The sequence below is a fragment of the Rhodococcus sp. IEGM 1408 genome (assembly GCF_033142235.1).
Taxonomy (GTDB): domain Bacteria; phylum Actinomycetota; class Actinomycetes; order Mycobacteriales; family Mycobacteriaceae; genus Dietzia.
The window spans coordinates 102306-159421 of record NZ_JAWLRW010000007.1; the positions used below are offsets into that span (position 1 = coordinate 102306).

51 protein-coding genes and 1 pseudogene (1 of these 52 only partly in view) are annotated in these 57116 nt (G+C 70.6%); 34 read left to right on the forward strand and 18 right to left on the reverse strand.

Annotated features, from left to right (window positions below):
* From R4P08_RS12405 to R4P08_RS12435, 7 genes and pseudogenes are all read left to right on the forward strand, one after another.
* A pseudogene (locus tag R4P08_RS12405) lies at window positions 1-900 on the forward strand (hypothetical protein); the annotation flags it as partial.
* A gap of 264 nt (window positions 901-1164) precedes the next feature.
* Window positions 1165-5766: a glutamate synthase large subunit gene (gltB, locus tag R4P08_RS12410; protein ID WP_317814202.1), complete on the forward strand. Its 4602-nt coding sequence runs from the start codon at window positions 1165-1167 to the stop codon at window positions 5764-5766.
* A complete protein-coding gene (locus R4P08_RS12415) occupies window positions 5759-7231 on the forward strand; it encodes a glutamate synthase subunit beta (protein ID WP_317814203.1) in 1473 nt (490 codons plus the stop codon). The genes gltB and R4P08_RS12415 overlap by 8 nt, the downstream gene beginning before the upstream one ends.
* Before the next feature lie 258 nt (window positions 7232-7489).
* On the forward strand, window positions 7490-7843 hold the full coding sequence (locus R4P08_RS12420; protein ID WP_317814204.1) for a hypothetical protein: 354 nt from the start codon (window positions 7490-7492) through the stop codon (window positions 7841-7843).
* 25 nt (window positions 7844-7868) lie between these two features.
* Window positions 7869-8168: an RNA-binding S4 domain-containing protein gene (locus R4P08_RS12425; protein ID WP_317814205.1), complete on the forward strand. Its 300-nt coding sequence runs from the start codon at window positions 7869-7871 to the stop codon at window positions 8166-8168.
* Window positions 8168-8722 carry a hypothetical protein gene (locus R4P08_RS12430; protein WP_317814206.1) on the forward strand — a complete coding sequence of 185 codons (555 nt, stop codon included), beginning with the start codon at window positions 8168-8170 and terminating at the stop codon, window positions 8720-8722. The genes R4P08_RS12425 and R4P08_RS12430 overlap by 1 nt, the downstream gene beginning before the upstream one ends.
* A 74-nt stretch (window positions 8723-8796) precedes the next feature.
* On the forward strand, window positions 8797-9207 hold the full coding sequence (locus R4P08_RS12435) for a hypothetical protein (RefSeq protein WP_317814207.1): 411 nt from the start codon (window positions 8797-8799) through the stop codon (window positions 9205-9207).
* A 73-nt stretch (window positions 9208-9280) separates the two neighbouring features.
* Here the strand turns inward: R4P08_RS12435 and rraA are convergent, their stop codons facing one another.
* A complete protein-coding gene (gene rraA, locus R4P08_RS12440; protein WP_317814208.1) occupies window positions 9281-9763 on the reverse strand; it encodes a ribonuclease E activity regulator RraA in 483 nt (160 codons plus the stop codon).
* Between the two features lie 135 nt (window positions 9764-9898).
* Here rraA and R4P08_RS12445 point away from each other — a divergent pair, with 135 nt between their 5' ends.
* The 3 genes from R4P08_RS12445 to R4P08_RS12455 all read left to right on the forward strand — a co-directional run bounded on the left by R4P08_RS12445 (window position 9899) and on the right by R4P08_RS12455 (window position 13715).
* Window positions 9899-11065, forward strand: a complete 1167-nt coding sequence (locus tag R4P08_RS12445) for an amidohydrolase family protein (RefSeq protein ID WP_317814209.1) — start codon at window positions 9899-9901, stop codon at window positions 11063-11065.
* On the forward strand, window positions 11062-12582 hold the full coding sequence (locus R4P08_RS12450; RefSeq protein ID WP_317814210.1) for a phospholipase D-like domain-containing protein: 1521 nt from the start codon (window positions 11062-11064) through the stop codon (window positions 12580-12582). Before R4P08_RS12445 ends, R4P08_RS12450 begins: the two co-directional genes overlap by 4 nt.
* A gap of 74 nt (window positions 12583-12656) precedes the next feature.
* Window positions 12657-13715: an LPXTG cell wall anchor domain-containing protein gene (locus R4P08_RS12455; RefSeq protein WP_317814211.1), complete on the forward strand. Its 1059-nt coding sequence runs from the start codon at window positions 12657-12659 to the stop codon at window positions 13713-13715.
* 35 nt (window positions 13716-13750) lie between these two features.
* On the opposite strand, the gene R4P08_RS12460 is transcribed toward R4P08_RS12455, so the two are convergent.
* Both R4P08_RS12460 and R4P08_RS12465 read right to left on the reverse strand, forming a co-directional pair.
* Complete coding sequence (locus tag R4P08_RS12460; protein ID WP_317814212.1) at window positions 13751-14638, reverse strand: oxidoreductase; 888 nt, start codon at window positions 14636-14638, stop codon at window positions 13751-13753.
* An 89-nt stretch (window positions 14639-14727) separates the two neighbouring features.
* Window positions 14728-15522 (reverse strand): MerR family transcriptional regulator, encoded by a 795-nt coding sequence (locus tag R4P08_RS12465; protein WP_317814213.1) that lies wholly within the window; start codon window positions 15520-15522, stop codon window positions 14728-14730.
* Between the two features lie 103 nt (window positions 15523-15625).
* On the opposite strand from R4P08_RS12465, the gene R4P08_RS12470 reads away from it, so the two are divergent.
* Window positions 15626-17191, forward strand: coding sequence for a succinic semialdehyde dehydrogenase (locus tag R4P08_RS12470; RefSeq protein WP_317814214.1), 1566 nt, complete (start codon window positions 15626-15628; stop codon window positions 17189-17191).
* 109 nt (window positions 17192-17300) lie between these two features.
* Here the strand turns inward: R4P08_RS12470 and R4P08_RS12475 are convergent, their stop codons facing one another.
* Both R4P08_RS12475 and R4P08_RS12480 read right to left on the reverse strand, forming a co-directional pair.
* A complete protein-coding gene (locus R4P08_RS12475) occupies window positions 17301-17903 on the reverse strand; it encodes a copper resistance protein CopC (RefSeq protein ID WP_317814215.1) in 603 nt (200 codons plus the stop codon).
* Entirely contained in the window at window positions 17900-18745 is an 846-nt protein-coding gene (locus R4P08_RS12480) for a DUF6474 family protein (protein WP_317814216.1), read from the reverse strand. Before R4P08_RS12480 ends, R4P08_RS12475 begins: the two co-directional genes overlap by 4 nt.
* A 124-nt stretch (window positions 18746-18869) precedes the next feature.
* Here R4P08_RS12480 and R4P08_RS12485 point away from each other — a divergent pair, with 124 nt between their 5' ends.
* Both R4P08_RS12485 and R4P08_RS12490 read left to right on the forward strand, forming a co-directional pair.
* On the forward strand, window positions 18870-20561 hold the full coding sequence (locus tag R4P08_RS12485) for a TM0106 family RecB-like putative nuclease (RefSeq protein WP_317814217.1): 1692 nt from the start codon (window positions 18870-18872) through the stop codon (window positions 20559-20561).
* 170 nt (window positions 20562-20731) lie between these two features.
* Window positions 20732-21436 carry a hypothetical protein gene (locus tag R4P08_RS12490; RefSeq protein WP_317814218.1) on the forward strand — a complete coding sequence of 235 codons (705 nt, stop codon included), beginning with the start codon at window positions 20732-20734 and terminating at the stop codon, window positions 21434-21436.
* Between the two features lie 169 nt (window positions 21437-21605).
* Here the strand turns inward: R4P08_RS12490 and R4P08_RS12495 are convergent, their stop codons facing one another.
* The gene (locus R4P08_RS12495) at window positions 21606-22373 is read right to left on the reverse strand and encodes an SDR family NAD(P)-dependent oxidoreductase (RefSeq protein ID WP_317814219.1); all 768 of its coding nucleotides are present in this window, start codon (window positions 22371-22373) and stop codon (window positions 21606-21608) included.
* A 193-nt stretch (window positions 22374-22566) separates the two neighbouring features.
* Window positions 22567-23169 (reverse strand): superoxide dismutase, encoded by a 603-nt coding sequence (locus R4P08_RS12500; RefSeq protein ID WP_317814220.1) that lies wholly within the window; start codon window positions 23167-23169, stop codon window positions 22567-22569.
* Between the two features lie 161 nt (window positions 23170-23330).
* On the opposite strand from R4P08_RS12500, the gene R4P08_RS12505 reads away from it, so the two are divergent.
* Entirely contained in the window at window positions 23331-23777 is a 447-nt protein-coding gene (locus R4P08_RS12505) for an NUDIX domain-containing protein (protein ID WP_317814221.1), read from the forward strand.
* 37 nt (window positions 23778-23814) lie between these two features.
* On the opposite strand, the gene R4P08_RS12510 is transcribed toward R4P08_RS12505, so the two are convergent.
* Window positions 23815-23988, reverse strand: a complete 174-nt coding sequence (locus R4P08_RS12510; protein ID WP_317814222.1) for a hypothetical protein — start codon at window positions 23986-23988, stop codon at window positions 23815-23817.
* Window positions 23989-24104: 116 nt separating this feature from the next.
* Here R4P08_RS12510 and msrA point away from each other — a divergent pair, with 116 nt between their 5' ends.
* Window positions 24105-24782 (forward strand): peptide-methionine (S)-S-oxide reductase MsrA, encoded by a 678-nt coding sequence (gene msrA / locus R4P08_RS12515; protein WP_317814223.1) that lies wholly within the window; start codon window positions 24105-24107, stop codon window positions 24780-24782.
* Window positions 24783-25413: 631 nt separating this feature from the next.
* On the opposite strand, the gene R4P08_RS12520 is transcribed toward msrA, so the two are convergent.
* The gene (locus R4P08_RS12520; RefSeq protein ID WP_007629661.1) at window positions 25414-25617 is read right to left on the reverse strand and encodes a cold-shock protein; all 204 of its coding nucleotides are present in this window, start codon (window positions 25615-25617) and stop codon (window positions 25414-25416) included.
* Between the two features lie 271 nt (window positions 25618-25888).
* On the opposite strand from R4P08_RS12520, the gene R4P08_RS12525 reads away from it, so the two are divergent.
* From R4P08_RS12525 to R4P08_RS12545, 5 genes are all read left to right on the forward strand, one after another.
* The gene (locus R4P08_RS12525; RefSeq protein WP_317814224.1) at window positions 25889-27754 is read left to right on the forward strand and encodes a pyruvate kinase; all 1866 of its coding nucleotides are present in this window, start codon (window positions 25889-25891) and stop codon (window positions 27752-27754) included.
* Between the two features lie 82 nt (window positions 27755-27836).
* Window positions 27837-28682, forward strand: a complete 846-nt coding sequence (locus R4P08_RS12530) for a DUF4328 domain-containing protein (RefSeq protein ID WP_317814225.1) — start codon at window positions 27837-27839, stop codon at window positions 28680-28682.
* Window positions 28683-28685: 3 nt separating this feature from the next.
* A complete protein-coding gene (locus R4P08_RS12535; protein ID WP_317814226.1) occupies window positions 28686-29519 on the forward strand; it encodes a glycerophosphodiester phosphodiesterase in 834 nt (277 codons plus the stop codon).
* Window positions 29520-29618: 99 nt separating this feature from the next.
* On the forward strand, window positions 29619-30527 hold the full coding sequence (locus R4P08_RS12540) for a DUF5926 family protein (RefSeq protein ID WP_317814227.1): 909 nt from the start codon (window positions 29619-29621) through the stop codon (window positions 30525-30527).
* 106 nt (window positions 30528-30633) lie between these two features.
* Window positions 30634-31611 (forward strand): hypothetical protein, encoded by a 978-nt coding sequence (locus R4P08_RS12545; protein WP_317814228.1) that lies wholly within the window; start codon window positions 30634-30636, stop codon window positions 31609-31611.
* Here the strand turns inward: R4P08_RS12545 and R4P08_RS12550 are convergent.
* From R4P08_RS12550 to R4P08_RS12560, 3 genes are all read right to left on the reverse strand, one after another.
* Window positions 31595-32536 carry an LCP family protein gene (locus R4P08_RS12550; RefSeq protein WP_317814230.1) on the reverse strand — a complete coding sequence of 314 codons (942 nt, stop codon included), beginning with the start codon at window positions 32534-32536 and terminating at the stop codon, window positions 31595-31597. The two genes, R4P08_RS12545 and R4P08_RS12550, sit on opposite strands and share 17 nt — an antisense overlap.
* Before the next feature lie 775 nt (window positions 32537-33311).
* The gene (locus tag R4P08_RS12555) at window positions 33312-34124 is read right to left on the reverse strand and encodes a CPBP family intramembrane glutamic endopeptidase (protein ID WP_317814231.1); all 813 of its coding nucleotides are present in this window, start codon (window positions 34122-34124) and stop codon (window positions 33312-33314) included.
* A gap of 17 nt (window positions 34125-34141) precedes the next feature.
* A complete protein-coding gene (locus R4P08_RS12560; protein WP_317814232.1) occupies window positions 34142-34861 on the reverse strand; it encodes a hypothetical protein in 720 nt (239 codons plus the stop codon).
* Window positions 34862-34903: 42 nt separating this feature from the next.
* Between R4P08_RS12560 and R4P08_RS12565 the strand changes: the two genes are divergently transcribed.
* The 3 genes from R4P08_RS12565 to R4P08_RS12575 are packed head-to-tail and all read left to right on the forward strand — an operon-like array spanning window position 34904 to window position 37109.
* Entirely contained in the window at window positions 34904-35443 is a 540-nt protein-coding gene (locus tag R4P08_RS12565) for a hypothetical protein (RefSeq protein WP_317814233.1), read from the forward strand.
* Between the two features lie 20 nt (window positions 35444-35463).
* Window positions 35464-36480, forward strand: a complete 1017-nt coding sequence (gene pheA, locus R4P08_RS12570) for a prephenate dehydratase (protein ID WP_317814234.1) — start codon at window positions 35464-35466, stop codon at window positions 36478-36480.
* Window positions 36477-37109: a histidine phosphatase family protein gene (locus tag R4P08_RS12575; protein ID WP_317814235.1), complete on the forward strand. Its 633-nt coding sequence runs from the start codon at window positions 36477-36479 to the stop codon at window positions 37107-37109. The genes pheA and R4P08_RS12575 overlap by 4 nt, the downstream gene beginning before the upstream one ends.
* A 52-nt stretch (window positions 37110-37161) precedes the next feature.
* On the opposite strand, the gene R4P08_RS12580 is transcribed toward R4P08_RS12575, so the two are convergent.
* Together R4P08_RS12580 and R4P08_RS12585 are read right to left on the reverse strand one after the other, a co-directional pair.
* Window positions 37162-37506, reverse strand: a complete 345-nt coding sequence (locus R4P08_RS12580; protein WP_317814337.1) for a metallopeptidase family protein — start codon at window positions 37504-37506, stop codon at window positions 37162-37164.
* Window positions 37507-37508: 2 nt separating this feature from the next.
* Complete coding sequence (locus R4P08_RS12585) at window positions 37509-38624, reverse strand: septum formation family protein (protein WP_317814236.1); 1116 nt, start codon at window positions 38622-38624, stop codon at window positions 37509-37511.
* 142 nt (window positions 38625-38766) lie between these two features.
* Between R4P08_RS12585 and R4P08_RS12590 the strand changes: the two genes are divergently transcribed.
* Window positions 38767-39114, forward strand: a complete 348-nt coding sequence (locus R4P08_RS12590) for an ankyrin repeat domain-containing protein (RefSeq protein ID WP_317814338.1) — start codon at window positions 38767-38769, stop codon at window positions 39112-39114.
* An 81-nt stretch (window positions 39115-39195) separates the two neighbouring features.
* A complete protein-coding gene (gene serS / locus R4P08_RS12595) occupies window positions 39196-40458 on the forward strand; it encodes a serine--tRNA ligase (RefSeq protein WP_317814237.1) in 1263 nt (420 codons plus the stop codon).
* Between the two features lie 105 nt (window positions 40459-40563).
* Here the strand turns inward: serS and R4P08_RS12600 are convergent, their stop codons facing one another.
* The gene (locus R4P08_RS12600; RefSeq protein ID WP_317814238.1) at window positions 40564-41142 is read right to left on the reverse strand and encodes a PaaI family thioesterase; all 579 of its coding nucleotides are present in this window, start codon (window positions 41140-41142) and stop codon (window positions 40564-40566) included.
* Here R4P08_RS12600 and R4P08_RS12605 point away from each other — a divergent pair, their 5' ends adjacent.
* The gene (locus tag R4P08_RS12605; RefSeq protein WP_317814239.1) at window positions 41143-41949 is read left to right on the forward strand and encodes a lysophospholipid acyltransferase family protein; all 807 of its coding nucleotides are present in this window, start codon (window positions 41143-41145) and stop codon (window positions 41947-41949) included.
* Window positions 41946-42824: an HAD family hydrolase gene (locus R4P08_RS12610; protein ID WP_317814240.1), complete on the forward strand. Its 879-nt coding sequence runs from the start codon at window positions 41946-41948 to the stop codon at window positions 42822-42824. Before R4P08_RS12605 ends, R4P08_RS12610 begins: the two co-directional genes overlap by 4 nt.
* A 187-nt stretch (window positions 42825-43011) precedes the next feature.
* On the opposite strand, the gene R4P08_RS12615 is transcribed toward R4P08_RS12610, so the two are convergent.
* Window positions 43012-45090: an N-acetylmuramoyl-L-alanine amidase gene (locus R4P08_RS12615; protein ID WP_317814241.1), complete on the reverse strand. Its 2079-nt coding sequence runs from the start codon at window positions 45088-45090 to the stop codon at window positions 43012-43014.
* A gap of 377 nt (window positions 45091-45467) precedes the next feature.
* Here R4P08_RS12615 and glf point away from each other — a divergent pair, with 377 nt between their 5' ends.
* Window positions 45468-46667, forward strand: a complete 1200-nt coding sequence (gene glf, locus R4P08_RS12620; protein ID WP_317814242.1) for a UDP-galactopyranose mutase — start codon at window positions 45468-45470, stop codon at window positions 46665-46667.
* Window positions 46668-46692: 25 nt separating this feature from the next.
* On the opposite strand, the gene R4P08_RS12625 is transcribed toward glf, so the two are convergent.
* A complete protein-coding gene (locus R4P08_RS12625; protein WP_317814243.1) occupies window positions 46693-47961 on the reverse strand; it encodes a hypothetical protein in 1269 nt (422 codons plus the stop codon).
* Window positions 47962-48022: 61 nt separating this feature from the next.
* Between R4P08_RS12625 and R4P08_RS12630 the strand changes: the two genes are divergently transcribed.
* Entirely contained in the window at window positions 48023-49456 is a 1434-nt protein-coding gene (locus R4P08_RS12630) for a DUF5129 domain-containing protein (protein WP_317814244.1), read from the forward strand.
* Between the two features lie 563 nt (window positions 49457-50019).
* Here the strand turns inward: R4P08_RS12630 and R4P08_RS12635 are convergent.
* Complete coding sequence (locus R4P08_RS12635; protein WP_317814245.1) at window positions 50020-50787, reverse strand: peptidylprolyl isomerase; 768 nt, start codon at window positions 50785-50787, stop codon at window positions 50020-50022.
* 183 nt (window positions 50788-50970) lie between these two features.
* On the opposite strand from R4P08_RS12635, the gene R4P08_RS12640 reads away from it, so the two are divergent.
* The 5 genes from R4P08_RS12640 to zomB all read left to right on the forward strand — a co-directional run.
* Window positions 50971-52989: a hypothetical protein gene (locus R4P08_RS12640; RefSeq protein WP_317814246.1), complete on the forward strand. Its 2019-nt coding sequence runs from the start codon at window positions 50971-50973 to the stop codon at window positions 52987-52989.
* A 186-nt stretch (window positions 52990-53175) separates the two neighbouring features.
* Complete coding sequence (locus R4P08_RS12645; RefSeq protein WP_317814247.1) at window positions 53176-55182, forward strand: glycosyltransferase; 2007 nt, start codon at window positions 53176-53178, stop codon at window positions 55180-55182.
* An 82-nt stretch (window positions 55183-55264) separates the two neighbouring features.
* On the forward strand, window positions 55265-55855 hold the full coding sequence (locus tag R4P08_RS12650) for a phosphatase PAP2 family protein (protein ID WP_317814339.1): 591 nt from the start codon (window positions 55265-55267) through the stop codon (window positions 55853-55855).
* Entirely contained in the window at window positions 55852-56874 is a 1023-nt protein-coding gene (locus R4P08_RS12655; RefSeq protein WP_317814248.1) for a decaprenyl-phosphate phosphoribosyltransferase, read from the forward strand. Before R4P08_RS12650 ends, R4P08_RS12655 begins: the two co-directional genes overlap by 4 nt.
* 13 nt (window positions 56875-56887) lie before the next feature.
* Window positions 56888-57116: the 5' portion of a flagellar motor control protein ZomB gene (zomB, locus tag R4P08_RS12660; protein WP_317814249.1), read on the forward strand. It continues 1775 nt past the right edge of the window; the window shows 229 of its 2004 coding nt (coding positions 1-229); it begins with the start codon at window positions 56888-56890; its stop codon lies beyond the right edge, outside the window.

The following is a 57116-nucleotide window of genomic DNA, read 5'->3' on the forward strand; positions in this document are numbered from 1 at the left end:
GAGGGTTCCACGGAAATGGGTTCACTCGGCGGGTCGCTCGCCCTGCTCATGGCCGGTTCGTCCGGTTCGGGTGAGGGTTCGGCTGAGGGTGAGTCGTTGGACCAGCTGTCGTCGGGTTCCGGTGAGGGCTCGGGTGAGGGCTCGGGTGAGGGTTCTCTGGAGGCGGGTTCGCTCCAGGCCGGTTCGGAGGCGGGTTCGGCCGAGGGTGAGTCGTTGGACCAGCTGTCGTCGGGTTCGGGTGAAGGTTCCGGCGAGGGCTCGGGCGAGGGTTCGCTCGAGGCGGGTTCGCTCCAGACCGGTTCGGAGGCCGGGTCGGCTGAGGGTGAGTCGTTGGACCAGCTGTCCTCGGGTTCCGGTGAGGGCTCGGGTGAGGGTTCCACGGAAATGGGTTCACTCGGCGGGTCGCTCGCCCTGCTCATGGCCGGTTCGTCCGGTTCAGGTGAGGGCTCGGCTGAGGGTGAGTCGTTGGACCAGCTGTCGTCGGGTTCCGGTGAGGGCTCGGGTGAAGGTTCCGGCGAGGGCTCGGGTGAGGGTTCGCTCGAGGCGGGTTCGCTCCAGACCGGTTCGGAGGCCGGTTCCGCAGGCGCCGGTTCGCTCATCCCGGTGATCCTCGTCGGTGGGTCCCTCGCTGGGCTCGCCATCGCGGCGCCGCAGATTCCCCAGTCGGTGGCCGCCCTGGGTACCGGTATGCAGGCCCTTCCGGCGGCTCCCGCGCCCGTTGCCGAGGCGCCCACGGCACCCGGACCGACCGCACCCAACGGCCGCGGTGGCGAGCCGGGCGCCGAGGGCGGGGCGGCTGTCGGCGTGAACGCTGTGGTGGTGACGACGGGTTCGCTCGGCGACTACGCAGTGGAGCTGCCGGCAGGCATCACACTGCCTCCGTTGCCGTTCATCCGATGAGCTGACATCGGGGTCACGGCCCCGCTCCGGGTGGACCACTCGGAGCGGGGCCGTTCCCCATTTGGCGGCCAAATGCGTGAGCGCTGAGAGAAATCTCACAAGGTGGACCCTGGATCCCACGTCGATGGACACAGTTTGACGAAACCGAATTGTGCGACTACCCCCTTTTCCCCATAGTATTTCGGAGCCAGGGCACCTCGGTTCTCTGAGTACGGGTGCTCCAGCCACCACGGAGTCTTCCCGTCGACCAGTGAAGGCGAACAGATGATGACGACTCCCGGCCCAAAGGGCCTGTACCGCCCGGAATACGAACACGATTCCTGCGGTGTCGCGTTCGTCGTCGACATGTACGGGCGGCAATCCCGGGACATCGTCGAGAAGGCGATCGCCGCTCTGGTGAACCTCGAGCACCGTGGTGCCGTAGGGGCAGAGCACAACACCGGTGACGGAACGGGCTTGTTGATCCAGGTACCGGATCGGTTCCTCCGCGAAGTGATGCGTGAGGAGCAGAACGTAGAACTACCTGAGGCCGGTGCATACGCGACCGGCCTTTGTTTTCTCCCCCAGTCGCGCATGCTGGCCATGGACGCCAAGCGCATGGCGGAGAGGATCGCCGCAGAGCAGGGTGTGAGCGTGATCGCGTGGCGCGAGGTCCCGGTCGACGACTCGACTGTCGGTGCGATCTCCCGTGACGCCCAGCCCACCATCCACCAGATCTTCGTCAAGGCCGCCGGCGCCGACGGCACCCTGCTCACCGAGCTCGCACTGGAGCGCAAGTGCTTCGTGATGCGCAAGCGGTGCGAGCACGAACTCGGTTCCAAGGGGGCCGGCAAGGGCGACCTCGGCTCCGAGACCGTGTACTTCCCGTCCCTCAGCCCCCGGACCTTCGTCTACAAGGGCATGCTCACCGAGAAGCAGCTCCCCGAGTTCTACCTGGACCTGCAGGACGAGCGCGTCGAGTCCGCCCTGGGCATCGTCCACTCCCGCTTCTCCACCAACACCTTCCCCGCGTGGCCGCTCGCGCACCCGTTCCGCTACGTCGCACACAACGGCGAGATCAACACCGCCCGCGGCAACGAGAACTGGATGCGGGCCCGCGAGTCCCTCATGTCCAGCGAGCACATCGCAGACCTGTCCGCGGCCCTGCCCATCTGTACGCCGGGTGGCTCCGACACCGCGCGCTTCGACGAGGCGCTCGAGCTGCTCACCCTCGCCGGCCGGACGCTGCCGCACGCCGTGATGATGATGGTGCCGGAAGCGTGGGAGCGCCACGAGTCCATGGACCCCGCCAAGCGGGCGTTCTACGAGTACCACGCCTCGATGATGGAGGCGTGGGACGGCCCAGCATCCATCACGTTCACCGACGGCACCGTGATCGGGGCGGTCCTCGACCGCAACGGCCTGCGGCCCTCGCGCATCTGGGTGACCGACGACGGCCTCGTAGTGATGGCCTCCGAGGTCGGCGTCCTCGACATCCCGCAGGACAAGGTCGTCACCAAGACCCGACTGCAGCCGGGCCGGATGTTCCTGGTCGACACCGCCCAGGGGCGGATCATCGACGACCAGGAGATCAAGACGCAGCTCGCAGCCGAGCACCCGTACCAGCAGTGGCTCGACGACGGCATGGTCCGGCTCGAGGACCTGCCGCCGGTCGAGCAGCCCTACATGGCCCACGAGCGCGTGGTGCTGCGCCAGCGGGTCTTCGGCTACACCGAGGAGGAGCTCCGCATCCTCGTCTCCCCGATGGCCGGGAGCGGCGCCGAGGCGATCGGGTCGATGGGCACCGACACCCCGCTTCCCGTGTTGTCCCAGCGGGCCCGCATGCTGTTCGACTACTTCGCCCAGCGCTTCGCCCAGGTGACCAACCCGCCGCTGGACGCCATCCGCGAGGAGCTCGTCACCAGCTACGGCGTGACCCTCGGCCCCGAGGGTGACCTGATCAACCCGGGCCCCGACTCGTGTAAGCAGATCAAGCTCGACAACCCGATCCTCGGCAACTCCGAGTTGGCCACCCTGATGGCGGCGGGCGAGTCCCGCCCCGGTCTGCGGTCGGTCACCGTCCGCGGCCTGTACAACGTGGCCCATGGCGGTCGCGGTCTGCGCATCGCGCTCGAGCGGATCCGCCGCGAGATCTCCCACGCCATCGAGGACGGCGCCACGATCATCGTGCTGTCGGACCGCGAGTCGGATGAGCGGAACGCGCCGATCCCGACGCTGCTGCTGACCTCCGCCGTGCACCACCACCTGGTCCGGGAGAAGACGCGCACCCGCGTCAGCCTGGTGGTGGAATCCGGTGACGCCCGCGAGGTGCACCACATGGCGGTGCTCTTCGGCTACGGCGCCAACGCGATCAACCCGTACATGGCGTTCGAGTCGATCGACGAGCTGGTCAAGGGCGGCCATCTGACGGGTATCGACACGCGCGAGGCCTGCGCCAAGTACCGGAAGGCGGCCGCCAAGGGCGTGCTCAAGGTGATGTCCAAGATGGGCATTTCCACGCTCGCCTCGTACACCGGAGCCCAGCTGTTCGACGTCACCGGTCTGTCGCAGGAACTGTGCGACGAGTACTTCACCGGCTCCGTCAGCCCCATCGACGGGATCGGGCTGGACGAGATCGCCGAGGACGTCGCGCTGCGGCACCGCTTCGCGTTCCTGCCCCGCCCCGAGGAGGCCGCGCACCGCGAGCTCGAGATCGGCGGCGAGTACCAGTGGCGCCGTGAGGGTGAATACCACCTGTTCAATCCGGACACGGTGTTCAAGCTCCAGCACTCCACGCGGTCCGGTCGATACGAGATCTTCAAGGAGTACACGAAGCTCGTCGACGACCAGTCGGAGCGCCTGGCCACGCTGCGCGGTCTGTTCGAGCTGAAGAGCGACCGCCCGCCGGTGCCGATCGACGAGGTCGAGCCGGTCTCGGAGATCGTCAAGAGGTTCTCGACCGGCGCGATGAGCTACGGCTCGATCTCGGCCGAGGCCCACGAGACCCTCGCCATCGCCATGAACCGCCTGCACGCCCGGTCCAACTCGGGAGAGGGCGGCGAGTCCGTCGACCGCTTCGACCCGGACCCCAACGGCGACTGGCGCCGCTCGGCCGTCAAGCAGGTCGCCTCGGGTCGGTTCGGCGTGACCAGCCACTACCTGGCCAATTGCACCGACATCCAGATCAAGATGGCCCAGGGTGCCAAGCCGGGAGAGGGCGGACAGCTCCCTCCAGGCAAGGTCTACCCGTGGGTGGCCGAGGTACGCGGGTCCACGCCGGGCGTCGGACTCATCTCGCCGCCGCCGCACCACGACATCTACTCGATCGAGGACCTGGCGCAGCTCATCTATGACCTGAAGAACGCCAACCCCGCGGCGCGGATCCACGTCAAGCTCGTGGCCGAGCAGGGTGTCGGCACCGTCGCGACGGGCGTGTCCAAGACACACGCCGACGTGGTCCTGATCTCGGGCCACGACGGTGGCACCGGCGCCTCACCGCTGACGTCGCTCAAGCACGCCGGCGGTCCCTGGGAGCTCGGCGTGGCCGAGACCCAGCAGACTCTGCTGGTCAACGGTCTGCGTGACCGGATCGTGGTGCAGGTCGACGGTCAGCTCAAGACCGGTCGTGACGTGATCGTCGCCGCCCTGCTCGGCGGCGAGGAGTTCGGCTTCGCCACCGCCCCGCTGGTCGTGGCCGGCTGCATCATGATGCGGGTCTGTCACCTCGACACCTGCCCGGTGGGCGTCGCGACCCAGAACCCCGTCCTGCGGGAGCGGTTCAACGGCAAGGCCGAGTACGTGGTGAACTTCATGGAGTTCATCGCGGAGGAGGTCCGCGAGTACCTCGCCGAACTGGGCTTCCGCACGCTCGACGAGGTGATCGGCCACACCGAGCTTCTGGACAAGTCGCGGGCGTTCGCGCACAACAAGCGCGCGGCCAAGCTCGACCTGTCGCCGATCTTCGCTCAGGCCGAGTCGCCCTTCATGCACCAGGACCTGCGGTGCACCAAGGAGCAGGACCACAAGCTGGTGGGGATCCTGGACGAGACGCTGATCGAGGACTGCCGTTCCGTGTTGGCCGACCCCACCTCGGAGCCGGTGACCGGCAGCTACCCGATCTGCAACGTCAACCGCTCGGTGGGCACGATGCTCAGTTACCGCATCTCGAAGGCCTACGGTGCCGCGGGGCTGCCCGCCGGGTCGATCGACCTCAGCTTCACCGGCTCGGCCGGCAACTCGCTCGGCGCGTTCCTCGCCAGCGGGGTGACCCTGCGGGTGTTCGGTGACGCCAACGACTACGTGGGCAAGGGCTTGTCCGGGGGCCGGGTCGTGGTCCGGCCCTCCGAGGACGCGGCGCCCGACTTCGTGGCCGAGGACAACATCATCGCCGGCAACGTGATCTGTTACGGCGCCACCAGCGGCGAGCTCTTCCTCCGCGGGATGGTCGGCGAACGTTTCTGCGTCCGCAACTCGGGCGTCACGGCGGTCGTCGAGGGCGTGGGCGACCACGCGTGCGAGTACATGACCGGAGGCCGGGTCGTGGTGCTCGGATCGACCGGCCGCAACGTTGCCGCCGGCATGTCGGGGGGTGTCGCGTACTTCTACGACCCCCACGGCCAGCTGCAGAGCAATCTCAACGACGAGCTCGTCGAGATCGAGGTGCTGGAAGCGGACGATGTGGAGTTCCTCCGCGGAATCGTGGAGCGGCACGTCGAGGAGACCGACTCGGCACGGGCCCGGGAGATCCTCTCCGGTTGGGCCCAGAACGTGAATCACTTCGCCAAGGTCATGCCGCGCGACTACAAGCGCGTCTTGCTGGCCATCGAGCAGGCGGAGAAGGACGGACGCAACGTGGACGAAGCGATCATGGAGGCCGCAAATGGCTGACCCGAAGGGCTTTCTCAAGCACACCGAGCGGGAGTTGCCGAAGCGGCGGCCGGTGGACCTCCGAATCATGGACTGGAAGGAGGTCTACGAGTCGACAGTCCTCCCCGAGGACGCGCTGAAGACCCAGGCCTCCCGGTGCATGGGGTGCGGAGTCCCGTTCTGTCACCAGGGTTGTCCACTGGGCAACATCATCCCCGAGTGGAACGACCTGGTGCACCGCGGCGAGTGGTCGACGGCCGTGGACCGGCTGCACGCGACCAACAACTTCCCCGAGTTCACCGGTCGACTCTGCCCTGCACCCTGCGAGGGGTCGTGCGTCCTGGGGATCAACCAGGAGCCGGTCACGATCAAGCAGATCGAGGTCGAGATCGCCGAGGCCGCCTGGGCGGACGGCGGTATGGACCCGGTGATCCCGTCGTTCCGGACGGGCCAGAAGGTCGCCGTCGTGGGCTCCGGCCCGGCCGGGCTCGCGACCGCGCAGCAGCTCACCCGCGCGGGGCACTCGGTGACGGTCTTCGAGCGGGACGACCGCATCGGCGGTCTCATGCGCTACGGCATCCCCGAGTTCAAGATGGAGAAGTCGGTCATCGATCGTCGGCTCGCCCAGATGGAGGCGGAGGGCACGGTCTTCCGTCCCGGCGTCAACGTGGGCAAGGACATCGCCGCCTCGAGCCTCCGCGCCGAGTTCGACGCGATCGTCCTGTGCGGCGGTGCGACCCTGCGGCGAGACCTGCCGGTGCCGGGCCGCGAGCTCGACGGCATCTTCCAGGCCATGGACTACCTGCCGCTGGCCAACAAGGCCGCGGTCGGCGACCCGGTGGTGGACACCGACGGACTTCCCGCGATCAACGCGCGGGACAAGGACGTGATCATCATCGGTGGTGGCGATACCGGGGCGGACTGTCTCGGCACCGCCACCCGCCAGGGCGCGAAGTCCATCAAGAGCTTCGAGATCATGCCCCGACCGCCGGCGACCCGCGCCGCGTCGACCCCGTGGCCGGTGTATCCGCTGATGTTCCGCACGGCGTCAGCACATGAGGAGAACGGCGAACGGGTCTACAGCGTCTCGACCGCCGAGTTCCTGGGTGAGGGTGGCCACGTCACCGCGCTCAAGGGCTCCGAGGTCAAGATGGTCGACGGTCGGTTCGAGAACGTCCCCGGCACCGACTTCGAGTACCCGGCCGACCTGGTGCTGCTGGCCATGGGCTTCACGGGCGCGCAGAAGACCGGCTTGTGCTCGGATCTCGGGGTGGAGTTCACCGACCGCGGCAATGTCGACAGGGACGGGACCTTCGCGACCAACGTCGACGGTGTCTTTGTTGCCGGCGACATGGGCCGCGGACAGTCGCTCATCGTGTGGGCGATCGCCGAGGGCCGCGCGGCGGCCGCCGCCGTCGACCGCTTCCTCATGGGGGAGACCGCGCTGCCGGCGCCGGTCCGACCGACGGACGTCGCCCAGCGCTGACAACCCCGCCCACCGCGCTCCACTCACCCCGACCACTCTGCGGTCGGGGTGAGTGCGTTGGGCGATTCTTATAGCCCTCTCCGTGAGAGGGGAGCTCGGCGACGACGGCGAACTGTCGTCGCTCCGCCCCCCGGGTCCTGCAGCAGGGTCGCGGCGCCGAGTCGGATGGCAGGGCACCGTAGCGCCAGACCTTAGGAGAACCTAAGATCAAGGGCGTTACGACATCAGGCCGCCCGGCCGCCGTCACGGAAGGCATTCATGGTCCGCCGCCGCCCTTTCACCGTGATCGGCGCGCTCTGCCTGTCGGTCGCGTTGATCGGCGGGCCCGCGGTGTCGGTACAGGCGGTCGCTCCCGGTGCCGGAGTGGAGGTGAGCGACCTGCCCGTTCTCAGCGAGCTGCCGCCGCTGCCCGCCGAGGGGGACTCTCCGCATGAGGGGGACGTCGTGGGCGACGATTCGGCGGCCTTCGGGATGTCCGGCGTCCAGACCGTGGCGTTGGCGCTGGCAGCCGTGGCACTCGTGGCCGGCGGGTTGGGCCTGGCGTGGGTCACGCTCCGTGGGCGGGGAGCGGCAGCGGACGAGCGGCCCCGGCCAGCTGACACCGCCGTGTGATGGTGCTGTCGATAAGCTCGGCGGTATGAGCCGCCACATTGCAGGACGAGGACGCGCCGACCGGTCCGCACCGCCTCCGGCCGGACCGCCCCCAGAAGACGTCGAATGCGAACTGAGCAAGAAGCTGACGCTAGGTCAGTTCCTCAAGTTGGCCTCGTTGCTGGATTCCGGGGCGGACGCCAAGGAGGCTGTCGCGGCGGGTGCGGTGAGCGTCAACGGTGAGGTGGACGTCCGTCGCGGTCGTGGGCTGGTCCACGGCGACGTGGTCGCGTTTGCTGATCGTTCGGCCCGCGTGGTCGGCCGGGCAGGACAGGGGGAGCTCTGATGGACCAGTCGATGTCCAGCGCGGTTCCGGCGCCGGTGGTACTGCACGACGACGACCCGGGTGCCCGCCGCTACGCCGAGTGGCTGGCCGGGGAGTTCGATGCCCGGACGTCCCACCACGACTCCGTGGATCCCGGCGAACTCGTCGTCGCCGGCACGGTCGTCCTGATGACGGGCATGCGTCCGGGGGGCGGGTTGGGCGGCTCGGGGTTCATCAAGGACAACTGGGAGGCGCTCGTGGAGGCCGGTCGCCGTGTCGCTGTGGTCATGGTGGGTCCCACGCCTGTCACCGACGACGCCCGGATCGACCTCATGTCGAGTGAGTTCACCGCAGACCAGCTCCGGGATCTCAAGCTCTTCCAGCTGCGCGGCGTCGTTACCCCCGATCAGCTGGGATTCCGGCAGCGGCTGGGGATCAAGACCGCACTGGCTGCACTACGCCGGAAGTCTGATCTCACCCCGGACGAGGAGTCGATGCTCGAGCTCGGCGGTCTGGACCTCACCGACCGCGCGTCGCTCGGCCCACTTCTGCGCTGGATCCGCCGCGAAGCCTGAGCCCAGGGATCTGACGCGGGATACCCTGAGGCGACGTCACGTCGACCGACGCTGCGCCGATCCGGAGGACACCCATGCGCCCGACCGCCCTCATGTCGACCCTCGCTGCCGCTCTAGCGGCAGGATCGATCCTCGCCGGTGCCGGGACGGCGGCGGCGCAGGAAGTCCCGGTGCCCACCCCGACGGACCTGGAGGTCGACGCCGGGTGCGTGGACATCGAGACCTTCGGCGGCGTCATCCGGTGCATGAACCTCGACCCGGCCCTCGCGGGGCAACTGGGCTCCCTCGGCTACGGCTCGCTGGGCACGGGCTCGCTGCTCGACCTCCTGACCGGGGTCATCAACACCGGCTCCACCACGCTCTCGCTGGACGTACCCAACTCGACCGGGTCGTACGCTCCCGGGTCGCTCGGCAGCTACGGGCCCGAGGCGTCGATCGGGGAGCTGTCCGTGGGTTCCCTCGGCAGCCTCGCCGGGGCCTCCTGACCCGCTGACCGCGCGGCGGCCACGAGGTCGCGCCGCCTCCCCATGCGAGCGCATGGCAGCAGCGTGCGGGCGGTCAGCGGACCACGATCCCGTCGGAGTCCGCGTACAGCATGTCGCCGGGCACGAAGTCGACCCCGCCGAAGCTCACGGTGACGTCCCGCTCCCCGTCGCCCGTCTTGCTGGACTTGCGGGGGTTCGTGCCCAGGGCCTTGCACCCGAAGTCCATCCGCCCGATCACCGCCGAGTCCCGGATCGCGCCGTGCACCACGACGCCGGCCCAGCCGTGGGAGCGCCCGAGCTCGGCGATGAGATCTCCCACCAGCGCGGTGTGCACGCTGGCGTCGCCGTCGATCACCAGGACACGACCCTCACCCGGTTCACCCAGGACGCTCTTGAGGAGGGCGTTGTCCTGAAAGCAGCGGACCGTCGAGACCGGACCGTGGAACTCTGTACGACCTCCGAGGTCTCGGAACTGGGTGTCGCAGCTCCGGACGCCCTCACCGATCTCGTCGACGAGGTCGGCGGTGGGGATGAATCCGGTGGATGTGTCAGTCATGGTGAGCCCTCCTGGCGCAGTCGTCTGTCACCCCCACGCTATCCGGCCACCTGCCCTCGGAGGGGCGCGGCCGTGGGGGACAATGGCGGGAAGAGGGGTGTTCCGCAGCCCCCCGAGACACAGGAGGACCGATACGTGGCCAAGTACGAGCTCCTGATCCACGCCCGCCGCGCCGTGGTCGACGGACGTATCCAGCAGGCGGCTGTGACGGTCGACGGCGGGGTGATCTCGTCGGTGCGCACCGGCTCCGAGGCGCGGGACATCGGCCTGGCCGGCTACCACACGATCGATCTCGGGGACGACGCCGTCCTGATGCCCGGGCTGGTCGATCCACACGTCAGCACCGAGGACGTCGCCGTCGGAACCCGCTCGGCGGCCCTCGGTGGCATCACCACGGTCGTGGACTACGGAACGGACGGCGCTCCCGTCGCCACTGAACCCGACCACGTGGACCGGTGGCGCGACGAGGTGACCGGCGAAGCCGCCGTCGACGTGGGTCTGTGGGGTGCGGCGGTCCCCGGCAACTTGGAACGGCTCGGTCCGCTGTTGGCCCGCGGGGTGTTCGGGATCTCGGCGGTGGCCGCGGGCAAGGGGGTCCGCGGGGCGCCGACCCTGGACCGTGGCCAACTGGTGGCGGCGGCCGAGGAGGTGGCCGGCCGCGGCGGACTGTTCGCCGCGGACGCAGGGGTCGACGACCTGCCCCAGTTGCTGGACGTCTTCCGGCGGACCGGCGGCCGACTGCACCTGCGTGGCGTCGCAGATGCGGCTGAGCTGCCCCTGCTGCGCCGGGCCAAGGCGGAGGGGCTCCCCGTCACCGCCTCCACCAGCCCGCACCTCCTCGCGCTGGTCTCGGAGGTCACCAGCGGGGGCGCGGCGGTGAACTTCCTCGATCCCCCGATCCGGGACGCCGCCACCCGCGAACTCCTCTGGGAGGCGTTGCGGGACGGGACGATCGATGCGGTCGCGTGCGCCCGTCTCGGGCTGTCGGTGGTGTGGACGGAGGGGCGTCGCCGTGGTTTCGACCTCGCCGACGTGGCCCGGTGGATGGGCGAACGGACGGCTGCGGTCGTGGGGCTCGAGGACCGGGGGGTGATCCGTCCCGGTCTCCGGGCCGACTTCGCGGCGGTGGCCGACGACGAGGCCTTCGTGGTCCTCCCCGGGGTGCGCGAACTGGGTTCGGCCGACTCGGTGTACGCGCAACGGGCCCTCGCGGGAGTGGTGCGCTGGACCATGACGGGCGGACGGTTGGTCGATCCCCGTGCCCTGCCCCTGGGTTCCGTCCTGTCCAGATCGGTCACATGAACCCCGCGGTGGACCGCCTGGCCTTCCTCCCGTTCCCGGACGGTGTGACCTCGGCGCTGCTGATCACCGAATACGCGATCAAGATCCTCGCGCTGGGGATGGTCCCCGAGAACAGGCAGCCTGCGGCCTCGCAGGCGTGGCTCCTGGTGATCCTGTTCATCCCCATCGTCGGGGTGCCGCTGTTCCTCCTGCTGGGCAACCCGTACATCACCGGCCGACGGCATGTCATCCAAGCGGAGGCCAACCGGCTGTATGAGGAGGCGCTGGAGAAGTGGCCCACGGTCCCGGACGGGGTGCAGGTCGGGCCCGGGGTCCGGACCATCCTCGAGATGAACCGGAACCTCACCGCGATCCCGTGCATGTCCGGTGAGTTCGTGGCGCTGCACTCGGACTGCGCCGGGTCGTTGGCCGCGATGACGGCGGCCGTGCGCTCCGCCCACCACCACGTGCACATCGAGTTCTACGCCCAGTCCTGGGACGACGAGACCAGCGAGTTCTTCACTGCCGCGATCGAGGCCGCCGAGCGGGGGGTGACGGTCCGGGTGCTCGTCGACCACCTCGGTTCCCTGCGCTACCGGGGCTTCAAGAGGCTCCGCCGGCGATTCCGACACACCCCGGTGGAGATCCACCTCATGCTCCCGGTCAACCCGTTTGCCGGTAGGTTCCGCCGCCCCGACCTCCGCAATCACCGCAAGATGCTCATCGTCGACGGCGACCACGGGTTCATCGGCTCGCAGAACCTCATCGAGCGGCACTACGGTAGCCCCCGCAACACCCGGCTCGGCCGCGAGTGGGTGGATCTCATGATGGAGGTCCGCGGGGAGATCGTGAAGGAGATGGACGGGGTGTTCGCCGTGGACTGGTACTCCGAGTCCAGTGAGGTCATCGGCACCCTCGAGCAGCTCACCCGCGGGGTTCCGCTCGCCGCCGGCCGCGCGGGCGGCGACCCCACCGCGGGGGACCCGGTCAGCGCATTCCAGCTCGTCCCGTCGGGGCCCGGCTACCGCACGCAGCCGAACCTGCGCATGTTCACCCAGCTCATCGGACAGGCGGAGCACAGGGTCAGGATCGTCAGCCCGTACTTCATCCCCGACGAGTCGCTCCTCCACACGATCACCTCAGCGGCCTACCGGGGCGTCGACGTGGAGTTGTTCGTGCCCGAGCACGCCGACCAGTTCATGGTCCACCACGCCCAACGGTCGTACTTCCGCGCGCTCCTCGAGGCCGGGGTGAGGATCCACCGGTTCCGATCGCCCGCCGTGCTGCACACCAAGATGCTGCTCATCGACAGCTACGGCGGTGTGGTGGGCTCCAGCAACATGGATCTGCGCTCGTTCAACCTCAACTTCGAGATTAGCCTGCTGGTCCTCGGCGGGGAGGCGGTGGCAGGACTGAACGAGGTGGTGGACAGCTACCTCCGTGAGACCACGCCACTCGACCTGGACACCTGGCAGGGCCGACCGTGGCCGGGACGGTACGTGGACAACGTGGCACGGCTCACCTCAGCGCTGCAGTAGTACAGGCTCTGCAGTAGTACGCTCTCTGCGTGCGCGGGCCGACGGGCCCGGCTCGTGACGAGAGGTCGACCCAGATGCCCCAGACCCGTGGTTCCGGACTCCGGACCAGACGCTTCGGCGCCGCCGTCGTAGTAGCCGCGTTGGCCGCGGTCGCGACCCCGGCCACGGGGCAGGCCCAGGACACCACGGGTTCGCTGCCCGAGGACACCGGAAACGGCAGCATCGACAATGTCATCGGCCTCCTCCCCGAGGAGATCGTGATCGGCGGTCCCGGTTTCGGCGGCGGGTCCGATGTGCTGCGGGAGACGGGGAGCGGCATCATCCCGGACACCGCGCTGTCGGTGGGTCAGGTGATCGGCTCCGTGGCGCCCCTCGAGTCCGTTGGCGTGTCCGGCGGTTCGGCGGCGGCCTCCGTGGCGTCCTCCGGAAGCCTCCCCGGATCGGTCTACGCCAATCCGGTCGGATCGATCGGATCGGGCACCATCGGTATCGGTTCGCTCGCGATCTCCGAGTACGCGATCGGTCTACTCGCGTTCCAGGCCGCCGGTGCCTACATCACCGTGTTGGCCGCCCGCCAGGAGGCCGGAACCCTTACTCCGGATGAACTGACCTTCTGGAACAACGTCGTGGTGGGCTCGGCCCAGGGCGGCGCGATCCTCGAGGACGCGGCGGGTGCGGCGGGCACCGAACTCCCCGGCGCACTGGCCGGCAGTATCGACTCGGTTCAGCGCTCCGCGCTCGAGAACCCCGTGGAGGTACAGGACAGGATCAGGGCAGAGGCAGAGGCAGAGGCAGAGGCAGAGGCAGAGGCAGAGGCCACCGCGGAGGCGGAGGCGGAGGACGGGGACGGGGACGCCGGAGAGAACACGGGAACCCCGATCGACGACGACGAGGTCGGCAATTCCCCGGACACCGACGGTGTGCACGCCACGCCGGCCGGCACAGGGGACGGGATGCCCGTTCTGACCGCCGCCACCGCACCGAACGCCACCGCACCGAACGCCGGGGCGCTCGTCGCTGCTCCCGCGACGCTGGCCGCGACCGGTTCGGAGACGGCCACCGTGGCGGGCCTGGCCGCAGCGAGCCTGCTGCTAGGCGGGTTCCTCCTGGCAGCCTCCCGCCGGCGCGCCTGACCGCTGGTCGCGCCCCGAGGGCGCCCGGCGTCGGCTCAGCTCGTCGTCATCGCCTGGCACCGCTCCCACAGGGCAGCGGCGACGTCCCGGTCATGTGAGGCGCGGGTGGAGTCGACGATCTCCGGATACCCGGTGAGCTCGCCGAGCCCGCTGGGGCCGACGTACGCGCCGCCGGGCACCGACTCCACGGTGGCGGCGTAGAGCTCCGGGAGCGCACCCCGCTCGGCGGGCTGGACCAGGAACGGGACCTTCTCGGCGACGCGCATGACCAGATCCTGTACCCGGCTGCCGCTGTGGTACTGCAGGTCAGTGGCCGAGTAACCGGGGTGGGCGGCCACCGCCTTGAGCGTGGATCCGGCGGCCTCGAAGCGCCGCTGCTGCTCGTAGGCGAGCATGATGCAGGCCAGCTTGGTGGCCGCGTAGACCGGCATCGGCGAGTACTTGCGGCGGGTCCAGTCCAGATCGTCGGGGTCGACTGAGCCGAACCTGTGCATCATCGACCCCAGCCAGACCACCCGGTCGGTGAGCACCGGCGCCAGCTGCTCGGTGAGCGCGAAGTGCCCGAGGACGTTGACGCCGAACTGCATCTCGTGGCCCTGCGCGGTGCGGCCCCGCGGGATGTTCATGACTCCGGCGTTGTTGATCAGCACGTCCGGGCCGAGCCCGGCCAGCGTGTCGCCCGCGGCCCGGACCGAGTCGAGGTCGGCCAGGTCCAGCTGCACCACCTCGGCCCGGTCGGGGTGCGGCAGTCCGGCCCGGGCGGCCCCGGCGCGCGCGGTGTCCCGGCACGCCATGAGGACGCGGGCGCCCTTGTCGGTCAGGGCGCGGGTGGCCTGCAGGCCCAGCCCCCCGTTGGCACCCGTGACCACGAAGGTCCGCCCGGTCTGGTCGGGGATGTCTGCGGTGGTCCATCGGCTGGTCATCCGGTCAGACTACGCACGCGCGCCCCCGCGCTCACCCGGTCCGGGGAACTGTGCATTCCGCAGTCACGACCGCTCCGCAGCGCGACGGGTCAGCACCAGGTAGCGGTGTCGGGGTCGACTCCGTTGGCCCGGGCGTCGGCCTCGACGGCAGCGACGATCCACTCGGTCAGGCCCGGCTCGATCGAGTCGTACGTCTCGGAGAAGTTCGGGTCCTGCCGGTACATCCGGGCCAGCAGAACCTGCATGGTCCGCGTGCAGTCGTAGAACGCCGAGATCGACGCCCGGTGCCGCGCGACCAGCGCCGCGGCCTCGGCGGAGGCGGGATCCACGCCGGCACGCTTGGCGCCGGCCAGGTCCGCGTTGAGGGCGTCCGTCCCGGCCTTGACCTCCCTCCAGTCCGACTTGGACATGGACCCGCTCCGCCGCTGGGACTCCTCCCACTGCGGGGTGTCGCCCCAGCGTTCCTCGGCCTCGGACTGCCAGGACTCATTCCAGTCGGTACCGAATATCTCGGCGCGGTCCTCCGGGGTCAGTGGTGTGTTCACGGCATTCGCCTCCTTCAGGCGGTCGACTGCGGAGACCATCTCCTGCAGGTGGTCGATGCGCCTGACCAGCAGCTCTCGCTGGCGGGCCAGATGGGCGTCCTCGTTGATGTGGGGATCGTCGAGCAATGCGCCGATCTCCGAGAGCGGGAAGCCCGACTCGCGATAGACCAGCACCCGGTGGAGGCGCGCGACGTCGTCGTCGTCATAGACCCGGTAGTCCGACGACGTCCGCCTGCTCGCCGGCGCCAGCCCGATCCGGTCCCAGTGGTGCAGGGTCCGCACACTCACGCCGACGAGCGCGGCGACCGCACCCACGGTGCGCCCCTCATCTCTTCTCATCTGCCCAGCATCTCTCACATCCACGATCCTGGGGCCTGACGCGGCGTCAGGGTCAAGGGCGACTCGGTACCGCGAGTGCTTACCCGTCGGTAACATCGGGACCATGAGCCGACCCACTGCCCGTGTGTACGACCGCCTGCGTGACCTCGTCGCGATCCCCGAGTTCCGCGCCGATCCCTCGAGCCGCCCGTCAGCCGTCATCAGCGAGGTCTTCACCGGCGATCCGCTGGCGGAGATCCCGGTCGGGACCGCGGACGACGTGGACGTGGCCGTGAAGCGCGCCCGCGCCGCCCAGATGGCGTGGGCCGAGCGCAGCCCGGAGGACCGGGTCGCCGTCCTCAGCCGGTTCGCCAAGGAGGTCATGCGCAACCGGGACCAGCTCATGGACATCATCCAGGCCGAGACCGGGAAGAGCCGGGCCTCGGCCCAGGAAGAGGTGCTGGACTGCCTCATCACCGCGCGGCACTACGCCAAGACCGCGCCGGGTCTCCTGGCGCCCAAGCGGGTGCAGGGCATGCTCCCGGGGCTGACCAAGGCCGTGGTCCGCCGTCACCCCAAGGGCGTCGTGGGCGTGATCGCGCCGTGGAACTACCCGCTCAATCTCGCCGCGACGGACGCGCTGGCGGCGCTGGCCGCCGGCAACGCCGTGGTGATCAAGCCGGCGTCCCTCACCCCGTTCTGCGCGCTCGCCGCCGCCGACATGCTGTACCGCGCCGGGTTGCCCCGCGACCTGTTCCAGGTGGTCCCGGGCCCGGGAGGGGCTGTCGGTGGGGCGATCGTGGAGAGCGTCGACTACCTCATGTTCACGGGCTCCACGGACACCGGACGAACCCTCGGCCGTCAGTGCGGCGAGCGGCTCATCGGCTTCTCCGCTGAGCTCGGAGGCAAGAACGCCATGATCGTCGCGCCCGGTGCGGACCTCGACGAGGTGGCGGAGGTGGCCACCCGCGCGTTCTTCTCCAACTCCGGGCAGCTGTGCATCTCCGTCGAGCGGGTGTACGTGGATCAGTCGGTGGCGGCGGAGTTGACCGAGAAGCTGGTCGCCCGGGTCGAGGCCATGAGCGTGGGCCCCGGCTACGACTTCGACGCCGAGATGGGCAGCCTCATCTCCAGCGACCAGTTGGAGACCGTCACCGCGCACGTGGACGACGCGGTGGCCAAGGGCGCACGCGTCCTCGCGGGAGGCCGCCCCCGCCCGGATCTCGGCCCGCTGTTCTACGAACCCACGCTGCTCGCCGACGTCCCGGAAGACGCGACCTGCTACGGCGAGGAGACCTTCGGCCCGGTCGTGTCGATCTACCCGGTCGCGTCCGTCGACGAGGCCGTGGCCAAGGCCAACGACACCGAGTACGGGCTCAACTCCTCGGTGTTCGCCGCGTCCGACGCCGAGGGCGAGGAGATCGCCGCACGGCTGCGCACCGGCACCGTCAATGTGGGCGAGGGCTACGTGGCCGGCTGGGGTTCGGTCGCGGGCCCGATGGGCGGAATGGGCGCCTCCGGGGTCGGCCGCCGCCACGGCGACGAGGGCCTCCTCAAGTACACCGAGGCGCAGACCATCGCCACCCAGCGGGTCATGCACCTGGGCGGGCCGTCGTTCCTGCCCCGGAACCGGTGGCAGAAGCTGCTCGCGCCCGCCACGGATGCGATGCGGTTCCTGCCCGGCCGCTGACACCGGCCGACGGCGCCTCGGGCAGAGGGGCAGCACATCCGACGCCGGATGCGCTGCCCCTCTGGCTTGTGCGGGGAGAATGTACGGAAAACCCGGGGTCCCCGGCCGGTCATTTCCCCCGGCGCAGCAGCACCAATGCGCCGCCGATCAGCAGCACGGCCAGGCCGCCCACCACCCACAGTGCGGGATCGATCCCGGAGGAGGTCTCCTCCGAGGTCTCGGCCGCCTGTTCGTCGGTGGCGGCCGGATCGGCTGTCGCCGCTGCATCGGTCGCCGGCGCACCGGAGGTCGCGGCCGCCCCGGGCGCGGCCGCCCCGGGCGCGGCCGCCACGGTGAATCCCGAGGAGCCGCTGATGACGTGTCCGTCGGCCGAGGTGACGCGGAAGCCGACGGTGTACGAGCCGTCCGCCAGACCGTCGAGCGCTGCGGTGACCTCCGCGCCCACCACCACGGGTTCGCCGACCACGAGGTTGGTCCGGTCGTCGCCCGAGGTCACGGCGACCGAGGCGAACGTCTGGTTGATGTCCTCGTTGAACGTGAGGACGACCCGGTCCGGGGCGGCGTCGAGGGCAGCGCCGTCGGCAGGGTCCGTCGAGAGCAGGACCGAGTGAGCGGCGGCGACGGGGGCGAGGATCGTCACGGGTGCCGCGACGCCGCCGAGCAGGGCCGCGGCGAGCGCCGCCGAGGCCAACCGGCCGCGTGCAGCCGTCACGCCTTGACGCCGAGGCGGGCGAAGACGTCCTTGTTGACCCTGTCGAGCTCACCGGAGATGGCCGTGTGCACCTCGCGCCGCTGGGCGGTCGGGGTGGACTCGGCGGTCTCCACGGCCGTCCGCAGGTCCTGGAGTCGCGACCGGGTGGAGGCGATGAAGTCCTTGATCTGACGGTCGTCGCCGCGGCTCACGTCGAGCTGGCCGAGGGTCTGCTCGAGACGCACGATGCGGCCACCGAGGGCCGCGCCGGGACCGGTGGCGTTGATGCCGGCCGCCTTGAGGTCCACCGAGCCGGCGCCGGCCGACTTGTCCGCCGATCCCTGGAGGTTGGAGACGAGCTTGTAGGCCAGCGGCAGCAGTACCGGGGTGGCGACCTTGGCCAGGCTCAGCCAGCGCTGCACGTCCTCCTTGCCGAGTTTGGCCCCCTCGAGCTTCTTCAGCTCCATCTCGGCGACCTGGTACTCGTGCTTGCGGCCCGCGGCGTCGATCTTCTCGGCCATCTTGCGGTCCTTGGCCTGCAGCTTGGCCTCGCGCTTGAGGGTGGCGCGCTCCTGCCTGGACAGGGCCTTCTCGCCCTTGATGTCCCGCTTGGCGGCCTTGGCTGCGAGCGCGTCCTGCCGCTCGGCCCGCTTGGTCTCGCGCTTGGCCTTACGGTCCGCGTTCTTGCCCTCGAGCTTGGCGCGCTCCTTTGCCTCGGCCAGCTGGACGCGATGCGCCTCCTTGGCCTTGAGGCGGGCCTCCTTGGCGGCCAGCTTCGCCTCGGTCATGGCGGTGGCCTTGAGCGCGGAGGCGCGGGCGCGGAGCTCGGCTCGCTTGTCGCGGTAGGTCGTCAACTTGCCCATGGTGCCGATCCTTCTCTCGTCGCGAACATCAGGGCACCAGCCTAGGCGAATCGTCCCGCGCTGAGCACCGGACCGCCTATCCGCGCACGGTGTGGGGCATGGGTGTGGGTCATGATGGACAGCGATGGAGGCCGTCGGCGACAGCTCGGACCGGACCCCCGGTGGCGTGGTGATGGGACCCGCCTCGGGGGCCAGATGTCTGCACCGGGTGGCTCGGGAGCGCGACGCGGGCCCGGGGTGGTGGCGGACGGCGCCACTCGACGAGGGGGTGCGCCTGCGCGCCATGGCGGCGGCCGACCGTCGCGCCGGCCTCCGCGAACGCGCGCTGCGCGAGGGTGTTCCGAGCGGTGCGGGACCCGACGCGCGGGTGGTGGACGTGGTGGGGGACCGCTGGACGGACCTGCCGGGCGACGTCCCGGACGACGACGACGAGTTGGCCACCCTCGAGGCTCTGGAGGGCGGGGCGAGTCTGGTGTGGGGCGCGGCTCTCCCCGCCGATCGGGCTTCGGGTCGGGATGGCCTGCGCTGCACGCTCGTTGCGGTGCCGGGTGGAGGCTACGCACCTGTGCTCGTGGTCAACCACAAGGTCGTGGATCCCCGGCGGAGCAGGGGCTCGGTGGGAGCCCTGGTGACCCGTCTACTCGAGTGGGATCCGGCCCCCGATCCCACACTGCGACTTCGTCGTCACCCGGCAGATCTGGACCGTCTCGCCCACGCGTGGCACCTCCTCGACTCCCTCGGCTACGCGGGATCACACCCGGTCGGGGCTGTGCTCGGACTGGGTTCGGCGCGCGCGGTGGTCCACGATCTCGGAGCGGTGCTCCCCGGGACCGCGCAGAACCATGCCACGCGTCTGGCGGTGGCCCGCGGTCAGGTGGACACCGCCCCCAGCCGGATCGGCGAGTGCCGCATCTGCCCGTGGTGGGAGGGGTGGGACGACCGGGGAACCGCCGTGACGGGCTGTCGCGACCGTCTGATCAGCGCCGATGATGTCAGCCTCGTCGTCGGCGGGGGTCAGGTCGGGCCGTTGCGCGCGGCGGGGATCCGGACGGTCGCCGAGCTCGCCGAGGCCGGGCCGGATCGACCGTCGGATTGGAACGGCGAGCCCTTCGCCGACGCCGTGCTCCGGGCGCGGGCGCACCGCGACGGCGACGTGGTGGTGCCCAAGGTCGCCCGTCCATCGATTCCGCGCGCCGACATCGAGGTCGACGTGGACCTGGAGAGTCACCTGGACGACGGCGCCTACCTGTGGGGTGCGCTGCTCACCCTGCGGGACGGGCGGCCGCTCGAGGCCGAGGGGTACAGACCCTTTGTCACGTGGGCGCGACTCCCGGACGCCGACGAGGGGCGGGCGTTTGCCGAGTTCTGGCGGTGGCTCACCGGGATCCGGGACAGAGCGGCAGGTCAGAACCGTAGCTTCCGGGCCTACTGCTACTCGCGCTCTGCCGAGAACGCCTGGCTGCTCTCGTCGGCCACCAGGTTCGGGCCCGCCGGCACGGTGGCCGAGGTGAAGGGCGTCCCCTCGGTGCAGGAGGTGCGTGAGTTCGTCTCGTCCCCGTTGTGGGTGGACGTGCACGAGGCTGTCGCCACGCAGTTCGTCTCCACCTCGGGCCTCGGACTCAAGGTGGTGGCTCCGGTCGCAGGGTTCGCCTGGCGCGATCCCGACGCCGGGGGCGAAGCGTCGGTGGGCTGGTACCGCGATGCACAGGCGGCCAGGGGTGTGGAGCGCGATTCGGGGCGCGCCCGGATCCTGGCCTACAACGAGGACGACGTTCGCGCCACTCGGATTGTAAGAGAATGGATATCAGCCCAATAGTGACCAAAGAATTATCCGAGTTCCTCATGTTCATATCCTGAAAATCTCCGTTAGGGTGGGCCATGTGGGCCGGTCCGAACAGCAATTTTCTGGGCCGACCCCGCAGGCCCCCTTTGGCGAGTCACGGCTACGAGCCGACGCTCCGCCATGCCATACAAGGAGACGCACACATGACGTTCACGACCCGCAAGGCCGCTGCCATCGCAGCCGCCACCGCCCTTGCCCTCTCCGGCGCCGCCGGCGTCGCCAACGCTCAGGAATCCGGGAGCCTCAACGCCGACAGCCTCGGTGCCGGCTCCGCCGACGGCAGCACCGCGTCCACGGGCAGCGGTGACTCGGCGGGCACCGGTTCGGTCCCCGAGAACCTGGGTTCGCTGATCCTCGATGCCAACGCCACCGGCGAGGGTTCCCTCGACACCTCCGGCTCCGCGCTCTTCGGCGAGCCGTCCACCGGTTCCCTGGCGCCTCTGGCGGGTTCTGTCTCCCAGGCAAGCGGCTCCGTCGACGTGTTCAACCCGGCCGAGGGCACCGGTTCGGTGGACACCTCGGGCTCCGCTCTGCTGGGTGAGCCGACCGCGGGTTCGCTCGCCCCGATCTACGGCCCCATCGCGGGCTCGCTCGGCCTCGGCGAGGGCGCCACCCTGGTGCTCGGATCGGACGCGGGTTCGTTGCCGGGTGCCGGTTCGCTCGGCCCGGCCATCATGATCGGTGGTTCCGTTGCCGCGATCGGTGCGGGCATCTACTTCGCGCCGCAGATCCAGCAGGCCCTGACCGACGCCGGCATCCAGCTTCCGCCGCTGCCGGGCCAGGTTCCCGTTCAGGCGCCGGCTCCCGCCCCGGCGCCCGGCCCGGACACCCCGAACGGCCGCGGCTGAGCCCCTGCCGTTCCCGCAGGCGAACAGTGAGTGGACGCACGCGGCCTCCTGAACAACGGCCGCGTGCATCCCGGTCACCCGCACTGCAGCACTGAAGGCCCGCCCCTGGAGAGGGGCGGGCCTTCAGTCTTTTCCGGTCAGGTCGCTTGACCAGATGACGTGGCTATCTCTAGCGCGGCGCCATGCGCAGGGCGCCGTCCATGCGGAAGCTCTCGCCGTTGAGGTAGTCCTGCTCGACGATCGCGTTGGCCAGCTGCGCGTAATCGGACGGGCGGCCGAGGCGCGACGGGAACGGGATCGCGGCCTCGAGGGACTTCTGGAACTCCTCGGTCAGACCCTTCAGCATCGGGGTCTCGATGGTGCCCGGGGCGATGGTGTTGACGCGGATACCGAACTGCGCGAGGTCGCGCGCGGCGCAGATTCCCATCGAGTAGACGCCACCCTTCGAGGCGGCGTAGGCGATCTGGCCGACCTGGCCCTCGTAGGCGGCGACGGAGGCGGTGTTGATGATGACGCCGCGCTGGCCGTCCTCGTCCACGGTGTCCTGGGTGGACATGGCCTCGGCGGCGAGCCGCAGCACGTTGAACGTGCCGACCAGGTTCACCGAGATGCAGGTCTGGAACAGGTCGAGCGCGTGCACGCCCTTCTTGGAGACGATGCGGGCGGCCGGGGCGATGCCGGCGCAGTTGACCACGACGCGCAGCGGGGCGGCCTCGGTGGCCTTGGCGACGGCGGCCTTGACGTCGTCCTCGCTGGTGACGTCGGCGGCGATGAGGGTGATCCCCTCGTCGATGCCCTGCTCGACGGCCTTGTCGATGGACTGCTGGAGGTCGAGGCCGAAGACGATCGCGCCCTTCTCGGCGAACGAGCGCGCGGTGGCGTTGCCCAGGCCGGAGGCGGCGCCGGTGACGATGACGGATGCACCCTTGATGTCCACGGGTGATGTCCTTTCTGTTGACGACGCAAGCACTAGGAAGTGCAAGCATTAACACTCCCAGTGTCCCAGAAGCGCGGTCGATGCACGTCGAAGGCCTGGCTCTCCCCCCGCAAGCGGACCGTCCGGGGGTACGCGGACGGGCCCCCGCGCGGAGTGGCGGGGGCCCGTCAGGTCGTACGGGAGTGCGGGGGTGTCAGCCCTTGGCGGCGGTGTACCGCTCGGAGACGTCCGCCCAGTTCACGATGTTCCACCAGGCCTTGACGTAGTCCGGCTTGACGTTCTTGTACTGGAGGTAGAAGGCGTGCTCCCACATGTCCAGCATCAGCAGCGGGGTGATGTTGATGGAAATGTTGCCCTGCTGGTCGGTGAGCTGCTGGATGACCAGACGCTGACCGATGTGGTCCCAGCCCAGGACGGACCAGCCCGAACCCTGCAGCGTGGTGGCAGCGGCGTTGAAGTGGGCCTGGAACTTGTCGAACGACCCGAACTCGGCGTCGATGGCGGCGGCCAGGTCACCCTCGGGCTTGTCGCCACCGTTGGGCGACATGTTCTTCCAAAACACCGAGTGGTTGGTGTGGCCACCGAGGTGGAAGGCCAGGTTCTTGCTCAGCAGGGGGGCCTTGGCGGCGATGCTGCCGTCATCGCGTGCGGCCGCGAGCTGCTCGATCGCGTCGTTGGCGCCCTTGACGTAGGTCGCGTGGTGCTTGGAGTGGTGGAGCTCCATGATCTCGGCGGAGATGTGCGGCTCCAGCGCGCTGTAGTCATAGTCGAGATCGGGAAGAATGTACTCGGCCATAGTGGTGAGTCCTCTCAGTTGAGTGACGTGTCGCTCGCGGGAGTCGCCCGCGGCGCCCGTCACGACGTCCGTCCTCCACCATAGTGATCGGGCACCTCGGGCGTCGTCCACTGTCGCGAGCCACGGCAGCACCTCGCCGTCGACCTGCCATGATCGGGGACGTGGATCACTCCGATACGCCCGCCGTCCGCGTCATCTCGGTGTCGGCGGTGGTCCTGACACGACCCGATGGTGCAGTGGTGTCGGTACGCAAAGCGGGCACGGATCGCTTCATGTTGCCCGGGGGTAAGTGGGAAGCGGGGGAGTCGCCGCTCGAGTGCGCGATTCGCGAGATCGACGAAGAGCTGGGTGTGACGCTGGCCCCGGGTGCGCTCACCCCGATCGGACGCTTCCATACCGCTACCGCCAACGAACCCGGATTCCGGTTGGTCTCCGAGGTCTTCGCGGCTGAGATCGACTGCCGGCCGGAACCCCGTGCGGAGATCGCCGAGATCCGCATGGTGGGACGGGCCGAGATGGCGCGGCTGGCCGCGCTCCCCGAGGACGGTTGCGCGCCCTGGGCTCCGTTGCTCGTCCGGGTGGCCCGGATCAGCTCAGCGCTGGCGTAGGTCTCCGACGCGCGGCTTCACCGGATCACGCGGCAGCTCACAGGATCAGGAGCGCGACGAGCACCATCAGGAGTAGCAGGGCCCCCGCCACGCTGATGACGAGTTTGCGATGTCGGACGTGCTCGTTGCAGCCCGAACCCTCGAACGGCTGAGCCGAATCGCGCTCGAGGATGCCGCGGAGATGCTGGGCGGCGGGTTTGCTTGTGGTCACGTCGGATTCCCCCTCGATGTCCCCCTCGGACGATCTGGCGCTCACCCTAACGCGATGTATGGCGTAGGTCACATCACACTCGGGTCACGATTTCCATTCAGGGTTACCCTGGCAACATGGGCTGGCTACAGGACGCGATCAGACAATCCGCTATGCGAACGGCGACGACGGTGGTCGACGCGGACTCGGCGCTGCCGGGCAGGCCGGAGCCGGTGTCCGTGGCGCCGGTCAACCTCGCCACCGGCAACCCGATGGTGCCGCCCTTCCCGGAGGGCTACCAGTCGATCGTGCTGGGGATGGGCTGCTTCTGGGGTGCGGAGAAGATCCTCTGGCAGCTCGAGGGTGTGTGGACCACCGCGGCCGTATACGCCGGCGGCTGGACGCCCAACCCGACCTACGAGGAGACCTGCACGGGCGCGACCGGTCACACGGAGGCGGTCCTGGTGGTGTTCGATCCCGCGGTGTTGCCGGTCGAGCGCCTGCTCGCCACGTTCTTCGAGTGGCACGACCCCACGCAGGGCATGAGGCAGGGTAACGACATGGGGACCCAGTACCGTTCCGCGGTGTTCACCACCACGCCGGAGCAGGCAGAGGTTGCCCGTCGCCTGGCCGCGACCTACCAGAAGGAGCTCGACGCCGCCGGCTACGGACCACTGACCACGGAGTTCGGCATGCTCGACGAGGTCCGTTCCGGGGAGTTCGCCTACGCCGAGGACTACCACCAGCAGTATCTGCTCAAGAACCCCGGCGGCTACGACTGTCACGTCCGCAGTGGCGTGGCCTGCCCGATCTGAGCCGCTGGCACATTCTCACGCTCCTTGAACTGAAAGCGCCTGACACGGATCCGTGATCGGGGGGTCGGGGCGCGCATGCCCGCGGCGAACAGTCCGACTTTGTGAGTGCGCGTCCGCGCCGGGAGACGTTGTGGGCAGACCGGGTCCGGCGCAGCGCCGATGAGCCGATCGGCTCAGGTGGGTGCTGCTGGGCAGGAAGGCGATCGGCGGGGTCGCGCTGCCGCTGTGGACCGAACAGGCAGCGTAGGGCGAAGAAGCAGCGCATCCGGGTGGGGCCGCGCTGGCGGAATGCCCAGTTCCCGGCCATACCGAGCAAGCAGACAGCGTAAGGGGCTCTACTTACGCCTCCCCTCTGGCCTGCGATGGGGGAATGTACGCATTGGCCCTGGTCGTGCTGGCGCTGTGGACCGCAGAAGCAGCGTAGGGCGACGCGGCAGCGTAACCGGGTGGGGTCGCGCTGGCGGAATGCCCATCGGGCCGGTCGGGCCGGTAGGGCTGGCTGAGTCCCGCGGATGCGGTGCGGGGCTGGTCGCTCCTTGAGCAAACCACGGACATGCGAAAGGGCCCGGCCGGGATCTCTCCCGGGCCGGGCCCTTACGTTGATGCGAAGTCAGATTGCTCTGACGTCAGCTCACATCGGGGTGATGTTCTCCGCCTGCAGGCCCTTGGCGCCCTGCGCGACGTCGAAGGAGACCTGCTGGTTCTCCTCGAGCGAGCGGTAGCCCGAGCCCTGGATGGCGGAGAAGTGAGCGAAGACGTCGGCGGAGCCGTCGTCGGGGGCGATGAAGCCGAAGCCCTTGTCAGCGTTGAACCACTTAACGGTGCCGGTAGCCATATTGGCGTCCTTTCGAGAGTCGGTACCCCGCGTGTCGGAGTACCAGATGATGCAGCAGAGAGCGTGCTGTGTGTTTCCCTGCAGTGCCGCATCGTCCTCTCGCAAGGACGGTGGATCAACAGAAATACAACGAACGTTTTCAACTACTGAGAACGACCATACACAGGCTCCGGCCTCCTGTCACCCCCACCGGGTGTCGGATGAGGAAGATCGCCCGCGCTGCCCCGGGTTTCCCGGCGACCGCCCGCCCGGACGGGGCGAGAATGGTCAGGTGTACTCAGACCTCGCCGACCAGCTCGACGCTCTCCTGGCCGACCTCGCCTCCGGCCGTGCCGGACTGGCGACCGAGGTCGACGCCGTCGCCCCGACCCACCGAGGGGGTGCGCTGAACCTCGTGGACTACGCCACTCTGCGTCGGCACGATCTCCGCGACCTGCAGGACCGGTTGCTCGACGTGGGTGTCTCCCCGTTGGTCGGGTGTGAGGACGACGTGATGGCCTCTCTCGGGGCGGCCCGAGCCGCCGTCGCCGCGCTGCAGGGAGAGGACCCGGGGGCCTTCGCGGACCCGGAGGAGACCGCCGAGGCACGCGATGCCGGGGACGCGGCGCTGGCGGCCCACGCCGACCAGCTGCTCGGGACGGCCCGCCACGGCAGGTCCGGACGCGTGATGGTCACCTTGCCGTCGTCGGCCGCTGACGACCCGGGGCTCGTGTTGGACCTGGCCGAGCGCGGGATGGGTCTGGCCCGCATCAACTGCGCCCACGACGACCCCGAGCGGTGGGAGAGGATGATCGCCCACGTCCGGGCGGCCGAGCGCATCGTCGGCCGGCGAATCCCGGTCTCCATGGACCTCGCCGGGCCCAAGCTCCGCACCGGGCCGATCGCCCTGGGCGCGCCGGTGGGCCGGGCGCGGGTCACCCGGGAGAACGACAGCACGGTCGTCGAGCCCGCGAGGATCTGGTTCACCCGCGACGACCCGGGCCGCGTCGGCGCCCCGGATCCCGCCGCCGCGCCCCCGCCGCCGCCCGTCACCCGGGGCCGGCCCGCCCTGAGCGTGCGCGTCGACCCCGACTGGCTGGCGGCCCGTTCCCCGGGGGACGTGATCGACGTCCCCGACACCCGGAAACTCATGCGGCATTTCACCGTGGTCTCCGCCGGGGCAGACGGGGTGCTGGCCGAGGGCGACCGCAACGCGTGGGTGCGCGACGGCACGATGATCAACTGCGACTTCGAACGCACCCGCGTCCGCGGCATCCCCGCGGTGCCGCGCCGCATCCGCGTCCGGATGGGGGACTCGATCGTTCTCACCGGGGACATGGAACCCGTGGAGCCGCCGCCGGCGGGCAGCGAGATCCGCCTGGGGTGCGCGCTGCCCGAGATCGTGGAGGCGCTGTCGGTCGGGGACCGGGTGCTGTTCGACGACGGGGTGATCGCGGCCGAGGTCACCGCGACCGCGGGGCCCGGCAGGGCAGACGGCCCGTGGGCCCGGCTGGAGGTGGTGCGCTGTCGCCAGGGCGGCCGCTGGCTGGGTTCCGAGAAGGGGATCAACGTGCCGGGACTCGACGTCGACACGCCCGCCCTCACCGGGGAGGACCGGCAGTGCCTGCGGTTTGCCGCCCGGCACGCGGACGTCGTGGCGTTGTCCTTCGTGCGAACCCGCCAGGACGTCGCCGACGCGCTTGCGGCCCTGCGGGCGGCGGCGGTCGAACCGGGCCGTGAGCTGGGCCTGTTGCTCAAGATCGAGACCAGGCAGGGGTATCGCCGGTTGCCACACCTGCTCCTCGAGGCCATGCGCCACGACGAGGTGGGGGTGATGATCGCGCGCGGTGACCTGGCCGTGGAGATGGGGTTCGAATCGCTCTCGGAGATCCCCCGCAACATCACGCTGATGTGCCAGGCGGCCCGCGTGCCGGTCGTGTTGGCCACGCAGGTCCTGGAATCGCTGGCCAAGACCGGGATGCCGTCCCGGGCCGAGATCTCCGACGCCGGGTCGGCGCAGCGGTCCGAGTGCGTGATGCTCAACAAGGGCCCGTACGTGGCGCAGGCGATCGAGACGCTCGACGCGATCCATTCGCGGATGGGCAGGATCCAGCGCAAGGCGCTGCCACTGATGCGCCACGTCGAGAGCTGGGACTGACCGGGCCGGGCCGGCCCCGCGCAGCCCGGGCGTGCGCTGTCTCGCCGCCTCGCGTCAGGGATGCTGTGCCAGCATGGTCGCCATGACCACACCGCGGCGGACCGGCCAGTGGCGTTGGGTCGCGCATCCGCCGTGGCGGCCGCCGTTGCCGGGGTCCCGGCCGCCCCCGCCGCGCCACCGCACGGGGCCGGCGTGGGGTGAGCGCACGCCCGCCTATCCGGCCACACCGCGGTGGGGGTTGCCCCCGGTGGCGATCCCGTACCAGCCGGGGCAGCCCGCGGCTCCTAAGCCCGCGCGGCTCGCCTCGGTCGCACCCGGGTTCCTGGGCGCGGCGGGGACGTGGTTCGCCGTCGCCGCGGTGGCCCACGGACTGAGATATGCCGCGCTCGCGTGGTACGACGAGCGGCTCGCGCCCTGGTGGGTCGAGGCCCTGACCACCGCGCTGGTGTGGGTGACGGGCGTCGTGGCGATCGCCGTCGGGGTGGCGGCGGCCGTCGCGGCCACGGCATGGCTCGTCGAGCAGCGGCGCCGCGTGTACGCGCCGGCCCCGGACCCGCGGCGACGGGCGGGCCTGTGGCTCGGTTGCCTCCTCCCCGTCGTCAACTGGTTCCGGACCCCCGTCTACCTGGAAGAGCTCCGCCGGGCCTCCTCCCGCGCCCCCACCAGGGCGGAGCTCCGCCGGTGGTGGGTGGTCGTCGCGGTGAACGGGGCCGCGGTGGCGCTCGCGCTGTGGCGCGGCACGGGGGAGGGGCCGCAGGCGGCGGCGGACACCGTGTTGCTCACCGCCCTGGCGGCGCTCGCCGCGGTGTGGGCGGTCCGTGACACACGGGCTGTCATGCGGAGTTTCGACGACCCCTCCCCGCGGTTCACCCGCCGGCTTCTCGCGCAGGGGATCGTGAACAACGCATCCCCAGCGCGCGAGGAGTGAGACATGACGGTCCCCGTATCCACCTATCTGCCGTCCCCGGTGTCCACCCGGAGCGGGGTCGTCGCCCACCGCGGTGCCTCCGCCGAATTCCCCGAACTCACGATGGTGGCCTTCCAGCAGGCGCTGGAGCAGGGCGCGGAGGCGCTGGAGATCGACATCCGGCTGACCTCCGACGGCGTACCCGTCCTACTGCACGACCCGCGGACGTCGCGCGTGGCGGATCGGGATCTGTGGGTCCACGCCAGCTCGCTGGATCAGATCTCCACGCTGGACGTGGGGTCGTGGCACCCGGTTCACCGCGCGCCCGAGCCCGTTGTCACGCTGCGCAGCTTCCTCGTGATGGCCGAGGCTCATCCGCGCGTCAAGCTGTTCCTCGAGACCAAGCACCCGGTCCCCTCCGGCGGTCAGGTCGAGACCGCGCTCCGGGATGAGCTCAGATACTTCGGGATGGACCGGCCCGCCTCGTACGCCGGGTCGCGCGCCGTCATGATGAGTTTCTCGGTCCTGGCGGTACGTCGCTTCAGGGAGTTGGCGCCGGAGATCCCCACCGTTCAGTTGCGTGAGCGGCGCAACGTCCTCAAGTCGTGGCCCGCCGAGGGCTTCGGGGCGCAGCTGATGGGCCCCAGCATGGGAACGCTCCGGGCGCGGCCGTGGCTGGTCGAGTACTGGCGTTCGCGCGGCATGGGAACCTACTGCTGGACCGTCGACGACCCCGCCGATCTGCGCCTGTGCCGCGACCTCGGCGTGGACTGGGTGGGGACCAACGTCCCCGCGCGGGCACTGACCGTCCTCGACGGACCCGGGCCGGCGGACCTGACCGGTCCGGCCCGCGGCTGACAGGGTCCGGCCTGCGACTGATCGCCCCGCGCCCGGCCGGCGGGCGCGAGTCGGACGTCCCGCACGCGGCCGGGGGAGCCGCACCGTATCGTGTTGGTCGTGGGTAGACGTCAGCGCCAAAATGAGCCCAAGTCCGGCGGCAACCGCCAGGCCAAGATCGCCGCACGCGCGGCCGAGCGTGAGGAACAGAGTGTCGAGCCAAGGCCGTTCGCCGGGTTCGCCGGGGAATGCGACATGGTCGCGATGCGCGAGTTCGTGCCATCGGCCACCACGCGCCTGACCACACCAGGACAGGGTCGTGACATCACGCTGGCCACCGTCCTGCCCGGGGCCATCGCCGGCCTCGTCCGCGACGAGGAGCTGGGCGGGGAGGCCCTGGTGGGTCTCCAGGTGCAGGTCCACGGACAGGACCCGGCGGCCGACCTCGCGTACGCGGTCGACTGGGCGTCGCGCGCTGGTGGCGGGGAGACGCTCAACGCCTCGCATCCGAGCGAGTCGACGCCGGCGCTGGCCGACGTGATGATCGCGGACGCTCCGATGGAGATCGTCGTCCACGAGGACTTCTCCTGGTGGCTGGCCGAGGGTGTGCAGGTGGCGCCGGAGATCGCGCAGGCGGTCAAGAACGCCAACGAGGTCATGATGCCGTCGGCGCGGGTCGCGGCGGACGGCATCGAGGCCGCATGGTGGGTGGACGCGGGCGAGAAGGCCCACGTGCGCTGGGTGCGCCCGGAGGACGAGGACGCGCTGTTCGAGGCGCTCGCGCGGGTCCACGCCGCCGGCGGCCTGCACCTGGGTGACGGGTCTCGTTTCGCGGGCTCGTTCCGGACCCACGGGCTGCTCGTGCCGGTCTTCGACCTGGACCCGGAGATGCACCACCAGGAGTGGGCGCCGGGACTGCTCGAGCTCGACGCGCGACTGTCCGAGGCATTGGCCCAGGACAGCCCCCTCAGCTCGGACGAGCGGGCGTCCCGCGCCGGGCTCCGGTCCCGCCAGGTCACCCTGCGCTGACGCGGCGCAACACCTCGGGCTGACATGGAACAGGCCCCCGACCTGGCTCGGGGAGCTCTAGTATCCCCTCGGGAGGCTAAGGGGTCGCCCAGCCGGACCTGAGGTGATGTGGGGTGTAGCCGCCGTGGTCGACCAGCCGAACACCCGCGACGACGACGACGGGTCGCCGCCCCCGGAGGTGACCGTTCCGCCGTGGCTGCGGACCGGGCAGACCCGGGATCAGGCTGTCCGGTCCCAGTCCGCGGCAGGTGAGTCCGCCGCGGGGCAGGGCGGCCCGGACCGCGATCGCACCGAGGCGGGCAGCCGGGGTTCCTCCCGGGAAGCCGCCCCCAACCGGATCCGGCTGGGCGCTCGGCGCGCTCCGGGGGACAGGTTCGCGGACAGGTTCGCGGACACGGTGCAGGACCCGGTCGAGGGCGCCCGGCCCGATGCGGGTGGGCCCGCGCGCCGGGTGGATGACCTGTCGACGCTGCCGCTCGGGTCCGGTCCCAACGGTCCGGCCGGCCCCGCCGCACCCGAGCCGCGCGAGCCGCGCGGGACCGTGGGGCACACCGCGGGCGGAACCCCGGATCGCGTCGGTCGTTCCGGCCTCAGCAATCGTTCCCGCCGGATCGGCCTGTTCGCCGCAGCCGGCGTGGCGGTGTTGGCCGGGTCCGCGGTGCTCGGGTTCGTCATCACCCGCGGAGCCGTCGCCCCGGTGGAGGAGCAGAAGGCTGACTGTGCGGCGGTCTCCGAGCCCGGCCGGGCGGCGGGCGACGGCCCCGGATCGCTCGACAGCCCGCTGGGGACGGTGCTGGCCTTCGACCACGCCTATTACGTCGAGCGGTCGGCGGAAAAGGCGTTCGAGGCGGTCTCCCCGTCGAGCCGGATGACCGAGGAGCAGTTGCGCGCCGACGGGGTGGACCGGGTCCCGGTGGGCACGACCCACTGCGTGGACGCCCGCGCGTTGGCGCCGACGTTGCTCGAGGTGACTCTCACGGAATCCCCGCCGGACACCGAACCGGTGGTCATCCGGCAGCACATCCGGGTGGCGGAGAACCCGGACGGCACGTGGGGGATCGTCACGATCACGCCGGCGGGCTGAGGTACTCCTGCGCCGGGGTACGGCCTGATGCGACGGCGTCGAAGAACTCCGACGTGCTGGGGCCCCACACCAGGTAGGAGCCGACGTCGCCGGAGTCCATGCCGTCGTAGGGGGCGGTCACGGTGAGCGGGTCGTTCTTGAGCTTCCACATGACCGAGGCGAGAGTCCAGATGTGGTCGCCGGTGTCCACGGTCGCGGCCGCGGCGGCCGCGTCGAGCAGGGGCAGCGCCGTGAACGGGTTGAGCAGGTTCCCGGGGGACATGGTCTTGCGCATGAGCGCGCCGAGGAACTGTCGCTGATTGCGGACCCGCTGGAGGTCCTGCTCGGCGAACCCGTAGCGGGTGCGGACGAACCCGAGGGCCTGCGGCCCCGCGAGGGTCTGGCAACCGGCGGCCAGGTCCAGACCGGCCAGCGGGTCGTTGATGGGCTCGGAGATGCAGATGTCCACGCCGCCGACCGCGTCGACGATCCCGGCGAAACCGCCGAAACCGATCTCCGCGTAGTGGTCGATCCGCATCCCGGTCTGCTGCTCCAGGGTCTGGGTGAGCAGCGGCGGGCCGCCGAAGGTGTACGCGGCATTGAGCTTGTTCTCCCCGTAGCCGGGAACCTCCACCAACAGGTCGCGCGGGAGCGAGATGAGCATCGTCCGGCCGCTGTCTCGCGGGGTGTAGACGAGCATCATGGTGTCGGTGCGTTTGCCGCCGGCGTCGGATTCCGAGCCGGTGGACAGCTGGGCCTGCTGCTCCGGGGTGAGTCCCTCGCGCGAGTCGGTGCCCACCAGGAGCGTGACGGTGCCCGGGGTGTTGCCGCCCCGGCCCGGGTAGTCGGTGAGGGCGTCGATCCGCTGGAGCTTGGAGTCCGCCCACAGCACGCTCACCACGCCCAGCGTGAGGACCAGGACGAGGACCAGTCCCAGGATCCGCACGGGGCCGATCCTGCGACTCCTGCGAACCCGCCGGTCGCGAGGTGCGGCGCGCCCGCCCGGCGACTGCCGACGGCGAGACCGTGCGGCCCGAGGGTCGACGGGCTGGCGGTAGGGGTCCCGGTCGCCGGCCCGCGACCGGGATGCCCGCGCGGGGTCGCGGCGCGGGTCATATCGGGGATCGCCGCGGGGATCCCGTGCGGCGTACCGGGCCCGATGCTCGGGGCGCAGGGGTTCGGGCTGCTGGCGGGGCTGGTATCCGGTCCGACCGACGGGCCGCTCGTGGCCGGGCTCCGGCGAGCGGGGGGCTTCGCGCCGGGGGTCTGCGGACCGGCGTGGCTCGGGGCCGGGTGCGCGCCGTGGATCCGCCGCGCCTCGGGGGTCACGAGGGGGCTCGCGACGGGGTTCATGTCGGGGTTCACGACGGGGCTCACGGGGGACCTCGCGACGGGCATCCGGATCGCGGGGTCCGCCGGGGTCGGCGTAGCCGCGGGCTTCGCGCGCGCGTCGCCGGAGCTCGGCGGCCTCCTCGGGGGTGAGGTGCCGGCGCCTAGAGTCGTCGGTCATGGGATCGGACTCTACTTGCCCACCTGCCGGATCTGCGTGTCGCACCGTGCCGCCGAGGTCAGGGTCACAGCCGCCCCGCGCCGCGGGCGACCCCCGTCGAAGCGTCGGCGGGATGGACGAATAATGCCGGGTCGTGCTGGCAATTCGGTCCATTCGGGACGCGCGAGTCAGGCAGTCAGCGGGAGGTAGAGGGCCCGCGCAGGGCAGCCGTTCACAGCCACGTCACGTGCGGCGCGAGCAGCGCGTAGCCCAGGAAGGCCACGACATCCAGAAGGGTGTGCGCGAGGATCAGCGGCCACAACCGGCGGGTCCGCATCCACCAGAGGGCAAACACGATCCCCATGGCGAGGTTGCCCAGCCCGCCGCCGAAGCCCTGGTAGAGGTGGTACGACCCGCGAAGGAGGGCCGTGCCGATCAGGGCGAGCGCCGGCGGTACCCCGAGTTGTCGCAGGCGGATGAGCAGGTAACCCACCACGAGGATCTCCTCGGCGGCGCCGTTCCCGGCGGCGGCCAGCATCAACACGATCGGCCGCCACCACGTCTCCGTGAGTCCGGAGGCCGAGACCTGGAGGTTGAACCCCGCCGCCACCGCACCGAGGTACAGCGCCAGGCCGGGGATGCCGATGACAGCGGTCAGCGCGAGCCCCCAGGCGACCTGCCCGCCGGCGCGGTCGCGGACCAGTCCGACCGCTCTCGGTCCGATCCCGGAATGGGCCAGCAGGACCAGCGGCAGCAGCGACCACGCCGCCATCCGCAGTACCCCGAGCAGCTGATAGGCCAGGTCGAGCCAGGAGTGCGCGGATCGGGAGGCGTTGAGGGTTGCGGTCTGGTCGGTGAGGTCCTCCGGAGCGAGCAGAGCGGAGACCAGGTCGAGGACGGAGTAGAGGCCGGAGAGGCCGAAGGTCACCAGGAGGACGACGACGAGCTCGACCACCAGGAGCCGGCGGATGCGGGGATCGGTGACCGGGTCGAACCGCGAGGCGTGGCGACGGAATGCCTCGCGCGGGGAGAGCGCCCGTCGCATGCGGCCCTCCCGGTGGGTCACTCCGGCAGCCGGACGTCGTTGACGATCCGGTCGATCCAGCGGGTCCCGGGGGCTGACTGCTGGGACTCCGTCACGTACGCGATCCACCAGCGCTCGTTCTCAGACCCGAACACCGCGGCGTAGACCAGCCCGCCCGCAGACGGGTCCGCGGGCGCCTCGGGGACGACGACATACGAGACGGCTGCCCCGTCCCCAGCGTCATTTCGCACCTCGGTCGTGCGCTGTTCGTCGCGCGAGCCGGTGACCCCCATGACATACAGCTGGATGATCTCCGCCAACGCTGTCGCGGCGCCCTGGTCGTCGGCGATCGCCGCGGCGGCGATACCGGGCTCGAGAACACCCGCCAGGATGCGGGTGTCGCGAGCGCGCCCGGAACCGACCGGCACCATCTGAACCGTGCCGAACTCCGGTTCGTCGATGATCTTCCACCCCACCGGAACGGAGATCTCCAGACCGGAGGCCTCGTCCAGGTGATGGTGACCGAGCAGCGTGGAGTCGCGGGGCAGGACCGACGCGGGATCCGTCGCCACCGCCACGATCAGGAGGGCGACGAGGAGCGCCAGCGCCACGTGGATCGTGCGCGGACCGCTCTTCTCCTCCGGGGTCAGGTGAGAGGCGTCGGGGGCCTCGGGAGCACCGTCCGTGGCGGGGGTGGAGTCGGCCGCGGAGCCGGAGTCGGAGCCGAGGGCGGGGGCGGGAAAGTCGTCGGAACCCATCGGGGGAGAGAGTAGCAACGTCGGCGGTGTAGACCTGTGGGCATGACGGTCTCGCTCGAACTGCTCAGCCGCGGTCCCTCCCGCCCCGACCTCTTCGAGGACCTCGTGGTGTCCGGTTCCGGTCTCGCCGCGACGCTGTCCCGGTGGTCAGTGCCGGTGCCCGTGGACGTGGCCCCGGACCCCGACACCGGTCTGCCCGGACTCGACGCGGTCGCCGAGGTGTTGGCCGCCGGCACCGCGGCGGTGGTCGACGTGGCGCCGGGTCTGGCCGGGCCGGGGCCGGCCGCCGACTGGTTGGTCGACCTGCTGGCCGTCGCCGCGCACTCCGGTGTCGGCTTCGGGTCGGGACTGGCGCCCCGGTGCACCGACGCCGGGCAGATCTGGGCGCTACTCGCGGGGGCGGTCGCGGCCATGACGGGGGGTGACGTGCGCGCGGCACTGGCCTCCCCGGACCCGGCCGCGCTCGTCGCGCTCCCGAGGTCCGCGCGCGAGGCGATCCGTGACGTCGTGACGTGCGCTGTGGTGCCCGCCGGCGTCGAGGAAGAGGTGGCGGCGGACCTCGCGTCGGCCGGGCGTTCCTGACGCTGGCTAGTCTTGTCGTCGTGGTCACCGTCGCCTACCTCGGCCCGCCCGGAACCTTCACCGATGCCGCCCTGCACCGTCTCCGCGCCGACGCGCGCATCTCAGCGCTGCTCGACGGGGCCGAGGCCGTCCCGGCCGGCACGCCGGACGAGGCGTTGGCCCTGGTCCGGGAGGGTGCGGCGGACTACGCCTGCGTGCCGTTCGAGAACTCCGTCGACGGCACCGTCAACCCCACCAGCGATGCCCTCGCGGTGGGGCGGCGGCTGCAGATCTTCGCCGAGACCGAGCTCGACGTGGTCTTCTCCATCCTCGTCCGACCCGGCACCGCCGCCGCGGACGTCCGGGTCCTGCGGACCCACCCGATCGCCGCCGCACAGGTCCGTCGCTGGGTTGCCGAGCATCTGCCCGGAGCGCGTGTCGAGACCACGTCCTCCACCGCCGCGGGGGCAGAGGAGGTGGCGGCCGGGAGCGCTGACGCCACCGCCGCACCCGCCCGCGCGGGCCAGATCAACGGCCTCGTCCCGCTCGCGGAGGACGTGGCCGACGTGCGCGGGGCCCGCACCCGGTTCGTGCTGGTGGGCCGCCCCGGGTCTCCGCTCGAGCGCACCGGTCACGACCGGACCTGCGTGGTCTTCGGCCTGCCGCACGAGCCCAACTCGCTGGTCCAGGCGCTCACCGAGCTGTCGATCCGGGGCATCGACCTCACCCGGATCGGCTCGCGACCCACCCGCGTCGAGCGGTTCACCTACCTCTTCCACGTGGATCTGGTCGGCCACATCGACGACCCCGTGGTGGCCGAGGCGTTGGCGGCGCTGCACCAGCGGACCGCCGACCTGCGCTTCCTCGGATCGTGGCCCGTCGCGGACGGCGTCGGCGCGGGCACGGTCCCGCCGGACCGCGCCGAGGCGCTCGACTGGATCGAGGGCCTCCGGCACGGGGCTGTCGAGAGCCCGGATGTCGAGGCTGTCGAGTCCCCGGATGTCGGGAGCCCGGTCACTGGGCACAGGGCCGGCAAGCACCGGGCGGACGACCGATGAGCGCCCGCCTGCACCTGGTCCGCCACGGGCAGACCCCGTCGAACGTCGCCGGGGCGCTGGACACCGCGCTGCCCGGCGCGCCGCTGACCGAGCTGGGGCGCGAGCAGGCGCGGATGGTCGGCGCCGAACTGGCCGGCTCCGGGATCTCCCCGTCGGTCATCCTCAGCTCGGAGGCCGCCCGCGCCCGCGAGACGGCCGGGCTGATCGACGACGCGATGGGATTGACCACTCAAGCGGTGCCCGGCATGTACGAGGTACAGGCCGGCAGTTACGAGATGCGGACCGGCGAGGAGGCGCTGTTGGCCTACAACCGGGTCGTGCGCGACTGGCTGGAGGACGGCGACCTGGCCTCGTGCCTGCCCGGGGGCGAGAGCGCGCTGGACGTGCAGGACCGGGCGATGCCCGTGATCTCGGAGCTGCGGGAGAGCTACCTCGACAACGGTATCGACGTCGTGCTGGTGGTCCACGGCACGCTCATGCGGATGATCGCGGTCTTCGCCGGGGCCGTGCCCTCCCAGTGGGCGCTGGCCAACCGGATCCCCAACTGCGGGGTCATCGAGCTCGCGCCGGACGGCGGCGGGTGGTCGTGCGAGCGGTGGGGCGACCACCTGGGGCGCCCGCAGTTCTGACGGGCCGGCTCAGCCGCAGCCCAGCTCCAGGCCAGCTCAACCCAGCCCCAGCTCAGCCCCAGCCCAGCGCGTGCAGGGTGTGTTCCTCGATCCCGAAGTGGTGGGCGATCTCGTGGATGACCGTCACCGCCACCTCGTGGATCAACTGCTCCTCGGAGGAACAGAAGTCACAGAGCGCCCCCCGGTAGATCGTGATGGTGTCCGGGAGGAAGCCACTGTAGGTGGTGTCGCGCTCGGTCAGCGCCACCCCCTCGTACAGGCCCAGGAGGTCGGCCTCCTCGGGATGGCGGTCGGCGATGAGGACCACGACGTTGTCCATCGCGGCGAACAACGCGTCCGGGATGGAGTCCAGCGCGTCGTCGACGAGTGACTCGAACCGCGCCTCGTCGACGACCATGCTCACGGCGTGCCGCCCGGGACAGGGACGGACACCGTCCCGGATCCCGGGTCAGCCGCGGCGCCGGGCGCCCCGGCCGGTGCGCCCGGCGAGGGGATCTGCGTGGTGGTGGGCGCGACCGGCGTGGCGCCGTCGATCAGCACGCCCTGCCGCGCCGAGCCCCGCAGTACCGCGAACGGCCCGGGATCGGCGGCCTTCATCAGCCCGCAGTTGACGGTGCGGCTGCCGGTGGCCCAGGAGACCTGGGAGATCGGGTTGACGAGCGTGGAGATGAGAGTGGATTGGCGCAGTGCCTCGGCGTCACCCAGGTAGTCGGCCCCGTCCGCCAGACAGGCCTCCGCGGTGAGTTCGGACTGCACCCGCGGCTCGGGCGGGAAGGGCGACTCCGGGAAGACCCCGGTGACGTCGAGTTCGGAGACGACCTCGATCGGGTGGTCCGCCGAGCACGGCACGGGCGCCCCGGGCAGTCCGGTGTCGGTGAAGCCCAGGCAGGTGCCGGCCTCCCACCGTCGATGCTGATCCGCTTCCGCGAACACCCCGGTCGAGGTGGCGGACCGGCCGTCGAGCTCGGCGGCGGCCACTCCGCACAGCACGGTGTGGTCGCCCCTGGTCCAGCCCTCCTCGGATGGCGGGACGACCAGCCCGGTGAACCGCCCCGCGGCGTCGACCTCGCGTCCGCCGGCGTAGCGGCTGATGAGCGGGAGACACCGGTCCGTGCCCACAGGGGCCAGGTCCGCCTTGTCCGGCAGGGGCGTCTTCTCGCCGAAGCCCGGGATTCCGATGAGGTCGAGACGGCCGGCGACCTCGAAGCGGTGGGGCTCGGCGCAGTCGACGGTGGTGAAGGCGGTGACGCGGTCGGCGGCATCGACCGACCAGGTCAGGCACGTCCCGGGTGCGGCGTCCGCGTAGGCGGGACCGGAGAGCGTCCGCGGGTCGACCTGCGGGACGATCGCCGAGATGCGCTCGGCCGCGGGCGAGTTGGGGTCTCCGATGGCCGAGGCCATGAGCGCACCCGTCACCGCCCCGCCGGACAGGATCGCGAGGAGGGAAGCCATGACCGCGCCCCGGGTGCGGAGTAGGGACCGACCCCGGTGAGACGATCGGGTGGTAGTGGTCATCGCAACCATGATGCCGCAAGTTCGCCGTGCCGATAGGATCAAGGGCATGAGCGGACAGAACCACGACGAGGCGAGCGGCCCGGACGGCAACGTGCGTGCACCGCGGGAGGGCGTCGACCCGGAAGTTCTCGAGTTCGCCCAGATGCTCTTCCAGCTCGCGCGCGACGGTGAGACCGAACGCCTGGCCGCGTACGTCGACGCCGGGGTGAGCCCGGACCTGACCAACGAGCGGGGCGACGCCCTGCTCATGCTGGCCTCCTACAACGGGCACCCCGAGACCGTCCGGGCACTGGTCTCCCGCGGCGCCGATGTCGACCGCTCCAACGACCGCGGCCAGACCCCGCTCGCCGGCGCGGTGTTCAAGGGTTACGGCGAGGTGGTCCGCGTTCTGTTCGAGGCGGGCGCCGATCCGTACGGCGGAACCCCCACCGCGGTCGACACGGCCCGCATGTTCGAGAAGGACGCCTTCCTCGAACTCTTCGGCGTCTGACCCTGGCCGGGCGGATCCGCTGCTCTCCCGCCACGCGGTGGCGGATTCGGGTGGTGGGACGCGGCCGCTAGGCTGGGCGCCGTGATCGATCTCAAGCTGCTCCGCGAGAATCCCGACGTCGTCCGCGACTCCCAGCGCACCCGCGGCGAGGACCCGTCGCTGGTCGACCGGCTCCTCGCCGCCGACGAGTCCCGCAGGTCGTCGATCTCCGCGGCGGACAACGCGCGCGCCGCGCAGAAGGCCCACGGCAAGACGGTCGGGCAGGCCTCACCCGAGGACCGCCCGGCGCTGTTGGAGGCCGCGGGCGCCCTCAAGCAGGCGGTCAAGGACGCCGAGGAGGCGGAGAAGACCGCCGCGGCCGAGGTCGACCGGATCCAGCGGCTGCTCTCCAACGTCGTCGAGGAGGGGACACCCGCCGGCGGCGAGGACGACTTCGTGGAGATCGAGCGGATCGGCGAGATCCCCACCTTCGACTTCGAGCCCAGGGACCACCTCGAGCTGGGCGAGAGCCTGGGGCTGCTGGACATGGAGCGCGGCGCCAAGGTCTCCGGCGCGCGGTTCTACTTCCTCACCGGCGACGGCGCCCTGCTGCAGCTGGGCATGCTGCAGTTGGCGGCGCAGAAGGCCACGGCCAACGGCTTCACGCTCATGATCCCGCCGGTCCTGGTGCGTCCGGAGATCATGCAGGGCACCGGGTTCCTGGGCGCGCACTCCGACGAGATCTACCACCTGGCCGACGACGACCTCTACCTGGTCGGCACGTCCGAGGTCGCGATGGCGGGCTATCACCAGGGCGAGATCCTCGACCTGTCGGACGGACCCAAGAGCTACTGCGGCTGGTCGTCGTGTTTCCGCCGCGAGGCCGGCAGCCACGGTCGGGACACCCGCGGCATCATCCGGGTGCACCAGTTCGACAAGGTCGAGATGTTCTCCTGGTGCAAGCCGGAGGACGCGCACGACGAGCACCTGCGTCTGTTGGCCCTCGAGAAGGAGATGCTGCAGCTCATGGGCCTGCCCTTCCGGGTGATCGACATCGCCGGCGGCGATCTGGGCTCGTCGGCCGCCCGCAAGTACGACTGCGAGGCGTGGGTCCCCACCCAGGGCACGTACCGCGAGCTCACGTCCACCTCCAACTGCACGACGTTCCAGGCCCGCCGGCTGGGCGTCCGGTACCGGGACGAGAACGGGAAGCCGCAGACGGCCGCCACACTGAACGGCACGCTGGCCACCACCCGCTGGCTCGTGGCGATCCTCGAGAACCACCAGCAGGCGGACGGCTCCGTGGTCGTGCCCGAGGCGCTGCGCCCGTTCGTGGGCAAGGACGTCCTGCGGCCGTCCCGCTAGTCCTCCCGACGGGCGCCCAGGACGACGACGAGGTCGTCGTCCGCCCGGCGGGCCGATGCCGGAGCGGCTGCCGCGACCGCCGCACTGCTGGCTCCGGAGTGGAAGTCAGGGGCGGAAGAGCATCATCACGCCGCTCGCGCTGGCGCAGGTCCGGCCGTCGGTGTCCAGGACCTTGGCCTGCACGACGCACGTCGACCGACCCACGTGCTCGACCTCCGCGTGGATCACCGCGGGGGTCTTGTCCAGCCGGAGCGCGCGGAGGTAGCGCACGGTGAGGTCGAGCGTGCTGTAGACCACGCCCTCCTCTACAACCGTCGCCGTGGCGTAACCGAGCGCCGAGTCCACCCAGCCGGACACGATCCCGCCGTGCACCGTGCCGCCGTTGTTCAGGGCCCACTCGGCGGGCTCGGCGGTCATGGTGACCGCGCGGTCGTCGACCGACGTGAGCTGCAGTCCGAGCGTGAGCGCACCGGGGGAGAGGTGGCGCTCGCCGTCGATGACCCGCTGCAGGGCGTCCGGACCCGCGTGCGGGGTGCGCGCTCCGCCGGTCGGCAGCGGCGGCCAGGAGTAGTGGCGGCTGTGCGCCGCCGGGTCAGCCGGATCGGAGCGCGAGTTGTCATCCACGTCACCGAACGTACCGAGAGCGAAGCGCAGCGGTCGGGGCGGGCCGCTACGCTGTTCCACGTGGAGTTGCTCTATACGGGGATAATCGGGTTCGCCCGCACGCTGTTCAAGGTCCAGGGACTGGACATCACGATGCGGGGGGAGAGGAATTTCCCTGCCACCGGCGGTGCGGTGGTGGTGATCAACCACACCGGCTACTTCGACTTCGTCTACGCCGGGATCCCGGCGCGCGTCCACAAGCGGTTCATCCGCTACATGGCCAAGGCCGAGGTGTTCGATCACCCGGTCGCCGGGCCGATCATGCGCGAGCTCAAACACATCCCCGTGGACCGCACGGCCGGTAAGGCGTCGTTCGACGAGGCCGTCGCGCGGCTCCGGGCGGGGGAGCTCGTCGGGGTGTTCCCCGAGGCCACCATCAGCCGCAGCTTCGAGATCAAGGGTTTCAAGTCGGGCGCGGTGCGGATGGCGCTCGAGGCGGGCGTCCCGATCATCCCGGTCACCCTGTGGGGATCCCAGCGGGTGTGGACCAAGGGACTGCCCAAGAAGCTGCTGCGCCCCCGGGTCCCCATCCTGATGGAGGTCGGCGAGCCGATGCAGGCCTTTGCGCCCGCCGAGGACTGCACCGAGGAGCTCCGCTCGCGGATGCAGGCCACCCTCGAGGGCCTCCGCGACGAGTACGCGCGGCGCTACGGTGCGTATCCGACCGGGGCCGCCTGGGTGCCCGCCCGTCTCGGTGGGTCGGCCCCGACCCTCGAGGAGGCCACCGCACTCGACGAGGCCGAACACGCCGAGCGCATGCGCCGGCGAGCGCAGACGACGGACGGCGGGGACGCCCCGGAGGGACCGGCGGGTCCGGACGCCCCGTGAGCCCCGAGCGACCGCTCCTCGTCGCCACCGATGTCGACGGAACGCTGATCGACCGACACGAGCGCATCCCGGAGGCCAACCGGGCCGTCATCGCGGACCTGGTGTCGGATGGCGCCACGTTCGTGCTGGCCACCGGGCGCCCCCCGCGGTGGCTGTCGCAGGTGGTCGAGCAGCTCCCCGTGGCGCCCCTGGCGGTATGTGCCAACGGCGCGGTCATCATGGACACCGCCAGCGGCGAGTACCTGAGCACCCGGCTCCTCGACGCCGACGCGCTGCAAGCGATCGACGAGGTCCTCCGCGACCGCCTGCCGGGCAGCGGGATCGCCGCCGAGCGACTGGGCACCGACGCCGCCGACCCGCAGTTCGTGGCCAGCCCGGACTACGAGCACGCCTGGATCCATCCCGAACACCTGGAGGTCGGTCACTCCGAGGTGCTCTCCCAACCCGTCCTCAAACTGCTGGCCAGAGTGCCGGGAATGCCCAGCGCCGACATGGTCGCCGCACTGCGGGGGGAGTTGTCCGACCTCGCCGACGTCACCTACTCCACCACCGACGGACTGATCGAGTTCGCGGCGCGGGGAGTGACCAAGGCGAGCGCGCTGGTAGAGGTCGCCGCAGGACTCGGACGAACCGGCGACGGATGGCCGGGGGCCGCGCCCCCACCCGGCGCGGTGCCGAGAACGGTCGCCTTCGGCACAGTGCCGAGAACGGTCGCCTTCGGCGACATGCCCAATGACCTCGAGATGCTGCGCTGGGCCGACCACGGGGTGGCGATGGGCAATGCGATCCCCGCCGTGCACGCCGTCGCCGACGAGATCACTCTCAGCAACGACGAGGCGGGACTGGCGCACGTGCTGCGCCGCTGGTGGAACTGACCCCGCCAGCACGGCGGGGGTGATCAGTCGGGATCACGCGGGAGCGGATCACTCGACAAAGAGGGCGCGGACCGGTCCCCGCCACTTCCCCGGTGTGCCCGCCGCCCCCTGGCTGGGAGCGGCGGGCACACCTGATGGGACCCGGCCCGCGAGTCTGGTCGGCCGACGCCTGGGCGTCGGCCGGGGATCAGGGGTTCGGCTCGACCGTGAGCTCCTTGGTGGCCGGGTCGAAGACCAGCGTGCCACCGACGAAGCGCTGGGCGATCGTGCCGTCGTCGCGCGTGGTCTCCGCGGACACCGGCAGTCCCAGTGGTCCGTCCTCGAAGCCCTGGGAGGCCCAGGCGTCGCCGATCGCGCCCCACACGGGGTGGGTGCCGGTCTCGGGGGAGGAGTACAGAGCGCCGTTCTCGTGCTTGACCAACGAGACGTTGCCGAACTTCTGGACCCCGGAGAGCACCTTGCCCAGGGGGCCGGCGAACTGCGAGGCGAGCTTGGCAAAGTCCCCGCCGAGCAGGCCCTCGACGGAGCCCACGTCCACACCGACCGCGTCCTGCACCGATCCGGCGTCGAACGGGATGTCGGCGAGAGTCATCCCGCCGGTGAGGATCCGGGTCAGCTCGGCGGGGTCCAGCCGGCCGCCGGTCAGCACGGTGCGCAGCGCGGAGGTCACCGCGTCCCTGATGTTGCCCTGGCTGAGACCGGGGATGGTCGCGCCGCCGGTGCCCGGCCGGGGTGCCGACCAGCCGGGACTGGTGGCCGGGGGAGTGGGGTTGGACGGAGCGGGAGACCCGCCGCCGGACTTGGCGTAGGAGGCCGCGATGTCGCGGATCTGGCCCATCTTGGCGTAGCCCGCGTTGCCGGGGCACGAGGTGTTGCCGGTGTCGCGATGGGCGAAGATGTTGGGCAGCCGGACGGCGGCACCGGCCGGGTACTTGGTGTACGAAGTGCCCTCGGAGTAGTGCGTGCTGGTGCCCTTGGGGTCGACTCCCGCGAGGGACAGCCGCCAGCCGATGACCTCGCCCACCTTGCGGATGGTGGCGTCCGGCGGGGTGACGGTGGAGTAGTCACCCATCATCGAGATGCCGAAGGTGTTGCCGTTGAAGCCGCCGGCGTGGGCGCCCTGGACGTTGCGGGTGAGCCCGCCGCGGCGGCCCTCGAAGGCCTGGCCGTACTTGTCGACCAGCACGTTGTAACCGACGTCGCACCAGCCCAGATTGCGTGCGTGGTAGACGTAGATGCCCCGCACGACGCTGGCTGAGCCCTCGCGCGTGTAGTTGTTGCTGCCGGCCGTGTGGTGCACGGTGGCGGCGGCCAGCGAGTCGTCGTAGGTGGTGCCGCCGCAGCGCATCGACTCGTCTGCGCCCCAACCGCCCCGGGTGATGATCGAGGGCTGCTTGGCGGCGATGTTGCCGTTGACCCCGGTGCCGCCGTTGGCGGAGACGTCCCCGAACGCCTCGGCGTCGGGGGTCGGCGCGGCGTCGGGGGAGAGCAGGACGGCGGTGACGGACTCGGGGTCCAGGTCGGTGGTCTCGGCCACCGGTTTGATGTCGGCGAAGCGCGTCGGGATCGGCGGGACCGCATCGGCGGAAGGCCGCGCCGGCTCCGCGACGGACGGCTCGGCAGCGGGAGCCGCGACGGACGGCTCGGCAGCGGCGGGCGCGGCGGTGCGGGTGGCCGCGACGTCGCGCCGGGCCGGGCCCTCGGCCTCCCCTGCAGCGGGCTCGGTCGCAGCGGGCTCGGCCTCGGGCGCGTCTGCCAGCGAGGTGTCGGCGAGGTCGACGCCGGAGAGCTTGATCTGGACGACGGTGGCGTCGATGCCCAGGTAGACGGGCTCGGTACCGCCGGTTCCGGTGGTGCTCTCGCCCGTGTCGTCGACGGCCTCGGCCTCGTACCAGGGGCCCCACGCGCCGTCGGCGGACCTCGCGCGCATGGCCGCGGTGGCGTCGGGGTGGTGGCCCTTCCAGGTCACGCCGACCATCGAGAACGGGGTGTCGGAGGTGACCTCCTTGACCGGTGCGCTCCCGGCCGCGATGTCGGTGTCCACGCCGACCGCCGATGGGGCGCCGGACAGCGGGACCGTGGTCTCGCCTGTCGGGGAGGCGGTACCGGCCTCGCCGGCGGTGGCCGCGATGTCGCCGGAGGACTCGACGAGGTGGTCGGCCCCGTACACGGCGAGGGGGGTGACCACGGACGCCGCGACCGTCACCGCGAGGGCGAGGGTACGGCGTCGACCGCTGGCGTACAGGGGGCGGCGTCGTGTTCTCAAGGGCTTCTCCCGATCAGGTGTCTGTGTTCCGCGGTAGTGAACCGCAGGGCACTTCTCCCCGGCAGCCGTTACGAGAGCGACAGCTGGGACGAATGTGACGAACGAGGTCAATGGTAGCTAAGAAACGCGTGAAACCAAGTGGTACAGATGTGATTTTTGGGATCACATTCATGTGGTTTCGAACGGATATACGACGACGAGATCGCCCGATGCGCCCGCCGAGCACCTGCGCCGGGTTCCAGAGGGGCTCTCCTCGTCGTCGTCTGGTGTGGCCTGGAGGCCGCGCGCACCCCCGACCGATACCCTTGGACCCGGACCCGCGCCGACCGGCGCGTGGACGTGTGCGAAGCAGTGACGGCTACAGGAAGGCTCCAGCGATGGCGGACGAGCGGCAGTGGGGGACCTACGACCTGATCGTGGTGGGGTCGGGATTCTTCGGACTGACGGTCGCCGAGCGGGCCGCGGCCGAGCTCGGCAAGCGCGTGCTGGTGCTGGACCGCCGCCACCACATCGGCGGAAACGCCTATTCGGAGGCCGAGCCCGAGACCGGGATCGAGATCCACAAGTACGGCGCGCACCTGTTCCACACCTCCAACGAGCGGGTCTGGGAGTACGTCAACCGCTTCACCGACTTCACCGGGTACCAGCACCGTGTGTTCTGTATGTACAAGGACACGGCCTACCAGTTCCCCATGGGCCTGGGCCTGATCAACCAGTTCTTCGGTCGCTACTACTCGCCGGACGAGGCGCGGAAGCTGATCGCCGAGCAGGCCGCGGAGTTCACCGCCGAGAGCGCGGCCAACTTCGAGGAGAAGGCGATCTCCCTGATCGGCCGCCCGCTGTACGAGGCGTTCATCAAGGGTTACACCGCCAAGCAGTGGCAGACCGACCCCAAGAACCTGCCCGCCGGCAACATCACCCGCCTGCCCGTGCGCTACAACTTCGACAACCGCTACTTCAGCGACGCCCACGAGGGGCTGCCTGTCGACGGCTACACCGCGTGGTTGGAGAACATGGCCGCGGACGAGAAGATCGACGTGGTGCTGGACACCGACTGGTTCGACGTCTCGGACGCGGTCCGCGCCGCGAGCCCCGACGCGCCCGTGGTCTACACCGGGCCGCTGGATCGCTACTTCGACTACTCCGACGGCGAGCTGGGCTGGCGCACCCTGGATTTCGAGACCGAGGTCCTGCCCACGGGCGATTTCCAGGGCACCCCGGTGATGAACTACAACGACGCGGAGGTCGAGTACACCCGCATCCACGAGTTCCGGCACTTCCACCCCGAGCGCAAGAACTACCCCACGGACAAGACCGTGATCATGCGGGAGTTCAGTCGGTTCGCCGAGCGCGAGGACGAGCCGTACTACCCGATCAACGAGTCCACCGACCGCGAGAAGTTGGCCGCCTACCGCGACCGCGCCAAGGTGGAGACCGCCGAGAACCGGGTGATCTTCGGCGGCCGCCTGGGCACGTACCAGTACCTGGACATGCACATGGCCATCGCCTCCGCGCTGACGATGTTCGACAACACCCTGGCGCCGCACCTGCGCGACGGGGCGCCGCTCGAGGCCTGACCGCGCCTGACCCTGCCGGAATCCACTACCCGGTGAGGGCGCGGACCGTCTCGGGGCGCTGCGCCGCGTGTACCAGGGTGGGCTTGGCCTCGCCGAGGTGCTCGAGCACCGGGGTGACCGAGGACCAGAAGCGGCTCAACGAGCTCAGCCCCTCGTTCTCCGCGCGGGCCTGTTCGCGCGCGGCCCGGGTGTCGTCGGAGCGGGTCGGGTGGTGGGCGGCGCGCTTACCCTCGATGCGGTCGTCCTTGCGCTGCGAGATCACGTAGCCGAGGGCGAACGCGATGCTCCGCGGCATCCGGCCGGTGAGCAGGACGTGGGCCTCGGGGTAGTCGTCGAGGACCTGCTCCACCGCGCCGGAGAGTTCCTCCACCAGCCGCGCGAACGAGCGCCTGTCGATCTGCCGCCCGCTCGCACCGGGGTACCAGCGCCCGGCGGGCATCGCCCAGGGGCGGAGGGTCTCCACGCCGCCGTCGGTTGCGGTGGGGCCCACGACGACGACGAGGTCCGCCGCGTTCCGCAGCGGGTGCCCGGCGTCGGCCTCGGACACGGCTCCGCCCCCGTCGAGCTGGAGTGAGAGCCATACGCGACCCACCGCCGTCCGGTCGGCGGGCGGCGTCCCCAGGGTGACCATGGTGAGTTCGGAGTCCGGCCGACTCCGGCGTGAGCGCCACCGGCGCTCGGCCCACATGTCGTCGCCGTCGTCGAAGTACACCGTCCGCACCCCGGTGTCACCACCCGGCCGGCGGCGCCTGCGGGCCTCGGTCGGCAGCTCGGCCAGGTGGGTGCGCTCGCGCAGGAGGGTGTCGTACCCGACAGCAAGTGCGGCTGGGAATGCCAGGTTGGGGGCCAGGACGTAGCCGGTCGCGTCGTCGTCGTCGTTCATCGCCCGCTCGAGCTCGTCCGAGATGTGGTCGACCTCGCGCCGCAGGTCCACGACCTCGTAGTCGGTGCCGAACCACCCGGTCGCGGAGCGGAAGTCCAGGCTCCGGGCGTTGGCCACGTCCACCGCGGCGCGCATCCGGTCCGCGCTCTCGGCCGGGAGCAGGCGCAGGTAGTAGAGGGTGCCGTTGTGGGTGATGAGCCACGCGCGCACCGCCATCGCCACGATGAGCGCCAGCAGCGTCCCGACGAGCCAGCCCAGTCGCGAGGGGGACGTGCACGTCTCGGACCACAGGTCCGGGACCGACGAGATGGTGCACGCCGCGTCGCGGGTGATGAGGTCTTCTGCCACCAGACCGCCGAACGCGGTGGTCAGCGCGACGGTGATCGCGATGAGCGTTTCCAGGATGAACACCCGCGTCAGATTAGCGGTCGGACGAGCGACGACGACGATTCGCCGCCCCTAGAGTGGGCCCATGACCAGCTCGGTGTCCCGCGTCCCTCGCCTCCCACTCGTGGTGCTGTTCGGCATCGCGGCCCTGCTGTTGCTCCTGCTGCCACTCGCCCCGGCCGGCGCCCAGGCCCCGGCACCCGCCCCCGCTCGGGCCCCGGCCGTCGGGGTCGGCATCACCGACCGGGCGGGAGTGCTCTCGCCCGGGGACCAGGACCTGCTCCGGGGCGAGACGGAGCGCATCGCGTTCCCGCCGCAGGTGCGGCAGGTCGAGTACCTGGTGTTCGACGACGGGGGCGAGAACCTCAACGACACCACCGAGCGCTTCGCCCAGTCCGAGCGACCGGAGCTCGTGTCGGAGGACAAGGAGAAGTGGGCGGCCGGGACGCTGATCGTGGCCAACGACCCGGAGGCGGAGAAAGTCGGCATCTACTGCGGCGACGACGTCTGCGTGGCGCTCGACCTCTTCGAGGGCAGCCACCTCGACGGCTCGCTGGAGGCCATGAAGGATCCGATGCGGCGGGAGAACTACGCGGTCGGCCTGCTCGCGGGCGCACAGGCGGCGGCCGACCCGACCGTGGTGGCCCCGGAACCCGAGGGCGCGCCGTCGTGGCTCCCCTGGGCTGTCGGCGGGGCGGGGGTGGTCGGCGCGGGCGCGATCGGTGCCGCCGTCGCGGCGAGCAGGAAGAAGAAGGCGACGACGGCGAGGGAGCGCTACGACCGGGTCTCCCGCGAGTACGGACGGGTCGCCGGAGAGCTCGACGGGCTGGACATCCGCGCCAACTCGCTGCGCTCCAAGCTGGCCGACGACGAGCTGCGGTCGCAGTGGGCGGACGTCCGGGACCGCTTCCTCGCGCTGGACACCGTGATGGGCCGGATCGGTGACCTGCGACCGGAGTCCAAGGATGCAGAGTTCCGCGAGAAGGCCGCCGACATCGAGACCGCCCACACCACGGTGGACCAGATGGAGACCGCCGAGAAGAACATCGACCAGCTCTTCCGCATGGAGCAGGGCGACGCCGACGTGCGCCGTCGCCAGCTCGGAGAGCTCCACCAGGACATGCTCGCCGCCGCGCTGGGAACGAAGGACGAGCGGCTCGCCGCCGAGGCCAGGGCCCTCGACTCGCGCGCCGACGAGCTCTCCCGGGACACCGCGGCGCCCGACTTCATGGACCGCTACGCCCGGCTGGTGGTGGACTACCGGATCGTCGTCGAGGCGATCCGGGCCCGCGAGATGTCGGATGTCGAGGCGGCCGAGGACGCCGGCGACCGCCACGCGCCGAGGTTGTACGACCGCGACTGGCGCGCGGGCTACGGCTACAACGGCTTCGTCCCGTTCTACGTGGTCTCGAGCTGGCATTCCCACGACGTGCAGGCTGCCGAGGCAGCGACGAGCTCCACCAACACGGGTTACTCCAACGCGTCGTTCTCCGGAGGAGGGGGATCGAGCGGCTACTGACCTGCGTCGGGGCGCGCTCCTGCAGGCATCGCCCGGCTGAGCGGCAGAGTGCCGGAGCCATGCCGCTGCCGTGTCCCCCGACGTAGCAGCAGCGCACGTGCCCCGACCCGCGCTCCCTCTTTGACCTGCGCTGCCGGAACGCTCGATTCCTGCCGGGGTGCGCTGGCTGAAGGGACCAGAGTGCCAGCGTAGGACGAACGGGCAGCGTGTCCGGGAGGGGTCGTGCTGGCCCTCTGTCCGCCCAGTCGCGTTCCTGCCGTCGCCGTGACCCCTCGCGGCAGAGGGCCAGCGCACTAGCCTCGGCTCGCGCTGCGTCTTTGACCTACGCGGCCGGAATGCCCGGTTCAGGCCGGGGTGCGCTGGGCGACTGGACCAGAGCGCCAGCGCCGGGCGAACGGGCAGCGTATGCGGCGGTGCTCGCGCTGGCGGAATGCCCGTACGGCCGTGTTCCCGCCGGCTGCGCGGCGCCGCCGGGGACCGGAGGCCCCGGCTGGCCGCGCGGGGGATCGCCTCCAGCCCCTAGCCTCTCGGCCAGCTCGGCCAGCTCGGACCGCTCAGTCCGCTCAGCCCTCGACGATCTCGACCTTCTCGATCGTGTGCAGCGTCTTGGGGGTGCCCTGCGAGCTGCCGTCAGCTTCGATCGCGGTCACGGTCTCCATCCCCTCGGTGACGGTGCCGAAGAGGCTGTAGTCCGGTGACAGGGAGACGCCGGACTCGCCGGTGACAACGAAGAACTGCGAACCGTTGGTGCCCGGGCCGGCGTTGGCCATGGCCATCGACCCGACCTGGTACTCGCCGTCCGCGGGGAGCTCGTCGGCGAACTCGTAGCCCGGGCCGCCGCTGCCGGTGCCCTGCGGGTCGCCGCCCTGGATCATGAAGCCGGGGATCACGCGATGGAATCCGATGCCCTCGTAGTACTTGTGGCGGGCCAGGAACACGAAGTTGTTCACCGTCGCGGGGGCCTTCTCCTCGAGCAGGTCCACGGTGACCTCCCCGGCGTCGGTGGTGATGACGGCGCTGTAGTCGACGCCGGGGGTCAGGCACATCGGCGGGGCCGAGGTGAACGAGGTGGCGCGCTCGGTCGCGCCCTCGGCTGGCGGGCACTCGGCGGCGACGGCCTCAGTGGACTCCGAGCCAGCCGTCTCAGAGGCCGCGGTCCCGGAGCCGGCCGCTTCGGATCCGGCGGTGGTCGCGGTACCGGTCGCCGAGGCGTCCTCGGCGGGGGAGTCGTCGGCACCGCACCCGGCGAGCGCCAGGGGCACGGCGAGGGCGAGCACCCCGAGGGCGGTGCGGACGGTCGGGCGGCGGCGGGCGGATCCGGTGAGGGACATGAGGTCAACCTACTGGGTCGGCGGCTTCGCGCGGGACCTGGTCCGGACGAGAGGACCCAGAATTCCGGACGAGCGCGGACTATCCGTAGGTGATGCGTGACCATCTTGGTGTGTCGTCACATAAGAAGAAAAGGGGACTTATACTGTCAGCTGTCAAGTGAATCGACCAGATGAACGGTGTGCATGCTGACCTTCGAGGAATTGCGCGACTCCGTGCTCCCACTCCCGACGCGGGACGACGGGTATCGGCGGGTGCTTATGTTGGGGACGACCGGCGCGGGCAAGACAACTGTGGTCAGGCAGCTGCTCGGGACGAACCCGCGCACTGAACGGTTCCCGTCCACGTCCACCGCGAAGACGACGGTCGCCGACACGGAGATCATCCCGCGCGACGAGCCCTTCTTCCGTGCGGCTGTCACCTTCATGCCCCGCGACGAGGTCGAGGATCATTTGCTTGACAACGTGGTGGCCGCGGCCCAGGCGGTGTACGAGGGTGCCGGCGACGACGTGGTGTACATGAAGCTTCTCGACCATGAGGGACAGAGGTTCCGGCTGAGCTACCTTCTTGGCCGTCCGCTCGTGGAGGACGACGACGATGTCATCGATGACGTGATCGATGACGACATCATCGAGGACGATCAGACGGGTGCCGTCGACGCCACCGGAGACGAGATCGCGGAGATGTCCCTCGCTGCGGGAACCGGCCTCGTGGAAGTCGACGTCTCGAGGTCGCGCGAGGTCATGGATCACGCGGTGGCCAAGGTGCGGACGATGGTCCGGTCGATCCTCTCAAGACCCGACCTTGCCGGGGCCGTACAGAGCGACGAAGACGCCCTGTACGAGGCGCTCCAGGACGCGGTCGCGGAGTCGGTGACCACCGGTCATGTCATCGCGATGGTCGTCCACGAAGTGACTAGTCGGTTCTCGGCACTGTCGTTTGGCGACCTGACGTGGGACAACGAGGGCTGGCCGCTCATGTGGACCCAAACCTCCGCCGACCGGGTCCGGTTCCTCGGGGAATTGTCCACTTTTTACGGCAACTCCGCGACCGGCTTCGGTCGCCTCCTCACCCCGGTGGTCAATGGGATCCGCGTGAGCGGTCCGTTCGTCCCCACGTGGTCCGACCGACCCCTCCGCCTGGTGATCGTGGACAGCGAAGGGCTGGGACACACCCCCTCGTCCATTTCGTCGCTCTCGTCGTCGCTGGTGCGGAAGGTGGGACACTGCGACTCTGTTCTGGTCGTGGACAACGCGCAACAGCCGATGCAGGCCGGGCCTCTCGCGGCGTTGACCCAGATCGTTGAGTCTGGAAGCGTCGGCAAGCTGCATCTCCTGTTCACCCACCTTGACGGCGTGACGGGAGCGAACCTCACCGGTTACTCCGCGCGGACCGCGCACGTCCGCGAATCGGTGGAGAACGCGCTCACGAGTATCGAGTCGGCAGCCGGGGCACCCGCCGCACGTGCCTTGCGTAGACGTCTGGACTCGTCCGTCTACTACGCGGGGCGGCTCGACCGGTTCCTCACCTCCAAAGACGTCTTCGGGCGTAAGGGGGCGGCGGAGTTTCTGCGTCTACGTTGCGAGCTGGAGGGTGACGAACCGGTAAGCGATCACGGAGACGCCGAGATAGTCGTCGCCCGCAAGGGGGTGGTCATCGCCGTGGAGAAGGCGACGGCTAGGTTTCAGGAGGAATGGCTCGTCCGGCTGGGCGTGGAGAGGCCGGCGCCCGCAGGCGACCTCCGAGCTGAACATTGGGCGAGGATCAAGGCGCTCAACCGCCGGATAGTCGGCCGGACCGACGTCGAGTACCGGGATCTCAAGCCAGCCGGCGACTTCCGGCGCGCGCTGCAGAGTGTCCTGTACGCGATGCTTCAGAACCCCGTGCGCTGGCAGGGGCAACCCGTGTCCGAGGAGGAGCGGGGCGAGGTCGTCGATACGATCGCGGTGGCGTTGACTGACAAGGTCGTCGAGCTCGCCGAGAAGCAGATCATTCTCGACCGGATGGAGGCGTGGGATGTGGCGTGGGCCCTGGCGGGCAAGGGGTCGGTTGCCCGTCGCGCGCACCTCCTCGCCGCGGACGTCATCAGGAGCGGTGCCCCGATTCCGACGGCCGACATGTCGTCCGGAGCGACCGAGCTGGTTGATGCCGTCGAGCGCCTCCTTGAGGAGATCCGTGCGGACCACCATCTTGCGCTCGAATAGGAGCGCACCCGCTTAGATCGCGTGGACGGTCTGGCGGTTGAGATCGCAGCCCGTGGGAGCGTGGTGCGCGGGCCGCCGCGCCGGCGCCGGGTACGATCGACCCGGCTTTCGACTAGCGGATCGCGACACGCGTGACGCGGGACAAGGGCGGACATAGAACGGCCGTCGGGACGGGGACTCATCCACATGCCACACCACGGCCACCACGAACTGGTCGACGAGGTCGAGCGGTCGGTCGCCGGTCTCGCGGACCCGCTCGGCCGGGAGTGCCTCCAGCGGATCATCCTGCCCCGCGCCGGTGAGCCCCTGGACGTGCGCTCGCTGTACCTCACCGAGGCCTCGACCAACGCCCGCCGCGCGCACTCGGCCAGCCGTACGACGCTGAGCGTCGGCGCCGACTCCGAGGTCTCCTTTGCCACCTACTTCAACGCGTTCGCCGCGGCGTACTGGCGGCGCTGGACGATCCTCGGCGACGTGGTCCTGCGGCTGACGATCCGCGGCGCCGGCCGGGTGGACCTCTACCGGTCCAAGATCGACGGCTCGCGCATCGCCATCAGCGGTGACGTGGTGGGGGAGCCGGGCGAGGCGGGGGCGGACCGGGTGACGACGGTCGAGTTCGTGTGCGACCTCGGCCCGTTCGAGGACGGCGGTTGGATCTGGTTCGACCTCACCTCGGACACGGACGTCGAGCTGCTCGCCGGTGGCTGGTATTCCTCCGTGGATGCGCCCGCGACCCGCCCCGACGCCGGCCCGGATGGCGCGCCCGACCCGTCGGTGCAGGTCCCCAACGACCGCCGGGTGACCATCGGCATCCCCACGTTCAACCGCCCGGGCGACGCGGTGGCCGCCCTGCGTGCGCTCACCTCCGACCCCGAGGTGGACGCGGTCATCGACGCCGTGCTCATGCCTGATCAGGGCAACCGGAAGGTGCGCGACGAGCCCGGATTCGAGCAGGCCGCCGAGTACCTGGGCGACCGCCTCCGGATCTTCGACCAGCCCAACCTCGGTGGCTCGGGCGGGTACAGCCGCATCATGTACGAGGCCCGTCGGCTGACGGACTCGCCCTACATCCTGTACATGGACGACGACATCGAGATCGAGCCCGACTCGATCCTGCGGGCGCTGGCCTTCGCCCGCTTCTCGACCGTGCCGATGCTGGTCGGCGGCCAGATGCTCAACCTGCAGGAGCGCAGCCACCTGCACACCATGGGCGAGGTGGTGGGCGCCCACGACTTCATGTGGACCGCCGCCCCCCACGCGGACTACGACTACGACTTCTCCCGGTACCCGCTCACGGACCGCGAGAACCCCAAGGACCTCCACCGCCGGATCGACGTGGACTACAACGGGTGGTGGATGTGCCTCATCCCGCGCGTGGTCGCGGAGAAGATCGGCCAGCCGCTACCGCTGTTCATCAAATGGGACGACGCCGAGTACGGACTGCGGGCCCGCCGGGCCGGCCACCCCACGGTGTCCATGCCGGGCGTGGCGATCTGGCACATGGCGTGGTCGGACAAGGACGACGCCATCGACTGGCAGGCCTACTTCCACCTGCGCAACCGCCTGGTGGTGGCCTCGCTCTACCACGACGGCGACCACAAGGGCATCATGCAGTCCAGCCTCAAAGCGCTGGTCAAGCACCTGGTGTGCCTCGAGTACTCGACGGTGGCCATCCAGATCGAGGCCATCCGGGACTTCCTGCGCGGCCCGGAGGCGCTCTACGAGCTGCTGCCGACCGCGCTGCCCAAGGTGCGGGGCATGCGTGCGGAGTTCCCCGACGCCGTGGTCATCCCGTCGGCCGTGGACCTGCCCGCCCCCTCGGGCGGGCCGGCCGGGATCCACACCGAACCGCGAGGCAAGGCCGGCAAGGTGGTCGCGCTGGCCAAGGGCCTTATCCACACCCTGAGTCGCGACGACAAGGCGCACCACGACGTGCCGCAGGCCAACTTCCCGCCCGTCGAGGCGCGCTGGTACTCGCTGAGCAGGATCGACGGCGCCACCGTCACCACCGCCGACGGACGCGGCGTGGTCTACCGGAAGCGCGACCGTGACCAGGCCGGAGCCCTGCTCAGGGAGTCGGTCGCCGTGCACCGCGAGCTCTACCGCCGATTCCCCGAGATGCGCCGCCGCTACCGTGACCAGCACGCCGAGCTCGTGACCAAGGAGGCCTGGAGCCGTGTCTTCGACGCCTGATCCCAGCAACGCTGCCGCCACCGGGGCCGCCGACGTGAATGACGACGTGCACGACGACGCCGCCACCACTCCGACGGTCGAGATCCCCGTGCCCACCGGGGAGGTCAGACTCCTGGGGGCCATCCAGCGCCAGCTGCTGGCGGTCCCGGCAGCGCGGGAGGTGGCCGTGACGCTCTCGCATGTCGGGGAGCACGCGCTCGGCTGGATGGCGATCGCCGCGGTGGGTGCGGCAGTCGATCCGACTCGTCGGGGCCGGTGGGCGATGGTCGGGGTCGGCAGCTTCGGAGCGCACGCGACCTCCGTCGTCGTCAAGCGGGTCGTGCGTCGCCGGCGCCCGGATCACCCCACGGTCACCGTGGGTGTGAGCACCCCCTCAAGATTGAGTTTCCCGTCCTCCCACGCCACTTCGACCACGGCGTTCGCCCTGCTCGCCGGCGCGGTGAGCGGCGTCCCGGTGGCTCCCGCGCTCGTCCCGGTGATGCTGGCGTCCAGGTTGGTGCTGGGCGTCCACTACCCTTCGGATGTATTCGCCGGCGCCGCGGTCGGCGCGGGCTGCGCTGCCCTCACCCGTGCGGTCTGGCCCACCGAGGCCGTCCAACGGGTGTTGCCCGGGTCGCTCCGTGACGACGCGCAGGGCCTGCGCACCACCCTGATCCACGAGGAGAATCGATGACCGATCAGACCGGAGTCCCGGCTGCCCGGGCCGGGCACGAGCACCACCTCCTCGGTGCGGAGCCGCACACGGCCAACGAGATCGACCTCGCGGAGGCCCAGGACGAGGCCAAGGGCGCACCGCCCAAGAACCTGCTCGACGGCATGGTCAAGGCCCTCCGGCCCCGCCAGTGGGTCAAGAACGTCCTGGTCATCGCGGCGCCCGCGGCCGCCGGCTCGCAGACCCTGGCCGACACGTCCGTCCTGTTCTCCGTCGCCATCGCGTTCGTGGCGTTCTGCATGGCCGCCTCGAGCGTGTACCTGATCAACGACGCCCTGGACGTCGAGGCCGACCGGGCGCACCCGACCAAGCGGTTCCGGCCCATCGCCGCCGGCGTGCTGCCGGTCGGGCTGGCCTACGGCATGGCCGCGGTGCTCATCGTCGCGGCCATCGGCATCTCGCTGGCCTTCGCGCACCCGGCGCTGGCGATCGTCGTGGGCGTGTACATCGTCATGCAACTGATGTACTGCCTGGGGCTCAAGCACCAGCCGGTGCTCGACATCGCCTTCGTCTCCTCCGGTTTCCTCCTGCGCGCGATGGCCGGTGGCGCGGCCGCCGAGGTCGAGATCTCCCAGTGGTTCCTGCTGGTCATGGCTTTCGGCTCGCTGTTCATGGCGGCGGGCAAGCGCTATGCCGAGCTGCGCCTGCACCTGGAGACCGGCGCCAAGATCCGCAAGGCGCTGGAGAGCTACACCCCCACCTACCTGCGCTTCGTGTGGACGCTGTCGGCCACGGTCCTCGTGCTCTGCTACGCCCTGTGGGCCTACCAGCGCGGCGAGGGCACGGACACCGCCATCTGGCTGCAGATCTCGATCGTGCCCTTCACCATCGCGGTGTTGCGCTACGCGGTCGACGTCGACGCCGCCCAGGCCGGCGAGCCGGAGGACATCGCGCTCGGCGACCGCGTCCTGCAGGTGTTGGCCGCGCTGTGGGTCCTCACCGTGGTGATCGGCGTCTACGTCGTGCCGTCCTTCTCCTGACCTGACGTGGACGATGACTGAACTGACGGGGCGGCGTCCGGCGGCGAGCCCCCGGCACACCGAGCCGGTCTTCTGGGTGGGCCTCGCCGTGGTGGTGGCGGTGTTCTCGGCCGGCGCCTGGCAGCGCCGCTGGATCGCCGACGACGGTCTGATCGTCCTGCGCACCGTCCGCAACCTCATCGCCGGCAACGGCCCCGTCTTCAACGCGGGGGAGCGGGTCGAGTCCAACACCTCCACGCTCT

Coding starts and splice junctions, on each gene's coding strand:
- R4P08_RS12465 (WP_317814213.1), bottom strand. CDS start 15,522: ATGAGAAGAGATGAGGGGCGCACCGTGGGTGCGGTCGCCGCGCTCGTC.
- R4P08_RS12480 (WP_317814216.1), bottom strand. CDS start 18,745: ATGGGCAAGTTGACGACCTACCGCGACAAGCGAGCCGAGCTCCGCGCC.
- R4P08_RS12490 (WP_317814218.1), top strand. CDS start 20,732: ATGACGTTCACGACCCGCAAGGCCGCTGCCATCGCAGCCGCCACCGCC.
- R4P08_RS12640 (WP_317814246.1), top strand. CDS start 50,971: ATGCTGACCTTCGAGGAATTGCGCGACTCCGTGCTCCCACTCCCGACG.
- R4P08_RS12635 (WP_317814245.1), bottom strand. CDS start 50,787: ATGTCCCTCACCGGATCCGCCCGCCGCCGCCCGACCGTCCGCACCGCC.
- R4P08_RS12420 (WP_317814204.1), top strand. CDS start 7,490: ATGGTCCGCCGCCGCCCTTTCACCGTGATCGGCGCGCTCTGCCTGTCG.
- R4P08_RS12485 (WP_317814217.1), top strand. CDS start 18,870: ATGGAGGCCGTCGGCGACAGCTCGGACCGGACCCCCGGTGGCGTGGTG.
- R4P08_RS12430 (WP_317814206.1), top strand. CDS start 8,168: ATGGACCAGTCGATGTCCAGCGCGGTTCCGGCGCCGGTGGTACTGCAC.
- gltB (WP_317814202.1), top strand. CDS start 1,165: ATGATGACGACTCCCGGCCCAAAGGGCCTGTACCGCCCGGAATACGAA.
- rraA (WP_317814208.1), bottom strand. CDS start 9,763: ATGACTGACACATCCACCGGATTCATCCCCACCGCCGACCTCGTCGAC.
- R4P08_RS12530 (WP_317814225.1), top strand. CDS start 27,837: ATGACCACACCGCGGCGGACCGGCCAGTGGCGTTGGGTCGCGCATCCG.
- R4P08_RS12580 (WP_317814337.1), bottom strand. CDS start 37,506: ATGGTCGTCGACGAGGCGCGGTTCGAGTCACTCGTCGACGACGCGCTG.
- R4P08_RS12565 (WP_317814233.1), top strand. CDS start 34,904: ATGACGGTCTCGCTCGAACTGCTCAGCCGCGGTCCCTCCCGCCCCGAC.
- R4P08_RS12435 (WP_317814207.1), top strand. CDS start 8,797: ATGCGCCCGACCGCCCTCATGTCGACCCTCGCTGCCGCTCTAGCGGCA.
- glf (WP_317814242.1), top strand. CDS start 45,468: ATGGCGGACGAGCGGCAGTGGGGGACCTACGACCTGATCGTGGTGGGG.
- R4P08_RS12520 (WP_007629661.1), bottom strand. CDS start 25,617: ATGGCTACCGGCACCGTTAAGTGGTTCAACGCTGACAAGGGCTTCGGC.
- R4P08_RS12535 (WP_317814226.1), top strand. CDS start 28,686: ATGACGGTCCCCGTATCCACCTATCTGCCGTCCCCGGTGTCCACCCGG.
- R4P08_RS12590 (WP_317814338.1), top strand. CDS start 38,767: ATGCTCTTCCAGCTCGCGCGCGACGGTGAGACCGAACGCCTGGCCGCG.
- R4P08_RS12555 (WP_317814231.1), bottom strand. CDS start 34,124: ATGCGACGGGCGCTCTCCCCGCGCGAGGCATTCCGTCGCCACGCCTCG.
- R4P08_RS12560 (WP_317814232.1), bottom strand. CDS start 34,861: ATGGGTTCCGACGACTTTCCCGCCCCCGCCCTCGGCTCCGACTCCGGC.
- R4P08_RS12575 (WP_317814235.1), top strand. CDS start 36,477: ATGAGCGCCCGCCTGCACCTGGTCCGCCACGGGCAGACCCCGTCGAAC.
- R4P08_RS12500 (WP_317814220.1), bottom strand. CDS start 23,169: ATGGCCGAGTACATTCTTCCCGATCTCGACTATGACTACAGCGCGCTG.
- R4P08_RS12460 (WP_317814212.1), bottom strand. CDS start 14,638: ATGACCAGCCGATGGACCACCGCAGACATCCCCGACCAGACCGGGCGG.
- R4P08_RS12450 (WP_317814210.1), top strand. CDS start 11,062: ATGAACCCCGCGGTGGACCGCCTGGCCTTCCTCCCGTTCCCGGACGGT.
- msrA (WP_317814223.1), top strand. CDS start 24,105: ATGGGCTGGCTACAGGACGCGATCAGACAATCCGCTATGCGAACGGCG.
- R4P08_RS12425 (WP_317814205.1), top strand. CDS start 7,869: ATGAGCCGCCACATTGCAGGACGAGGACGCGCCGACCGGTCCGCACCG.
- R4P08_RS12630 (WP_317814244.1), top strand. CDS start 48,023: ATGACCAGCTCGGTGTCCCGCGTCCCTCGCCTCCCACTCGTGGTGCTG.
- R4P08_RS12645 (WP_317814247.1), top strand. CDS start 53,176: ATGCCACACCACGGCCACCACGAACTGGTCGACGAGGTCGAGCGGTCG.
- R4P08_RS12545 (WP_317814228.1), top strand. CDS start 30,634: ATGTGGGGTGTAGCCGCCGTGGTCGACCAGCCGAACACCCGCGACGAC.
- R4P08_RS12585 (WP_317814236.1), bottom strand. CDS start 38,624: ATGACCACTACCACCCGATCGTCTCACCGGGGTCGGTCCCTACTCCGC.
- R4P08_RS12415 (WP_317814203.1), top strand. CDS start 5,759: ATGGCTGACCCGAAGGGCTTTCTCAAGCACACCGAGCGGGAGTTGCCG.
- R4P08_RS12470 (WP_317814214.1), top strand. CDS start 15,626: ATGAGCCGACCCACTGCCCGTGTGTACGACCGCCTGCGTGACCTCGTC.
- R4P08_RS12655 (WP_317814248.1), top strand. CDS start 55,852: ATGACCGATCAGACCGGAGTCCCGGCTGCCCGGGCCGGGCACGAGCAC.
- R4P08_RS12455 (WP_317814211.1), top strand. CDS start 12,657: ATGCCCCAGACCCGTGGTTCCGGACTCCGGACCAGACGCTTCGGCGCC.